Annotated in this window: 55 protein-coding genes (2 of these 55 running past the window's edge); 25 read left to right on the top strand and 30 right to left on the bottom strand. The window is 62.6% G+C overall.

Features of this window, described 5'->3' with window-relative positions; all coding sequences use genetic code 11:
• On the top strand, positions 1–42 hold the 3' end of the coding sequence (locus HY852_RS13595) for a hypothetical protein (RefSeq protein WP_291605307.1). It extends 447 nt beyond the left edge of the window; the window shows 42 of its 489 coding nt (coding positions 448–489); the start codon falls outside the window, past its left edge; its stop codon occupies positions 40–42.
• Here HY852_RS13595 and HY852_RS13600 read toward each other — a convergent pair.
• From HY852_RS13600 to HY852_RS13610, 3 genes are all read right to left on the bottom strand, one after another.
• A complete protein-coding gene (locus HY852_RS13600) occupies positions 39–1,895 on the bottom strand; it encodes an ABC-F family ATP-binding cassette domain-containing protein (protein ID WP_291605236.1) in 1,857 nt (618 codons plus the stop codon). The genes HY852_RS13595 and HY852_RS13600 overlap by 4 nt on opposite strands.
• A gap of 50 nt (positions 1,896–1,945) precedes the next feature.
• Positions 1,946–2,128 carry a hypothetical protein gene (locus tag HY852_RS13605; protein ID WP_291605237.1) on the bottom strand — a complete coding sequence of 61 codons (183 nt, stop codon included), beginning with the start codon at positions 2,126–2,128 and terminating at the stop codon, positions 1,946–1,948.
• Positions 2,129–2,308: 180 nt separating this feature from the next.
• Positions 2,309–2,569: a sulfur globule protein precursor gene (locus HY852_RS13610; RefSeq protein ID WP_291605238.1), complete on the bottom strand. Its 261-nt coding sequence runs from the start codon at positions 2,567–2,569 to the stop codon at positions 2,309–2,311.
• Positions 2,570–2,873: 304 nt separating this feature from the next.
• On the opposite strand from HY852_RS13610, the gene ndk reads away from it, so the two are divergent.
• Together ndk and HY852_RS13620 are read left to right on the top strand one after the other, a co-directional pair.
• Positions 2,874–3,296 carry a nucleoside-diphosphate kinase gene (gene ndk / locus HY852_RS13615; RefSeq protein ID WP_291605239.1) on the top strand — a complete coding sequence of 141 codons (423 nt, stop codon included), beginning with the start codon at positions 2,874–2,876 and terminating at the stop codon, positions 3,294–3,296.
• Between the two features lie 42 nt (positions 3,297–3,338).
• Positions 3,339–4,196 (top strand): TerC family protein, encoded by an 858-nt coding sequence (locus HY852_RS13620; protein ID WP_291605240.1) that lies wholly within the window; start codon positions 3,339–3,341, stop codon positions 4,194–4,196.
• On the opposite strand, the gene ppx is transcribed toward HY852_RS13620, so the two are convergent.
• The 4 genes from ppx to HY852_RS13640 all read right to left on the bottom strand — a co-directional run bounded on the left by ppx (position 4,197) and on the right by HY852_RS13640 (position 9,389).
• A complete protein-coding gene (gene ppx / locus HY852_RS13625; protein WP_291605241.1) occupies positions 4,197–5,699 on the bottom strand; it encodes an exopolyphosphatase in 1,503 nt (500 codons plus the stop codon).
• A 12-nt stretch (positions 5,700–5,711) separates the two neighbouring features.
• On the bottom strand, positions 5,712–7,910 hold the full coding sequence (locus tag HY852_RS13630; RefSeq protein WP_291605242.1) for an RNA degradosome polyphosphate kinase: 2,199 nt from the start codon (positions 7,908–7,910) through the stop codon (positions 5,712–5,714).
• Positions 7,911–8,055: 145 nt separating this feature from the next.
• A complete protein-coding gene (locus HY852_RS13635) occupies positions 8,056–8,733 on the bottom strand; it encodes a DnaA/Hda family protein (protein ID WP_291605243.1) in 678 nt (225 codons plus the stop codon).
• A gap of 113 nt (positions 8,734–8,846) precedes the next feature.
• Entirely contained in the window at positions 8,847–9,389 is a 543-nt protein-coding gene (locus HY852_RS13640; RefSeq protein ID WP_291605244.1) for a CDP-alcohol phosphatidyltransferase family protein, read from the bottom strand.
• A 153-nt stretch (positions 9,390–9,542) separates the two neighbouring features.
• Between HY852_RS13640 and purM the strand changes: the two genes are divergently transcribed.
• Positions 9,543–10,616, top strand: a complete 1,074-nt coding sequence (gene purM, locus HY852_RS13645; protein WP_291605245.1) for a phosphoribosylformylglycinamidine cyclo-ligase — start codon at positions 9,543–9,545, stop codon at positions 10,614–10,616.
• A gap of 4 nt (positions 10,617–10,620) precedes the next feature.
• Positions 10,621–11,274, top strand: a complete 654-nt coding sequence (purN, locus tag HY852_RS13650; protein ID WP_291605246.1) for a phosphoribosylglycinamide formyltransferase — start codon at positions 10,621–10,623, stop codon at positions 11,272–11,274.
• A 41-nt stretch (positions 11,275–11,315) separates the two neighbouring features.
• Here the strand turns inward: purN and HY852_RS27920 are convergent, their stop codons facing one another.
• Entirely contained in the window at positions 11,316–11,657 is a 342-nt protein-coding gene (locus HY852_RS27920) for a DUF6678 family protein (protein ID WP_367116361.1), read from the bottom strand.
• 352 nt (positions 11,658–12,009) lie between these two features.
• Here HY852_RS27920 and HY852_RS13655 point away from each other — a divergent pair, with 352 nt between their 5' ends.
• Together HY852_RS13655 and HY852_RS13660 are read left to right on the top strand one after the other, a co-directional pair.
• Positions 12,010–13,014 carry an autotransporter outer membrane beta-barrel domain-containing protein gene (locus HY852_RS13655; RefSeq protein ID WP_291605247.1) on the top strand — a complete coding sequence of 335 codons (1,005 nt, stop codon included), beginning with the start codon at positions 12,010–12,012 and terminating at the stop codon, positions 13,012–13,014.
• A gap of 143 nt (positions 13,015–13,157) precedes the next feature.
• The gene (locus HY852_RS13660; RefSeq protein ID WP_291605248.1) at positions 13,158–14,540 is read left to right on the top strand and encodes an aspartate aminotransferase family protein; all 1,383 of its coding nucleotides are present in this window, start codon (positions 13,158–13,160) and stop codon (positions 14,538–14,540) included.
• Positions 14,541–15,186: 646 nt separating this feature from the next.
• Here HY852_RS13660 and HY852_RS13665 read toward each other — a convergent pair.
• From HY852_RS13665 to HY852_RS13675, 3 genes are all read right to left on the bottom strand, one after another.
• The gene (locus HY852_RS13665) at positions 15,187–15,570 is read right to left on the bottom strand and encodes a hypothetical protein (RefSeq protein ID WP_291605250.1); all 384 of its coding nucleotides are present in this window, start codon (positions 15,568–15,570) and stop codon (positions 15,187–15,189) included.
• 158 nt (positions 15,571–15,728) lie between these two features.
• Entirely contained in the window at positions 15,729–16,877 is a 1,149-nt protein-coding gene (rnd, locus tag HY852_RS13670; protein WP_291605251.1) for a ribonuclease D, read from the bottom strand.
• A gap of 406 nt (positions 16,878–17,283) precedes the next feature.
• Complete coding sequence (locus tag HY852_RS13675; RefSeq protein ID WP_291605252.1) at positions 17,284–18,762, bottom strand: YdiU family protein; 1,479 nt, start codon at positions 18,760–18,762, stop codon at positions 17,284–17,286.
• A gap of 219 nt (positions 18,763–18,981) precedes the next feature.
• Here HY852_RS13675 and aspS point away from each other — a divergent pair, with 219 nt between their 5' ends.
• The gene (aspS, locus tag HY852_RS13680; protein ID WP_291605253.1) at positions 18,982–20,763 is read left to right on the top strand and encodes an aspartate--tRNA ligase; all 1,782 of its coding nucleotides are present in this window, start codon (positions 18,982–18,984) and stop codon (positions 20,761–20,763) included.
• Here aspS and HY852_RS13685 read toward each other — a convergent pair.
• Positions 20,760–22,733, bottom strand: coding sequence for a hypothetical protein (locus HY852_RS13685; protein WP_291605254.1), 1,974 nt, complete (start codon positions 22,731–22,733; stop codon positions 20,760–20,762). The genes aspS and HY852_RS13685 overlap by 4 nt on opposite strands.
• A gap of 228 nt (positions 22,734–22,961) precedes the next feature.
• Between HY852_RS13685 and HY852_RS13690 the strand changes: the two genes are divergently transcribed.
• Both HY852_RS13690 and HY852_RS13695 read left to right on the top strand, forming a co-directional pair.
• Positions 22,962–25,271 carry an NADP-dependent malic enzyme gene (locus tag HY852_RS13690; RefSeq protein ID WP_291605255.1) on the top strand — a complete coding sequence of 770 codons (2,310 nt, stop codon included), beginning with the start codon at positions 22,962–22,964 and terminating at the stop codon, positions 25,269–25,271.
• Positions 25,272–25,477: 206 nt separating this feature from the next.
• Positions 25,478–25,930: a DoxX family protein gene (locus tag HY852_RS13695; RefSeq protein ID WP_291605256.1), complete on the top strand. Its 453-nt coding sequence runs from the start codon at positions 25,478–25,480 to the stop codon at positions 25,928–25,930.
• Between the two features lie 1,067 nt (positions 25,931–26,997).
• Here the strand turns inward: HY852_RS13695 and HY852_RS13700 are convergent.
• The 4 genes from HY852_RS13700 to HY852_RS13715 form a co-directional block, all read right to left on the bottom strand.
• On the bottom strand, positions 26,998–27,504 hold the full coding sequence (locus tag HY852_RS13700; RefSeq protein ID WP_291605308.1) for a dihydrofolate reductase: 507 nt from the start codon (positions 27,502–27,504) through the stop codon (positions 26,998–27,000).
• A 60-nt stretch (positions 27,505–27,564) separates the two neighbouring features.
• Positions 27,565–28,530: a polysaccharide deacetylase family protein gene (locus HY852_RS13705; RefSeq protein WP_291605257.1), complete on the bottom strand. Its 966-nt coding sequence runs from the start codon at positions 28,528–28,530 to the stop codon at positions 27,565–27,567.
• Between the two features lie 167 nt (positions 28,531–28,697).
• Positions 28,698–29,273: a glutathione peroxidase gene (locus HY852_RS13710; RefSeq protein WP_291605258.1), complete on the bottom strand. Its 576-nt coding sequence runs from the start codon at positions 29,271–29,273 to the stop codon at positions 28,698–28,700.
• A 91-nt stretch (positions 29,274–29,364) separates the two neighbouring features.
• Entirely contained in the window at positions 29,365–31,077 is a 1,713-nt protein-coding gene (locus tag HY852_RS13715) for a L,D-transpeptidase family protein (protein ID WP_291605259.1), read from the bottom strand.
• Positions 31,078–31,280: 203 nt separating this feature from the next.
• Between HY852_RS13715 and HY852_RS13720 the strand changes: the two genes are divergently transcribed.
• Both HY852_RS13720 and HY852_RS13725 read left to right on the top strand, forming a co-directional pair.
• Positions 31,281–31,826, top strand: coding sequence for a CreA family protein (locus HY852_RS13720; RefSeq protein ID WP_291605260.1), 546 nt, complete (start codon positions 31,281–31,283; stop codon positions 31,824–31,826).
• Between the two features lie 177 nt (positions 31,827–32,003).
• Entirely contained in the window at positions 32,004–32,369 is a 366-nt protein-coding gene (locus HY852_RS13725; protein ID WP_291605261.1) for a hypothetical protein, read from the top strand.
• A 43-nt stretch (positions 32,370–32,412) separates the two neighbouring features.
• On the opposite strand, the gene HY852_RS13730 is transcribed toward HY852_RS13725, so the two are convergent.
• On the bottom strand, positions 32,413–32,664 hold the full coding sequence (locus HY852_RS13730; RefSeq protein ID WP_291605262.1) for a DUF6719 family protein: 252 nt from the start codon (positions 32,662–32,664) through the stop codon (positions 32,413–32,415).
• A 122-nt stretch (positions 32,665–32,786) separates the two neighbouring features.
• On the opposite strand from HY852_RS13730, the gene HY852_RS13735 reads away from it, so the two are divergent.
• The 3 genes from HY852_RS13735 (at position 32,787) to HY852_RS13745 (ending at position 35,358) form a co-directional block, all read left to right on the top strand.
• Positions 32,787–34,067, top strand: coding sequence for an ArgE/DapE family deacylase (locus HY852_RS13735; RefSeq protein ID WP_291605263.1), 1,281 nt, complete (start codon positions 32,787–32,789; stop codon positions 34,065–34,067).
• A 91-nt stretch (positions 34,068–34,158) separates the two neighbouring features.
• Entirely contained in the window at positions 34,159–34,560 is a 402-nt protein-coding gene (locus HY852_RS13740; RefSeq protein WP_291605264.1) for a PaaI family thioesterase, read from the top strand.
• A 171-nt stretch (positions 34,561–34,731) separates the two neighbouring features.
• Positions 34,732–35,358, top strand: a complete 627-nt coding sequence (locus tag HY852_RS13745) for a GNAT family N-acetyltransferase (protein WP_291605266.1) — start codon at positions 34,732–34,734, stop codon at positions 35,356–35,358.
• Between the two features lie 73 nt (positions 35,359–35,431).
• Here HY852_RS13745 and HY852_RS13750 read toward each other — a convergent pair whose 3' ends face one another.
• Together HY852_RS13750 and HY852_RS13755 are read right to left on the bottom strand one after the other, a co-directional pair.
• Positions 35,432–35,734 carry a hypothetical protein gene (locus HY852_RS13750; RefSeq protein ID WP_291605267.1) on the bottom strand — a complete coding sequence of 101 codons (303 nt, stop codon included), beginning with the start codon at positions 35,732–35,734 and terminating at the stop codon, positions 35,432–35,434.
• A 101-nt stretch (positions 35,735–35,835) separates the two neighbouring features.
• A complete protein-coding gene (locus HY852_RS13755; RefSeq protein ID WP_291605268.1) occupies positions 35,836–36,522 on the bottom strand; it encodes a DUF2161 domain-containing phosphodiesterase in 687 nt (228 codons plus the stop codon).
• 190 nt (positions 36,523–36,712) lie between these two features.
• On the opposite strand from HY852_RS13755, the gene HY852_RS13760 reads away from it, so the two are divergent.
• A complete protein-coding gene (locus tag HY852_RS13760; protein ID WP_291605269.1) occupies positions 36,713–37,420 on the top strand; it encodes a hypothetical protein in 708 nt (235 codons plus the stop codon).
• A gap of 137 nt (positions 37,421–37,557) precedes the next feature.
• Here the strand turns inward: HY852_RS13760 and HY852_RS13765 are convergent, their stop codons facing one another.
• Positions 37,558–38,238: an SDR family oxidoreductase gene (locus tag HY852_RS13765; RefSeq protein WP_291605270.1), complete on the bottom strand. Its 681-nt coding sequence runs from the start codon at positions 38,236–38,238 to the stop codon at positions 37,558–37,560.
• A 248-nt stretch (positions 38,239–38,486) separates the two neighbouring features.
• Positions 38,487–39,230, bottom strand: a complete 744-nt coding sequence (locus HY852_RS13770) for a tyrosine-protein phosphatase (RefSeq protein ID WP_291605271.1) — start codon at positions 39,228–39,230, stop codon at positions 38,487–38,489.
• Between the two features lie 75 nt (positions 39,231–39,305).
• On the opposite strand from HY852_RS13770, the gene HY852_RS13775 reads away from it, so the two are divergent.
• On the top strand, positions 39,306–39,617 hold the full coding sequence (locus HY852_RS13775) for an MliC family protein (protein ID WP_291605272.1): 312 nt from the start codon (positions 39,306–39,308) through the stop codon (positions 39,615–39,617).
• A 104-nt stretch (positions 39,618–39,721) separates the two neighbouring features.
• Here the strand turns inward: HY852_RS13775 and HY852_RS13780 are convergent, their stop codons facing one another.
• Positions 39,722–39,919, bottom strand: a complete 198-nt coding sequence (locus HY852_RS13780; RefSeq protein ID WP_291605273.1) for a DUF2735 domain-containing protein — start codon at positions 39,917–39,919, stop codon at positions 39,722–39,724.
• Positions 39,920–40,448: 529 nt separating this feature from the next.
• On the opposite strand from HY852_RS13780, the gene HY852_RS13785 reads away from it, so the two are divergent.
• The 5 genes from HY852_RS13785 to HY852_RS13805 all read left to right on the top strand — a co-directional run bounded on the left by HY852_RS13785 (position 40,449) and on the right by HY852_RS13805 (position 46,853).
• The gene (locus tag HY852_RS13785; protein WP_291605274.1) at positions 40,449–41,483 is read left to right on the top strand and encodes a glutamine synthetase beta-grasp domain-containing protein; all 1,035 of its coding nucleotides are present in this window, start codon (positions 40,449–40,451) and stop codon (positions 41,481–41,483) included.
• Between the two features lie 252 nt (positions 41,484–41,735).
• On the top strand, positions 41,736–42,551 hold the full coding sequence (locus tag HY852_RS13790; RefSeq protein WP_291605275.1) for a tetratricopeptide repeat protein: 816 nt from the start codon (positions 41,736–41,738) through the stop codon (positions 42,549–42,551).
• A gap of 154 nt (positions 42,552–42,705) precedes the next feature.
• Positions 42,706–44,436, top strand: coding sequence for a caspase domain-containing protein (locus tag HY852_RS13795; RefSeq protein ID WP_291605277.1), 1,731 nt, complete (start codon positions 42,706–42,708; stop codon positions 44,434–44,436).
• A gap of 94 nt (positions 44,437–44,530) precedes the next feature.
• Positions 44,531–45,007 carry a hypothetical protein gene (locus tag HY852_RS13800; RefSeq protein WP_291605278.1) on the top strand — a complete coding sequence of 159 codons (477 nt, stop codon included), beginning with the start codon at positions 44,531–44,533 and terminating at the stop codon, positions 45,005–45,007.
• Positions 45,008–45,281: 274 nt separating this feature from the next.
• Positions 45,282–46,853, top strand: coding sequence for an ATP-binding protein (locus HY852_RS13805; protein WP_291605310.1), 1,572 nt, complete (start codon positions 45,282–45,284; stop codon positions 46,851–46,853).
• A gap of 254 nt (positions 46,854–47,107) precedes the next feature.
• Here HY852_RS13805 and HY852_RS13810 read toward each other — a convergent pair whose 3' ends face one another.
• A complete protein-coding gene (locus HY852_RS13810; protein WP_291605280.1) occupies positions 47,108–47,536 on the bottom strand; it encodes a hypothetical protein in 429 nt (142 codons plus the stop codon).
• A gap of 547 nt (positions 47,537–48,083) precedes the next feature.
• Between HY852_RS13810 and HY852_RS13815 the strand changes: the two genes are divergently transcribed.
• Entirely contained in the window at positions 48,084–48,302 is a 219-nt protein-coding gene (locus tag HY852_RS13815) for a hypothetical protein (protein ID WP_291605281.1), read from the top strand.
• A gap of 208 nt (positions 48,303–48,510) precedes the next feature.
• On the opposite strand, the gene HY852_RS13820 is transcribed toward HY852_RS13815, so the two are convergent.
• The 4 genes from HY852_RS13820 to HY852_RS13835 form a co-directional block, all read right to left on the bottom strand.
• Positions 48,511–49,242, bottom strand: coding sequence for a Fic family protein (locus HY852_RS13820; protein WP_291605282.1), 732 nt, complete (start codon positions 49,240–49,242; stop codon positions 48,511–48,513).
• Positions 49,239–49,418, bottom strand: coding sequence for a hypothetical protein (locus HY852_RS13825; RefSeq protein ID WP_291605284.1), 180 nt, complete (start codon positions 49,416–49,418; stop codon positions 49,239–49,241). The genes HY852_RS13820 and HY852_RS13825 overlap by 4 nt, the downstream gene beginning before the upstream one ends.
• A gap of 236 nt (positions 49,419–49,654) precedes the next feature.
• A complete protein-coding gene (locus HY852_RS13830) occupies positions 49,655–49,921 on the bottom strand; it encodes an HGGxSTG domain-containing protein (RefSeq protein ID WP_291605285.1) in 267 nt (88 codons plus the stop codon).
• Positions 49,918–50,580, bottom strand: coding sequence for a hypothetical protein (locus HY852_RS13835; protein ID WP_291605286.1), 663 nt, complete (start codon positions 50,578–50,580; stop codon positions 49,918–49,920). Before HY852_RS13835 ends, HY852_RS13830 begins: the two co-directional genes overlap by 4 nt.
• 743 nt (positions 50,581–51,323) lie before the next feature.
• On the opposite strand from HY852_RS13835, the gene HY852_RS13840 reads away from it, so the two are divergent.
• On the top strand, positions 51,324–52,946 hold the full coding sequence (locus HY852_RS13840) for an ABC-F family ATP-binding cassette domain-containing protein (RefSeq protein ID WP_291605287.1): 1,623 nt from the start codon (positions 51,324–51,326) through the stop codon (positions 52,944–52,946).
• 400 nt (positions 52,947–53,346) lie between these two features.
• Here the strand turns inward: HY852_RS13840 and HY852_RS13845 are convergent, their stop codons facing one another.
• Entirely contained in the window at positions 53,347–53,598 is a 252-nt protein-coding gene (locus HY852_RS13845) for a hypothetical protein (RefSeq protein ID WP_291605289.1), read from the bottom strand.
• Positions 53,599–53,852: 254 nt separating this feature from the next.
• Between HY852_RS13845 and HY852_RS13850 the strand changes: the two genes are divergently transcribed.
• The gene (locus HY852_RS13850) at positions 53,853–54,326 is read left to right on the top strand and encodes a cupin domain-containing protein (protein ID WP_291605291.1); all 474 of its coding nucleotides are present in this window, start codon (positions 53,853–53,855) and stop codon (positions 54,324–54,326) included.
• Here the strand turns inward: HY852_RS13850 and HY852_RS13855 are convergent.
• Both HY852_RS13855 and HY852_RS13860 read right to left on the bottom strand, forming a co-directional pair.
• On the bottom strand, positions 54,323–55,291 hold the full coding sequence (locus HY852_RS13855; RefSeq protein WP_291605292.1) for an alpha/beta hydrolase: 969 nt from the start codon (positions 55,289–55,291) through the stop codon (positions 54,323–54,325). The two genes, HY852_RS13850 and HY852_RS13855, sit on opposite strands and share 4 nt — an antisense overlap.
• Positions 55,292–55,720: 429 nt before the next feature.
• Positions 55,721–56,254 carry the 3' portion of an HD domain-containing phosphohydrolase gene (locus HY852_RS13860; protein WP_291605293.1) on the bottom strand. Its footprint extends 516 nt past the window's final position, so 534 of the gene's 1,050 nt are visible here — the last part of the coding sequence; the start codon falls outside the window, past its right edge — the gene reads right to left on this strand; it ends in the stop codon at positions 55,721–55,723.

Raw genomic sequence — 56,254 nt, forward strand, 5'->3', positions numbered from 1 at the left:
GCGGCCAAGCCGAGAGCGAAAAAGAAGTCATCTGCGACCTAGCCGGCCGCCTCGTCGTATTGGGCGCTGGCCTCGAGCCATTCCTCTTCCGCGCTTGCCAGCGCGGTGGCGGCGTTGGCGCGGGCCTTGCTCAATTGCGCGGCCTGCTTCGGATCGCGGGTGAAGACATCCGGCAATGCCAGCGCGGTGTCGATCTTGGCGATGATCTCGCTGATCCGGGCGATCTCGGCCTCTGCTTCGGCGATCCGCTTCCTCAGCGGCGCCCGGTTTTCCGCCTTGTTGCGCTGGGGTTTGCCGACCGTGTCGGTCCGTTCGCGCGTCTCGGTGCTGCGCGCCGACAGCACCAGGCGCCGATAATCCTCCAGATCGCCGTCATAACTTGTAACCGTGCGGTCGGCGACCAGCCACAGCCGGTCGGCGCAGGCTTCGATCAGATATTGATCGTGCGAGACCATGATGACCGCGCCGGGAAACTCGTTGATCGCTTCCGCGAGCGCTGCGCGGCTGTCGATGTCAAGATGGTTGGTCGGCTCGTCCAGGATGATCATGTTGGGCCCGAAGAAGGTCGCGAGCCCGAGCAGCAGCCTTGCCTTCTCGCCGCCCGACAGGCTGCTGGCCGGTGTGTCGGCGGCCTTGCCGGAAAACCCGATCGCGCCGGCCCGCGCGCGCACCTTGGCTTCGGGCGCGTCCTGCATCAGCTTGCGGATGTGATCGTAGGCCGACGCCGCTTCGTCCAGTTCGTCGAGCTGGTGCTGCGCGAAATAGGCGACCGACAGCTTTTCGGCGCGCGTCATTCTGCCGGAGAACGGCGCAAGGCGACCCGCCAGCAGTTTCACCAGCGTCGACTTGCCGTTGCCGTTGGCGCCCAAGAGCGCGATGCGATCGTCGTTGTCGATCCGCAAGGTGACGCGGTTCAGCACCGGGTTCTCAGGATCATAGCCCACAGAGACATTGTCGACGGCGATGATCGGCGGCGACAGGGTTTTTTCCGGCGGCGGAAAAGAGATTTCCTGCACGTCCTGCGTCACCAGCGCCGCGACGGGTTTCATCTTCTCCAGCATCTTGACCCGCGACTGGGCCTGGCGTGCCTTGGAGGCCTTCGCCTTGAAGCGGTCGACGAAGGCCTGCAGCCGCTTGCGCTCGGACTCCTGGCGCTTGACCGCCTTGGCATCGAGCATTTCGCGCGCGGCGCGCTGCTCCTCGAAGGCGGAGTAGGTGCCCCGATACAGCGTGAGCTTGCCGCGATCCAGGTGGAGGATCTGGTCGACCGAACTCTCCAACAGGTCGCGGTCATGGCTGACCACGATCACGGTGCGTGGGTAGTGGGCGAGGTGGTCTTCGAGCCAGAGCGTGCCTTCGAGGTCGAGATAGTTGGTGGGCTCGTCGAGCAGCAAAATGTCGGGCACCGCAAACAGAGTGGCCGCGAGTGCAACGCGCATGCGCCAGCCGCCGGAGAATTCCGAGCACGGCCGCGCCTGGTCAGCCGCGGAAAAGCCGAGACCGCTCAGGATCGCCGCCGCGCGTGCCGGCGCCGAATGGGCATCGATGTCGACGAGGCGGGTCTGGATTTCAGCAATCCGGTGCGGGTCGGTCGCGCTCTCGGCCTCACGCAACAGGGAATCGCGTTCAAGGTCAGCCTTCAGGACGATCTCGATCAGGCTTTCCGGTCCGTTGGGTGCCTCCTGAGCGAGACTGCCGACGCGCCAGCGCGGCGGGATCGTGATCGTGCCGCTCTCGGCTGCGAGTTCACCGCGGATGACCTTGAACAAGGTCGATTTCCCGGTGCCGTTGCGCCCCACAAGGCCGACGCGCGCACCGGGTGCGATCTGCGCGGAACTGTGGTCGATCAGGAGACGTCCGGCGAGCCGGATCGACAGGTCGGTGATGGACAGCATGCGGCGTTCTCACCGCTGCCGGCGCCAAACGCAACCCGTTTTTGTAAGCTCTAGTTGGGCGAGCCGCCGTCCCGGTCGCGTTTCCTGAGTTCGTCCATCAGGAACTGAAGATGCGGGGTGAGGCGCGTCTGTGGCCGAAGGTTTTGCTGCAGCCGCTCGCCGACAGCATCGCAAATCGATCGGCTGGTCTTCCGATCCATCGATTCGCTGTCATTGGCTATTCGGCCGTTCATGACGGGTTCCGTGGCAATGGTGTCGGCTCGCCTCACCTTACCAAGTCAGTGGCCGCCAAATTGTTTCGCGCTTTGCTGGCGATAGCGGCGGGTCTAGTTAAAATTGCGTCAAGACAACGCGCCCGCAAGACAAAGCCCCGGCGCAATCGCCGGGGCTGTCGTTCGCGGTCGCCAATTCGATCAGTAGCAGCGGTTCACAAGCTGCCAGCGCGGCCCCCAAGGCGTGGGAACCAGCTGTCGGACGTAGCAGCCGCCGTGGCCGTAAACACGGGGGCCGCGGACAAAGTGGCGCGGTCCGCCGTGATGCCCTCCGCCGTGATGCCATCCGCCGTGCCAGCCACCGCCATGCCAGCCGCCCCCGGCGGAGGCTGAAGTCGGCGCCAGGGCCGCTGCACCCAGTGACGCCGCGGCAACTGCAACCAGCGAGAGTTTGCGTAACATGGTCGTCTCCTTGAACCAATTCGGCGCAGCAGGCGCCGCCTGATGGATTTGCGACGGCCCACCACTCTAGTCCCGAGAATCTTAAGAGGCTTGAAGTGGCGGTCCGTTGCAGAAAGACTATTCCTGCCAGGCTGAACCGTGCCGCGACGGGCGCTGCAGAAAGGGTTCATCTTCGTGAAATTGTTGTAATTCCGGAGCTTTCCATCTGGCCGCTGGCGCAAGCCGTAGGCCTACTCGCTTGCCGTTCGCGATGGGCGCCGATATAAGCCGCCAACTCCCACAGTCCGCTATTCAAGGAAGCACCATGGCGATTGAACGCACCTTCTCGATCATCAAGCCCGACGCGACCGCCCGCAACCTCACCGGTGCGGTCAACGCCGTGATCGAAAAGGCGGGGCTTCGCGTCGTGGCCCAGAAGCGGATCCGCATGACCAAGGAGCAGGCGGAGACCTTCTATGCCGTCCACAAGAGCCGGCCGTTCTTCGGCGAGCTCGTCGAGTTCATGACCTCGGGCCCGGTCGTGGTGCAGGTCCTCGAAGGCGAGAACGCCATTGCCAAATACCGCGAGGTGATGGGCGCGACCGATCCGGCCAAGGCAGCCGACGGCACGATCCGCAAACTCTATGCAAAGTCGATCGGCGAGAACTCGGTGCACGGGTCGGACGCGCCGGAGAGGGCGGTGGTCGAGATCGCTCAATTCTTCTCGGGCAACGAAATCGTCGGCTGATCCGCCGACTTTGGCGCTGGCCGCTGGCCGAAAGGAACTATCGTGGACTGGCTTTGGCAGATGCTGGACCCCGGCAACGTCGGGAATGCTCTCGCCGCGTTCAACAAGGAAATGGTAGAGCCGGCGTTCTGGGTGGCCGTCGGGAAGATCATCTGGATCAACATCCTCCTGTCCGGCGATAACGCGCTGGTGATTGCGCTGGCGTGCCGCGGCCTGCAGCCGCGGCATCGGCTTTGGGGCATGGTGCTTGGCGCCGGCGCGGCCGTGCTGCTGCGTATCATCTTCACCGGCATCGTTGTGACGCTGATGGGACTGCCGTACCTCAAGCTGGCCGGCGGGCTGGCGCTGCTCTTCATTGCGACCAAACTGGTCGTCCCTGACAATGAGGGGGAGGACGAGGTCGAGTCCGCCTCCCATCTGTGGCACGCCGTGCAGATCGTCCTGATCGCCGACATCGTCATGAGCCTGGACAACGTCATCGCGGTGGCGGCCGCCGCCAAAGGCAGCGTGCCGCTGTTGATCTTCGGCCTTGCCATCAGCATTCCGCTGATCGTCGCCGGTGCCGCGCTGATCATGGCGCTGCTTGAAAAACTGCCGGTCCTGGTTTGGGCCGGTGCTGCGCTGTTGGGCTGGATCGCGGGCGAGGTGATCGCGACCGATCCCGGCGTTCATCCGAAGCTGAACGAACTGTCCGCCGGCCCGCTCGGCCAGATGCTGGATTCGTGGCTCGCCGCCTTGCGGATTGCGCCGCAATTCGCTCACGAGGGGCCGGGCAGCGAGTTCGCCTGCGCCGCGCTTGGCGTCGTCATCGTTCTGACCGCCGGCTACATCTGGCGGCGGCGCAGCCTGTATCACTCGGCGCTGCAGGCCTCCAAGCGCCACGCCGAAATCTCGGGCTGACTATCTCCTGACGATCGAGCCGGAGCGGCCGATCAATCGGGCGAGCTGCTTGAAGCGGCTGCCGACGCGATCGGCGACGAGATCGCCCATGCGGTGCTCGAACACCAGCATGAGTTCGTTGCTTCGGTTGCGGAAGTGGGTTGCCGGCAACACGCCGGGCCGCGCCGCCGAGATCAGATGAGCCACCCGCAAGGCGGCGCCGAGCAGCTGGGCGCGCTCGAGCGTGGCAGGCGAAACCATGTCCTGGATGATTGGCGGCGGCTCGTTCTCCTCGCGCAAGCCGGCATATCGATAGAAGACCGACAGCGCGACGAAGGCCCGACCTTCGTGGGTAATCGCGCCGAAATTGCCGTTGGTGATCAGGCTGAGCGTCTGCTCGCCGCGATGATCCGGATGCACGCGCCAGCCGATGTCGGAAAGCAGGCAGGCGGCGTGGCGCAGGCGGCGCTCTTCCTCGCTCTCGCGCAGCTTGATCACGCGCATGAAGCGATCGGTCCAATCGATCAATTCGTGCGCATGGCGTGCCGATCGCGACAGGAGCTGGTTCAAGGCCTCGGCGGCGCAGATCAGCCCGTCCTTGGCGCGCTCGGACTCCGGCAGCTTCTCGTGCAGCAGGCCTTCGCGCACGCCGTAGGTCGAGAACACGATGGTCGTCGGCTTGGCCACGCGGATAATGTACTCGAGGACGAGCGCCGCATAGGTCAATAACGGCCGCCGCGCATCGGCCACCACTTCGATATCGGCCAGCATGTTGGCCGCGGCCAGCCGCCGCAGTCGCCGCGCGAAATCCAGGGCGTCGGGTGCCGGGATCGAATAGCCGTGCATCACCTGCAGGGGATATCCGCTCTGGATGATGTGGATGCGCGCCAGCGCGCGCCAGGTGCCCCCGACCGCGTAGAAGGTGCGGCCGTTGCCGGCCTTGAGTTGCGATACATCCGACAACTTGTTCCTGACGATACGCTCCGCCCGCTTCAGCGATTTGTGGGCAAGGTCCTGCAGCGCGAGCCCGCCGAGCGGCAACGTGACGCCGCCGCGAACGCTGTTGCGTCGCACGTCGATCAGTTCCAGCGAGCCGCCGCCGAGATCGCCGACGATGCCATCCGGCTCGTGAACGCCGGAAACCACGCCGAGCGCCGATAGGTGCGCCTCGCGCGGTCCGGACAGGATCTCGATCTTGACGCCGCAGATGCGTTCGGCCTTGGCGATGAAGTCCGGGCCGTTGCTGGCGTCGCGACAGGCGGCGGTCGCGATGGCATAGATGCGACCGACCTGCATCACCTTGCAGAGCGCGTGAAACCGCCGCAGCGAGGTCAAGGCCCTGGCGACGGCGTCGGGAGGCAAAAGCCCCGTGCTCTGCACCTCGCGGCCCAGCCCGCACAGCGTCTTTTCGTTGAAAAGGGGCAGAAGACTGCGCGTCAGCGTTTCATAGACGACGAGACGAACGGAGTTCGAGCCGATGTCGATCACCGCGACGCTTGAGCCGCGCTTGCGCCGCCGTTTCACGGCAAGCTCCCCCTACGAGGAGTGATGGCGTTCGGTACGGCGCGTGAGCCGGCGAGGCGAGGATTCCTTGAGCGACTTTCCACGGCCAGAGAGACTCGGATTCGTCATGAAGTAATTGTGCACGTTGAAAGGCTCTTCGCCTTTCGCGGTCTTCATACGCGTTGACGACCCGTCCGGCAACAATTGCCAGCTTTGCTCGTTGTCCTTCAGATTCGCGACCATGATCTGCTCGAGAACCTGCTGATGCACCGTCGGATTTTGCAGCGGACACACGATCTCGACGCGGCGGTCGAGGTTGCGCGGCATCATGTCGGCGGAGGAGATATACACAGCCGCTTTTGCGCTCGGCAGGCCCTGGCCCATCCCGAAACAGTAGATTCGGCCGTGCTCGAGGAAGCGGCCGATGATCGACTTGACGCGGATGTTTTCCGAAAGGCCGTGAATTCCCGGACGCAGGCAGCAGATGCCGCGCACCACGAGCTCGATCGAGACCCCGGCCTGCGAAGCTTCGTAAAGCGCGTCGATGATGTCGGGATCGACCAGCGAGTTCATCTTCATCCAGATCGTGGCCGGCCTGCCGTGCCGCGCATGGCTGGTCTCGCCCTGAATGTGCTCGATGATGCGCTTGCGCAACGTCATCGGCGACACCGCCATCTTTTCGAGATCGCTGGGCGCGGCATAGCCGGTGATGAAGTTGAATACCCGCGCAGCGTCGCGGCCGATCGTCGGATCGGAGGTGAAATAGGACAGGTCGGTATAGATGCGCGCGGTGACCGGGTGATAGTTGCCCGTGCCGGTGTGAACGTAGGTCGTGAGGCTTCCGCTCTCGCGGCGTACCACCATCGACAGCTTGGCGTGGGTCTTCAGTTCGAGAAAGCCGTAGACGACCTGAACGCCGGCGCGTTCAAGGTCGCGCGCCCACCGGATGTTGGCCTCCTCGTCGAAGCGCGCCTTCAACTCGATCAGCGCGGTCACCGACTTGCCGGCTTCCGCCGCTTCGGCCAGCGCCCGCACGATCGGGGAGTTGTTGGAGGTACGGTAAAGCGTCTGCTTGATGGCGACGACGTCGGGATCGCGCGCGGCCTGCTGCAGGAACTGCACGACGACATCGAAGGATTCGTACGGGTGATGGACGATCAGGTCCTTCTGGCGGATTGCGGCGAAGATGTCGCCTCCGTGCTCGCGCACACGCTCCGGATGACGCGGCACATAGGGAGCGAATTCGAGGTCCGGGCGGTCGATCCGGGTGAGTTGCGACAACTCATTCATCGCCAGCACGCCATCGACCAGGAACACTTCGTCATCGGCGGCGGAGAGCGCGTGCTGCACGAACATGCGGAGCTGTTCCGGCATCTTGGCGTCGATCTCGAGCCGGATCACCGATCCGCGCCGCCGCCGCTTCAGCGCGCTCTCGAACAGCCGCACCAGGTCTTCGGCCTCTTCCTCGATTTCGAGCTCGGAGTCACGGATGATGCGGAAGGCACCCTGGCCGTGGACGTTGTAGCCGGGGAACAGGCGGTTGATGAACAGGCAAGTGGCTTGTTCCAGCGAGATCAGCCGGAACGAGCCGTCCTTGCCGGCGGGCATACGGATGAAGCGGTCGATCTTGCCCGGCATGCGGATGAGGGCGTTCATCTGCTTGCCGTCGGAAGCGCGCGCGAGTTGCAGGGCTATGGTGAAGCCCAGGCTCGGGATGAAGGGAAACGGATGCGCGGGATCGATCGCCAGCGGCGTCAGCAGCGGAAAGATGTTGTGGAGGAAGTAATCCTCCATCCAGACGCGCTCGGCCTTGGTGACGTCCTTGCCGTCGACGAGAACAATCCCGGCTTCGGCGAGGATGGGGCGCAACTCGCCCCAGATCGCCTGCTGGTCCGTGGCAAGCTGGGAGACGCTCCGGTTGATCAAGACGAGCTGCTCGGCCGGGGTGAGCCCGTCCGGGCTGCGTTCGGCAATGCCTTCCCGGATTTGGGCCTTGATGCCGGCGACACGCACCATGAAGAACTCATCAAGGTTATTCGCCGAAATCGACAGGAACCGCACCCGTTCCAGCAGCGGATGGCTGGTGTTGACCGCTTCCTCGAGCACACGCCGATTGAAATGCAGCCAGGAAAGCTCGCGGTTGATGAACCGTTCCGGGGATATGGCGATTGCCGGAATGGTCGCGACTTCCGCTTCTTTCTCTTTTAATTCAATGGTTTGCGCGGAATCCATCAGGTTTCAGTCCATCTTGCTATCGTCCGTAGGGATATAGGTACGCGAACGCCGCAGAACATCCGTTAGCGCGACGACGTTTCGATGACATTGATGGCGCGGACGCCAGGCCCGTCAAGACATCCGCCTATGTGGATACCGCCGTCTAACCGTTGCGCAGAACCTCGGTCGCCAGGGCCCGGGTGATCGGGCGGCCCTGCCGCAAGGCCTCGGCATCGAGAAGCTCCACGGCCCGCCGCGCCGCGGCCGAGGAACGCTCCAGGCGGGTCGCCAGATAGCCGACCACGCTTTCGTCCACGGTCATCTGCCGGTCGGCGCAGAACTTCACGATCAGGGCGCGAAACAACTGGTCGTCGGGTGGCACGAGTGAGACGACCGGCACGGCGCGCAGCCTCGATCGCAGGTCGTTCAGCTCGACGTCGAGAGCGGCAGGTGGTGTGCGGGCGGTGATCAGGACGTAGGCGGCTTCCTCCCTCGCAAGATTCAGGAGGTGAAACAGTGCGCGTTCGTCGAAATGTTTCGGCTCCAGATCCTCCACGACCAGCGAGCCGGTGGCCAGTGCAGCCGGCACGGAGGCCGAGGTCAGGGCGGAAGCGGTGGTGGAGCGTGCGCCAGATTCCTGGGCCCAGATGGCAGCGAGATGACTCTTGCCAGAACCTTCCGGTCCGATCACAAACATGATCCGGTTCGGCCATTCCGGCCAGCTGTCGATCAAGGTCAATGCGGCGGCGTTCGCGGGACCTTCCAGGAAATTGTCGCGGTCGAAGTTCTCCGTGTGCGGCAGCGCAAATGCCAACTGACGGGGGGGAACGCGACCTGCCACGCATTTTACTCCATGCCGGATCGCACCGGGCCGGGTAAGCCAGCAGCGCTGCGTCGATTATCCGGTTTCGTTACTTCGGCTTCGTTACTTTAGGGTCCGTTATTCTGAGTTCTTCACTTGGCGTCGATGGTGCTCATGTGCCTCACCCACTCGACGAGATAAAGGGATACGGAAGCCAGCGTAAGTACCGTGACCAGACCCATGAGTATCATATCATAGGGCGCTGGATTGAAGCCGAAAGCCAACGAGGCGAGCACCAGCGCCGCGAAGGCCACCTGGGCCACCGTGTTTAGCTTGGATACCATCAAGGGCCGCATGGGGATCGGTTTGTCGAACAGCCAGGACACGATCACCGCGGTCACGATCATGATGTCGCGCGACACGACCAGGATCACGATCCAGCGGGGGATTGCCCCCCAGATTCCGAGCGCCATGTAGATCGAGACCAGGAGCGCCTTGTCGGCGAGCGGATCGAGCAGGGCGCCCAGCTCGCTGGCCATGTTGAAGCGCTTGGCGAGGAACCCGTCCACGGCGTCGCTGACGCCGGCCACCACGAAGACGGCGAACGCGACCTCCATCTGGCTTGAAACGATCGCCCAGACGACGATCGGGACCAGCATGATGCGGCCCAAAGTAATAATGTTCGGAATGCTCACTCGGCGCTTCCCGGCACCCGGTCTGAACTAAAGCCGGCCCTTGGCGGGGTGAGCCGGTTCTCCTCTACATAGTACACGGGCGAAGGCCTTGCGAGCCATTGCACGGGAGCGGAATCCGACGTAACCAGCCGGTCCAGCATCTGGAAATCGGGCATGATCGACCGCAAGAACGGCCTTACTTACGCGGATTCGGGCGTCGATATCGATGCGGGCAACCGCCTCGTCGACCTCATCAAGCCGATGGTGCGGGCCACCGCACGTGCCGGGGCCGATGCCGAGATCGGCGGATTCGGGGGCCTGTTCGACCTGAAGGCGGCCGGCTTTACGGATCCGGTCCTGGTGGCTGCTACGGACGGCGTCGGCACCAAGGTCAAGATCGCGATCGAGACCAACTTGCACGGCTCGATTGGCATCGATCTCGTCGCGATGTCGGTCAATGACCTCGTGGTTCAGGGCGCCGAGCCGCTTTTCTTCCTGGACTACTTTGCCTGTGGAAAGCTCGAGCCCGAGGCGGCTGCCGCCATCGTGGCCGGAATCGCCGAGGGCTGCCGCGAATCCGGCTGTGCGCTGATCGGAGGCGAGACCGCCGAGATGCCGGGCCTCTACAAGGACGGAGACTATGACCTCGCCGGTTTTGCGGTCGGGGCCGCCGAGCGTGGCACGCTGTTGCCGCGCGGTGATATCGTCGCGGGCGATGCGGTGATCGGCCTGGCCTCGTCCGGCGTTCACTCCAATGGCTTCTCGTTGGTGCGCAAGATTGTCGCGCAGTCCGGCCTCGGCTTTGACGCGAAGGCACCGTTCTCGCCCGTGATGACGCTGGGCGGCGCGCTGCTGATTCCGACCCGCCTTTACGTGAAATCGTGCCTCCGCGCGATCCGGGAGACCGGCGCCGTGAAGGGTCTTGCCCATATCACCGGCGGTGGGTTCACCGACAATATTCCACGTGTCCTGCCCAAGCATCTCGGCGTCGGCATTGATCTGGCGCGCGTGCCGGTCCTGCCCGTGTTTAAATGGCTCGCTGCCCAGGGCGGCATCGCCGAACTCGAATTGTTGCGCACCTTCAACTGCGGCATCGGCATGGTGGGTATCGTCCGGGCGGATGCCGTCGACGAGGTCGCCGCGGTTCTCGCGGACGCGGGCGAGACAGTGGCGGTGCTGGGTGAAGTCATTCCGGCCGCGGGCGAACATCGCGTGGTTTATAACGGCCACCTTGATCTGGCATTGTGAGACGATGAAGCGCCGCGTCGCCATCCTGATATCCGGACGTGGGTCCAACATGGCCGCGCTGATCAGGGCAGCGGCGCAGGCGGACTTCCCGGCCGAGATTACGCTCGTCATTTCCAATCGCCCCGATGCGGCCGGCCTTGGGAAGGCCAGGGCGAGCGGGGTCGAAACGCTTGTGGTCGAGAGTAAGCCGTTCGGCAAGGATCGCGCCGCCTTCGAGTCCGCGTTGCAGTCGGCCCTCGACCGCCACCGCATCGAGTTGATCTGTCTCGCCGGCTTCATGCGCCTGTTCACGGCCGAGTTCGTGCGGCGCTGGTACGGAAGGATGCTCAATATCCACCCGTCGCTGCTGCCGTCCTTTCCGGGTCTTGACCCGCACGGCCAGGCCCTGCGCGCCGGCGTCAAGCTGTCCGGGGCGACGGTACATTTCGTCATTCCCGAGACCGACGCCGGACCGATCGTGATGCAGGGCGCGGTCCCGGTCAGCGACCACGACACCTCGGACACGCTGTCGGAGCGCATCCTCGAGGTCGAGCACCGCATCTATCAGGAATCGCTGCGGCTGCTGGCAATCGGGAAAGTCCGCATCGAAGGCGACGTCTGCAAGACGACCGGCAGCACCGATTCGGGGAATTTCCTGATCTCGCCGGTGGTGGGCTGAAGGCCGGGCGATACTTCTCCTGACCAGGGGCTGCCTGCGAACTATTTAATGTAGTCCGCAACTTCGCCACGGCGAATGTATCCATAGATGCGGAAACCGTCGGCAGTTTCCACGCCTGCGAAGCGTATTAATCTCAAGATTTCCCGAAGAGTATCGCGTTCTTGGGGTGTCCGGACCGATAGTTCGGCCCACTCCATCCAGTCCCAACCACCCTCTGACCAGTGGTAGTACCACTCGCCGTCCCAGGAACTTAGGTGGCCTGTATCCAAGCTCTTACAGCGAAAGCTGGGCCATTCAGCGCAATCGAGTTCGAGTATTGCTTTCCGCAATTCGCGCCACTTAGTGTCATTCGCAACCGAGAAATAGTCCGACTTCTGTGCCATCTACTCACCTTGGCGGCGCTTAAGCTGCAGCACCACGTCACCCGTTGTGCTTGTAGACTCACTGCCTGTGGCTGCAGAACCACAACATCGGGCAATCACCCCCACGAAATTGAGTCCGGTCATTGACCGTCACGGCCAAGTGGAGGCAAATCGCGCCCAAGCCGGCAAGAAGTGTTGTGTTTTTGTGCGCTGTCGTTCGTTTCGGGATTTTGCATTGATGCGCTGCTCATCGCGACCACTGCTGACAGGGCCGGCGGGCCGTGGCTGCTGGTCGGCGGTGATAGTCGCGGTCTTTGTCTGCCTCGGCCTCGTGGCTGGCGCAGCATCGCCGGCGTGCGCGCAGTTAGTGCCCATGCCGATCCGGACACCAGTCCCGACACCAATCCCGACACCGACGGACGCCAATTCCGACCTGTCGGCCGGCGGGGCGGCGCTCAACCTCGGCAGCAGCTTTCTGGAGCGATTGGGTGGCCAGGCCGGCAATTTCTACAACCGTTCGCTGCGAACCAATCCCGGCGGCGGCGGCTCGTCGGAAGAGGCGGAAGGTCCGCGCTATCGCAGCTGGGTCGAGGCCTACGGCATTTCGGTCAGGACCGACGCCCAAGGTGACTTCGTCGGCGACAGGCGCACGACCTGGGGCGGCGTCGCCGGCCTGGGCGCGCGAATCGCTCCCGGCGTGAACATCGGCTTCTCGATCGATCAGAGCCGCACCGCAATCGACGTGCCGCTGGCGCTGCAGTCGGCGACCCTCGATCTGACCCAGTTCGGCTTCAACGCCTCGGTCGACAAGGGGCCCTGGACCTGGGCATTTGCGCTGGTGCACGGCTTCGGCAACGTCCACACCAGCCGCGATACCGGCCTTGGCCTCGCCCTAGCCAGCTACGGCGCCACGGTCGACGGAGCGCTGACCGAACTCAGTTATTACTGGACCAAGGATCAGAGCCGGATCGTGCCCAAGGCCGCGCTCGAATATGTGCGGGCCACGACCGGGTCATGGCAAGAGATCGGCGGCTTTGATCCGATGGCGGGTAGCACGCTGACGCTGGAGCGTTCACGCGTCATGATCGGCGCGGAGGTCGGGCATTACTTCATCTTCGACCGGAAAATTCTCGATCTGTCAGCCTACGGCAAGTTCGTCGACAATTTCTCGCAGAACCTCGGTTCGGTCGTGGTCAGCCTCGGGCAGCAGAGTATTGCGGTGCAGGGTATCGGCGAGAGCCGGTACGGTGCCGATGCCGGCGGCTCGGCCTCGCTCAGCCTGACCAACACGGCGCGGCTCTACGTCAATTACGACGCCAAGTTCCGCTCCGCCCTGCAATCGCACCAGGGGACGGTCGGCTTCGAAATGAAGTGGTAGGGGTCCAGACCCCCGCCGGAACTCACTTTCGCGTCAAACCAGCGCGTGACGTTGCAAGTTGAACGTCATAGCAATAGCCAAGGTGAGACTCGCCGCCTACACCCGCTCAGCCGAAAAAAATTGAACGCACCAGGAAACGCGCAATGACCATGCTGCCCAATTCGCAAGAAGCCCGAGACGTGGCCTACCAGCTGCACGCCTATACCAATGCGCGTGCGCACCAGAAGAACGGCCCGCTCGTGATCGAGCGAGGCGAGGGACCCTACGTCTATGACGCGGGGGGAAAGCGCTATCTGGAGGCGTTGGCCGGCCTCTGGAGCGTGGCGTTGGGCTTCAACGAGCCGCGGCTTGTCCAGGCCGCGATGCGCCAGATGCAAGCCCTGCCATTTTATCACGGTTTCGCCTCGAAATCGCACGGGCCGTCGATCGATCTCGCCGAGAAGCTGGTAGGTCTGGCGCCGGTGAAGATGAGCAAGGTGTTCTTCACCAACTCCGGCTCCGAGGCGAACGACACCGTCTTGAAGCTGATCACCTATCGCTCGAATGCGCTGGGCCAGCCGCAGCGCAAGAAGGTGATCGGCCGCCTGCGTGGCTACCATGGCGTTACGATCGCATCCGCGAGCCTGACCGGTCTTCCGAACAACCACCGCTCGTTTGACCTGCCCTTGCCGAACGTCCTGCACACGGGCTCGCCGCATTTCTACAAGGACGGCAACGCCGGCGAGAGCGAGGAGGCCTTTGCGACCCGGCGCGCCGAGGAGCTGGAGGCGATGATCCTCAAGGAAGGGCCGGAGACGGTCGCGGCCTTCTTTGGCGAGCCGGTCATGGGCGCCGGTGGCGTCATCGTGCCGCCGCGGACCTACTGGGACAAGATCCAGAAAGTTCTGAAGAAGTACGACATTCTGCTGGTGGCCGACGAAGTGATTTGCGGGTTCGGCCGTACCGGCAGGATGTTCGGCTGCGACACCTATAACATCGAGCCCGACGTGATGGTGATGTCGAAGCAGATCACCTCGAGCTACTTTCCGTTCTCGGCCATCATGATGAATGACCGCATGTTTGAGCCGATTGCCGACGAGAGCAACAGGATCGGGGTTCTCGGCCACGGCTTCACGGCAGGCGGCCACCCGGTCGGTGCCGCGATCGCGCTCGAAAACCTCAAGATCATCGAGGAGCGTGGCCTGGTCGAACAGGCCGCCCGCACCGGCGAGTATCTCCAGGGCAAGCTGCGCGAGCTTGCCGATCACCCGCTGGTCGGAGAAGTCCGCGGCGTCGGCATGATCGCTGCGATCGAGCTGGTGCTCGACAAGCAGCGCAAGGCCGCCGCGAGCACGCCGGGGGCGATAGGCACCATCGCGTCCCGCCTGTTGCAGGAGAGAGGGATCATCACCCGCAACATGCTGGATGCGGTGGCCTTCTGTCCGCCTCTGATTGTGGGCAAGAGCCACATCGACGAACTGGTCGGCGCGGTCGCCGGCATGCTCGACGACCTCAAGCCGGTGGTGGCCGGTCTCACTCCGGCGTAGAGGAACGTGCACTGACGCAACGGCGCTCCCTCTCCCGCTTGCGGGGGAGGGTGGGGCGCCACAGATGCACGAGGTAAGGGGCCTTCTCAGGCCCGATATCGCTAACGGCATAATGAATTGCATGAAAAAGTGCGAAGATGTCAGCGAATACCATGTGAGTTTGCTCGGCCCAACTCTCCAACCTCAAAACAAGAAGTAACCTATTTAGCGCCCCTTCTTCTTTGGCTTTTTCCGAACCCTTGGCTTGTCTTTGAGTGGCTTGGGCGGTGTAGCCAGCCCGGCTCTTAGCGCAGCCTCAAATCGCTCGGCTGCCTCTTTTTTCGAGAATTGGCCGTCGTCTTTCTTAACCAAGCGCGAAGTCCTTGTTCTCATGCTCTATTTCGATTCTTGCAACCGAATCAGAGACATAGTATATTAGATAGGCGAATGACGCCGCGGGGGCCAATTCCCGCAGCGCCGCTCAACCTAAAACGCTATTGTTGCATGTACCACCTCCCGGTCTCGGGTCTACGGACCTCACTGGGGTCGTGTTGCACCAAGGTTGGCTTGACCTTGGGTCTTGGATGCCGAAGGGGTTGGTCGTGAAACTCACCCTTCGACGGCGATTGTTTTGAACGGCGGCTACCTCGGTAGTCGCCGTTTGCATTTAGACCACGAACCATTTGCCATGGCGGGCGACGATAAGCTTGCGCTCCTTCAGGCGGTGGATGTTGGTTCGAATAGAATTCTCTGGCGCTGAATGGCCCGCATCCTGTAGCGCCTGAATAATCTCAGCCGGAGTTAGTCCCGGCTTGGCTTCCAGCGCCCGCACGATGAAATAGGGTGTTGTACCCATAATCAGCTTTGTCTTGGTCGTGCTCGACCCCGTGCCGTTAATCAGTTTTAGCTGCACGGCAGGTCCTATAACGTCCTGTACTTCGCCGGGCGTCATCTCGCCAACCGCTTTCGCTACGGCAGCCATGGCATCACGCCAGCCGTCAGCATACGCTGACCGCCTGATCTTCTCGGCAAGGTCCGTGAACGCGGCCATTGGGTCTGTGTTGTCACTCATAACGTGAACGTATAACAGTTCCCGCGCAGAGTGCAACACCTAGATACGTTATCTGTGGATACGGCCTATCTAGCCTGCTGTGGTGTCAAGTAGATAATCGCCAAGCAAGTACGCGGCGGGACCGGTTTAGCGAACCCTCACTCCCGTTCGACCACGATCACCTTGCCTTTGTCGACGGCGAGCGCCAGCTGACCACGCTTCAGCCTGAGCGCGGCTTCGCCGAACAGTTCGCGCCGCCAGCCGCGCAGCGCGGCCACGTCGGCATCATCGTCAGCGGCGATCTGCTCGAGATCGTCGACCGTGGCGATGACCTTGCTCGCCACGGCGTGACGCTCCGAGGTCATCCGCAACAGGACCTTGAGCAGCTCGACGATCGCGCCGCCATTGGCGTTGTTGCGGGGCTTTTCGAGCTTCGGCAGGGTCGAAGGATCGCGCGCCAGCCCGCGCTGGACGGCGGCGACGATGTCGACGCCCCATTTCGATCTCTCGAAGCCCCTGGGCAGCGATCGCAAATTGGCAAGGCGCTCGATCGTGGTCGGCGCGTGGGTGGCGATGTCGCCGACCGCTTCGTCCTTCAGGACGCGGCTGCGCGGCACGTCGCGGCTTTGCGCCTCCTGCTCGCGCCAGGCCGCAATTTCCATCAGGACGGCGAGCTCCTTGGGCTTGCGGACGCGCGTCTTCAGCCGCTCCCAGGCGCGCTCGGGGTGGAAGTCGTAGGTCTTCGGCGAGGTCAGGATCTCCATCTCGACGCTGACCCAGTCGCTGCGGCGGCGCTTCATCAGGTCGGCATCGAGCGCCGCGAACACGTCGCGCAGATGGGTCACGTCGGAGACGGCGTAGTGCATCTGCTCCTTGCTCAGCGGCCGGCGCGACCAGTCAGTAAAGCGGTGAGTCTTGTCGGGCCGATGGCCGGTGACGCGCTCGACCAGCTGGTCGTAGGCGATGCTGTCGCCGTAACCCAGTACCATCGCCGCGACTTGGGTATCGAATACCGGGTGAGGAATGATGTTCGCCTGGTGCCAGACGATCTCGATGTCCTGGCGGGCGGCGTGGAAGACCTTGAGCACCTTCTCGTTGCCCATCAGCTCGAAGAAGGGTTTCAGATCAATGTTTTGGGCAAGCGCGTCGACGACGACCGCTTCCTCCGCGCTGGCCATCTGCACGACGCAGAGCAGGGGGTAGTAGGTGGTTTCGCGCAGGAACTCGGTATCGACAGTGATGACCGGGTGGCGCGCCAGCCTCGCGCAGGCTGCCGCAAGTTCCGAGCTAGTAGCAATCAAATCCATGAACGACCTATGGCACGTGCCTCAGCCGTTCCGCCGAAAGTGCAGGCATGTCAAGGGGCTCGTAAAGAATTCGAGCCTTGCATTTGAGCGGGACAGGCGGCGCACGGCGCAAACGGCCCATGCGCGGCCCCGGATGAGCGAAGCAAATCCGGGACTTTTCCTGCCCCCGTTCCCGGATATCCTACTCGTAGCGGATGTGCCGCGACGGCTTGCGTGCCGTGGGCACCGCCAGCACGATCACGCACATCGCGATCATCGCCAATCCCATAAACTCGAATACCAACGCGTCCACGACACCATCCTCCCGATGAGATCGCTAGACTTGTCGGTGGCTAATTGAGGGTTTGTTAAACGTCGTGGTTACCGCGTACCGGTCCGCGACGATGGTGGACGAGAAGTTAACACCTCACGTCCCGCAGAAGGTCTGGCACACGCGCTCGTGCGGCTGGGGCGGGTCCTGGTAGGCGGCGAATTCCGGTTGGTCCTCATAGGGTTTGGACAGGACCTTCAGAAGCTCCTCGAACGGGGTGTAGTCGTCGCGGTTCATCGCCGCCTGGATCACGGCTTCGACGCGATGGTTGCGCGGGATGAAGGCGGGGTTGACGCTGCGCATCAGGGCCTGCCGCTCGGCCGGGGTTTGCGGCTCTTCGTCGAGGCGCTTGCGCCAGCGCGCCGCCCATTCGTCGAACGCGGCGGGCTCGGCGAACAAGGCGCGCACGCGCTCGTCGGCGGCCTCATTGCCAGCGGCATCGCTGAGCCCGCGGAAGGTGAGGGTGAAGTCGGCCGCGTTTTTGGCCATGGCATCGAGCAGGTCCTGGATCAGCGCCTCATCGCCGTCGCGCGCGGTGAACAGCCCGATCTTGCGGCGCAAGCCGGCCTGATAAGCCGCGCTGAACTGCTCGGGAAATGCGCCAAGAATTTCCTGCGCCTGCTCGACGGCCTTGTCCTGCTCCTCGCCGAAGAGCGGCAGCAGGCATTCGGCGAGCCGCGTCAGATTCCATAAGGCAATGCGGGGCTGGTTGGCGTAGGCGTAGCGGCCCATCTCGTCGATCGAGGAGAAGACCTGCGCGGGATTGTATTCGTCCATGAAGGCGCAGGGGCCGTAGTCGATGGTCTCGCCCGAGATCGAGGTGTTGTCGGTGTTCATCACGCCATGAATGAAACCGACCAGGAGCCAGCGCGCGACGAGATCGGCCTGGCGGCCGACCACCGCGGCCAGGAGTGCATGATAGGGCCGCTCGGCCTGCGCCAGTTCCGGATAGTGCCTGTTGATGACATGATCGGCGAGGGCGCGCACCGCGTCGTTGTCGCGGCGCACGGCAAAGTACTGGAAGGTTCCGACCCGGACATGGCTGGCGGCAACCCGCGTCAGCACCGCGCCGGGCAGCGCTGTCTCGCGCATGACGGGCTCGCCCGTGACGACCGCTGCGAGCGAGCGCGTGGTCGGGATGCCGAGCGCATGCATCGCCTCGCTGACAATATATTCCCTGAGCACCGGTCCCAGCGCGGCGCGGCCATCGCCACGCCGGGAGAACGGGGTGGGGCCGGAGCCCTTGAGCTGGATATCGCGGCGGACGCCGTCCCTGTCGATGACCTCGCCGAGCAGGATGGCGCGGCCGTCGCCGAGTTGCGGAACAAAATGGCCGAACTGGTGCCCGGCATAGGCCATCGCGATGGGCTCGGCGCCTTCCGGAACCGTCTTGCCGGCAAGGATCTCGGCGCCTTCCGGCGTCTCCAGCATGTCCGGGTCGAGCCCGAGCTGGACCGCGAGCGGCCGGTTGAGCTTGATCAGCCGGGGGGCGGCGACCGGAGTCGGCGCCACACGCGCGAAGAAATTCGCCGGCAGGCCCGCATAGGAGTTCTGGAACGCGAAATGGACAGTCATACCTCCAAGATAGGCGCGGCCCGGCATTAGGCAATCGCCTTCGGCAGGCGCCCGATCAGGCGTGATGTTGTTTTTTCGGGGTTTTCTGACGCCCGGCAGGGCGCCCATCCGCTCGCATTCGGTTGCCGCGCTGACCCGCCTCGGGTAAACCCTCAGCCGCTTCGAGCCTAGCCCTCTGCCTCGAATCGATCCTCCGCCACCTTGCTTTCCGGGAATTCCATGCACCGTTACCGAACCCATACCTGCGGCCAACTCCGCGAGAGCGACATCGGACAGACGGTGCGGCTGTCGGGCTGGTGCCACCGCATCCGCGACCACGGCGGCGTGTTGTTCGTCGACCTGCGCGACCATTACGGGCTCACCCAATGCGTGGTCGATCCGGACTCGCCGGCCTTTGCGCAGGCTGAAAAGCTCCGTTCGGAATGGGTGGTGCGGATGGACGGCAAGGTGCGCCACCGTCCCGAGGGCACCGACAATGACGACCTCGCGACCGGCAAGGTCGAGATCTACGTCAGCGAGATCGAGGTGCTGGGCCCGGCGGGCGAACTGCCGCTGCCGGTGTTCGGCGACCAGGAATATCCCGAAGACATCCGGCTCAAGTACCGCTTCCTCGACCTGCGCCGCGAGAAGCTGCACCAGAACATCATGACGCGCGTGGCGATCATCGATTCGATGCGCCGGCGCATGAAGGAGCAGGGCTTCTTCGAGTTCAACACCCCGATCCTGACCGCGTCCTCCCCCGAGGGCGCCCGCGACTTCCTGGTGCCCTCGCGCATCCATCCCGGCAAGTTCTACGCGCTGCCGCAGGCGCCCCAGCAGTACAAGCAGCTCCTGATGATGAGCGGCTTCGACCGCTATTTCCAGATCGCGCCCTGCTTCCGCGACGAGGACCCGCGCGCCGACCGCCTTCCTGGCGAGTTCTACCAGCTCGATGTCGAAATGAGCTTCGTGACCCAGGAAGACGTGTTCGCGGCGATGGAGCCGGTTGTCACCGGGGTGTTCGAGGAATTCGCCAAGGGCAAGCCGGTGACCAAGGGCTGGCCGCGGATTCCGTTCGCCGAAGCGCTGCGCAAGTACGGCAGCGACAAGCCGGACCTGCGCAATCCGCTTGAGATGCAGGACGTGTCCGAGCATTTCCGCGGCTCCGGCTTCAAGGTGTTCGCGCGCATGCTCGAAGACCCGAAGAACCAGGTGTGGGCGATCCCCGCGCCCGGCGGCGGCAGCCGCGCTTTCTGCGACCGTATGAACTCGTGGGCGCAGGGCGAAGGCCAGCCCGGCCTCGGCTACATCATGTGGCGCGAGGGCGGTGAGGGCGCAGGTCCCCTCGCCAACAATATCGGCCCCGAGCGCACCGCGGCGATCCGCACCCAGCTCGGCGTGAAGGAGGGCGATGCCGCGTTCTTCGTGGCCGGCGATCCAGACAAGTTCTGGAAGTTCTCAGGGCTCGCCCGCACCAAGGTCGGCGAGGAGCTCAACCTCATCGACAAGGAGCGCTTCGAGCTCGCCTGGGTCGTCGACTTCCCGATGTACGAGTACTCCGAAGAGGAGAAGAAGGTCGACTTCTCGCACAACCCGTTCTCGATGCCGCAGGGCGGCCTGGAAGCGCTGCAGACGCAGGACCCGCTGACCATCAAGGCCTTCCAGTACGACATCACCTGCAACGGCTACGAGATCGCCTCCGGCGGCATCCGCAATCATCGCCCGGAGACGATGGTGAAGGCGTTCGAGATCGCCGGCTACGGCGAGCAGGACGTCATCGATCGTTTCGGCGGCATGTATCGCGCCTTCCAGTACGGCGCGCCGCCGCATGGCGGCATGGCGGCGGGCGTCGATCGCATCGTCATGCTTCTGTGCGGCACCACCAACCTGCGCGAGATCTCGCTGTTCCCGATGAACCAGCAGGCCATGGACCTCCTGATGGGCGCGCCCTCGGAAGCCACGCCCAAGCAACTGCGCGAGCTTCACATCAGGGTCAATCTGCCGAACAAGGGCCAGGCCTAGAGTCCGGTCGAGGCCTCGATCCGGAATTGCGAGAGCGCGGTCAGCGCGTCGGTCCGCAACAGCGTGACGAGCTGCACCCCCACCTTGAGCGGCGTCAGCTTGATCGCCAGCGTCTGTCCCGGCGTTTCGATAAAGCGGATCACGGCCTCCACCGCGGCCGCCCCGTCCGGGTTGGCTGCTGCAATCTCTTTGCCGATCTTCTTGATCTTGTCGATGATGGCGAGCCTCGCCGCCTCGCGGCTGAGGTTCTGGGCACGGGCAAACTGCGTGACCACGAGGTCGACGCTGCCGGCATCGCGCAGGGTGAGCTCGATCGGGCCGGCCTCGATCTCGGCCGCCTCCTGCGGTGGGTGCATCAGGTCGAGCGAGAACACCGCGCGCGGCACGTTGGCGAACGTCAGGCGAGCCTGCGCCTTCAGCAGGTTTCCAATTTCGATATTCGCGGGCGCGACAACGAAGGCACCCGAGGCCTCCGTCCAGGCTGCACCGAGATCGGCGTCGATCACCAGCTTGTCGATGCCGGCCCCGAGCAGCGGCATCAGCGCTGGATTGGTCGCGTCGACGGGCATCGTCATCTTCGCGACGAGATGCGCCTTGCTCGGGATCGATCCGACCAACTGACCCCAATCGAGACTGACCATGTCGAGATTGATCGACTTGTTGCTGTCCTTGAACGGCGCCACGAGGTTCTTGACCTCGGCGCCTTCGAGGACGCGGAACAGGCCAAGAGCCTGATCGGGCGAGGGCACTTGCCCCGCGCTCGACAACTGCAACGTCAGGCGCATCAGATTGGCCGCATTGAGCGACTTGAGCACAAAACGCTCGAGCTTGACCGGTCCGTTCGGCGAGCGCGCGTCCAGCTCTTCGATGGCAAGATCGCCTTGCCCGTTTTCCAGATTGTAGCGGATCGCCTTCAGCGTCATGGGCCCTTGTGGCGTCTCGACCGCCAGACCGCGAACCTCGGCGTTGCCGATACGAATGCCTTCGTAGAGATCGGCTAGTTTCGCGGTGAGCTCGCGTGCCTGCGCCGGTGTCGGGGGGACCGTTCGATCCGTCGGCAGCATCGACATGATCGCCTGGAGCTGCAGCTTTGAGGGGCGTATTCCCGCCTCGTCCAGCGTAATGCCGTCGATCCGTGCGCGCAGGCCCAGCTCGGACGTCAGCACATAGGGACCGGCCGATATTTGCCGGTAGATCCGATGAAAGGCGTCATCGCCCGCCTGCTGCGGATCGAGCATCGCTACGGCGGCGCTTGCATCAAAATCAAGCGTGACGACGTTGGAGATGTTGCCGCTCAGCTTGTCGGTCTTGCCCGCCTGCTGGGCCGTCGTCGTGAAGGCGACCCCGTCGATTTTCACCGTGCTGATTCTGCCTTCGCGGACCCCCTGGATCGCAAGGCCGGAGTAGGTGGCTTCGCCGCCGCCTGGGGCGGCGGTGCCGGCGCTGAAGGCGAGCGAAATCGTGGGCGCCGTGATTGACGACGCCGTGACTGCGGCGAACCGCTGGAGCACGGAGCGATAGGTTTCGATCAGCGAGTTGGAGGCTGTGAAGCGTTGCCCGTGGATCGGGCCGGAATAATCGGTGAAGGTGATTTGCGGCACCTTGTAGACGGCTTTCCAGTTCTCGGGAGCGCCCTCCGCAGTCGCTTCAATTCCGGAAATCTCGATGCTGTCGGCCGAGAAACGCGCCGGATCGGACTGCCGGACGCCGATCGCCCTGAGGCGCGCGATCTTGACCCGCGCCTGCGGCTGGGTCGTCGACTCACCGGCGATGTCCTCCACCGTCAGCGTCCGCGTGCCGAGATTGAACGCGACCTTGCCATGGTTCGCCTTGCCGCCGCCCGCCCGGATCTCGTCGAACAGCGCATCGACTTGCTGTATCGCGCGGTGCTGGACGTAGAAATTGAAGCCGAGCCATCCCCCGGCCGCGATCACGATTGCAGCGACGACGCCGATGAAAATTCTTCTCATTCGCTCACCTGCGGTAGCTCATTCTGCAAGATGCAACTTTTCATAGCTTATATGGCGAGTTTACGGAAAGCCATGCTCTTTCAATAATTTGCAAACCGGGACCTGTTGATGGGCGCGCAATCGGATGTTGCATCCAAGCGGCCGGCCGTGCTTCACATCCCCCCGCGATTGCCGGGAAGCTGACTCTGCTGGACCGGTACACAAATACGTTTTGGGCGGAAGGCACGCATGTCGTCCTATTCTGAAGATCTCCATTCCGCGGCGCTGGCCTATCACCGGCTGCCACGGCCGGGGAAACTCGAGATCAAGGCGAGCAAGCCGCTCGCCAACCAGCGCGACCTGGCGCTTGCCTATTCGCCCGGCGTCGCCGCCGCCTGCACCGAAATAGCCAACAATCCCGCCGAGGCCGCCACGCTGACGACGCGCGCCAACCTGGTCGCGGTCGTCTCCAACGGCACCGCCGTGCTGGGCCTGGGCAATATCGGTCCGCTCGCCTCCAAGCCCGTCATGGAAGGCAAGGCGGTGCTGTTCAAGAAGTTCGCCGGCATCGACGTGTTCGATATCGAGATCGCCGCCGACACCATCGAGCGCGTCGTCGAGACCGTGGCAGCGCTGGAGCCGACCTTCGGCGGCATCAATCTCGAGGACATCAAGGGACCGGAATGCTTCGAGATCGAGGCGCGGCTGAAGGAGCGCATGAAGATCCCGGTCTTCCACGACGATCAGCATGGCACAGCCATCATCGTCAGCGCCGCGATCAAGAACGCGCTGCTCCTGAAGGGCAAGAAATTGTCCGACGTGAAGATCGTCGCCTCCGGCGCGGGCGCCGCGGCGCTCGCGTGCCTCAACCTGCTGGTGTCGATGGGGGCGCAACGCAAGAACATCTGGGTATGCGACATTGACGGCCTGGTCTATGACGGGCGCAACACGCTGATGGACCGCTGGAAGGCGGTCTATGCCCAGAAGACCGACAAACGTACGCTGGGCGATGTCATTGGCGGCGCCGATATCTTCCTGGGGCTGTCTGCGCCCAACGTGCTGACGGCCGACATGGCCAGGCAGATGGCGGACAAGCCGCTGATCATGGCGCTTGCCAACCCGGTGCCGGAGATCATGCCGGAGGAGGCGCGCAGGGCGCGCCCCGATGCCATGATCTGCACCGGCCGCTCCGATTTTCCCAACCAGGTCAACAACGTCCTCTGCTTCCCCTTCATCTTCCGCGGCGCGCTCGATGTCGGTGCCACCGCGATCAACGAGGAGATGAAGCACGCCGCGGTCGACGCGATCGCGCAGCTCGCGCGCGAGCCGCCGTCGGATGCCGTTGCGCACGGCTTTGATACCGGCGAGACGCAAGGCTTCGGGCCGGGCTCGCTCATTCCGAGCCCGTTCGATCCGCGGCTGATCCTGCGCATCGCGCCGGCCGTGGCGAAGGCTGCGATGGACTCGGGCGTGGCAACGCGCCCGATCGGCAATTTCGACGAATATACGGCGTTGCTCACGCGCTTCGCCTTCCGCTCCGGACTCGTGATGAAGCCGATGTTCGCGAAAGCGAAGACCCAGCCGGTGCGCGTCATCTATGCCGAAGGCGAGGACGAGCGCGTGCTGCGCGCCACGCAGGTGGTGCTGGAGGAGAAGCTCGCGCGGCCGATCCTGGTCGGGCGCCCGTCCGTCGTCGAAACGAGGATCAAGCGCTTTGGCCTTGCCATCAAGGCGGGGCGGGATTTCGACCTCATCAATCCCGAGGACGACCCACGCTACCGGTCCTATGTGCAGTCCTACATTGACGTCGCAGGCCGGCGTGGGGTGACGCCGGACGCTGCCCGCACCGTCGTGCGCACCAACAATACCGTGATCGCGGCGCTCGCCGTGGTGCGGGGCGAGGCGGATGCCATGCTGTGCGGCGTCGAGGGCCGCTACATGAGCCATCTGCGCCATGTGCGCGAAATCATCGGCTTCCGGCCCGAGGTCAGCGACTGCGCTGCGCTCTCGCTGATGATCACCAGCAAGGGTGCCTATTTTCTCGCCGATACCCAGGTGCGGCCGAACCCGACCGCTGAGGAATTGGCGGAAATGGCCGCCATGGCGGCCAGCCACGTGCAGCGCTTCAATATCGTGCCGAAGATCGCCTTTGTGTCGCACTCCGATTTCGGCAGCTACGACACCGACTCCTCACGCAAGATGCGCCGTGCCACGGCGCTGCTCAAGGAAAAGCACCCCGAGCTCGAGGCCGACGGGGAGATGCAGGCCGACACCGCGCTCTCGGGGGTGGCGCGAAAGCAGGTGCTGCCACATTCGGACCTGGAAGGCGAGGCCAACATCCTGATCATGCCGACGCTGGACGCGGCCAACATCGCCTACCAGACCATCAAGGTCCTGGCGGACGCGCTTCCGGTGGGCCCGATCCTGATCGGCCCGGCGCGGCCGGCGCACATCCTCACCCCCGGGGTGACGGCCCGCGGTGTCCTCAACATGACCGCGGTCGCGGTGGTGGAGGCCCAGGAGCGCGCCAGCCGGCAGCAGCCGAGCCTGTTCACCTGATCAGGTACCGAAGCTCGCCCGCAGGGGAGAGCCTCGGCCTTTTTGCCGCGCGGATGGATTGACCTGGCCGAATCGCTGCTCTGGCGGCTTACGAAGAATTCGCTCCCGGGCGGGATTGTACGTTTGAAAACGGCACTGGAATCTTCATAATCACTTCATTCCGGCGTCAGCGTCCCGCCCTCATAGCACCATCCAAGAGGCCGACCATGCCAGCGTTCGTTACCTTCGGGCGAATCTTGTTCGCCGTGCTCTTCATCTACACGGGCGCGACGAAACTGTTCGCGATCGCCGCGACGGCCGATTTCATCGCGACCAAGGTGACGCTCCCTGAAGTCGTCGCGCCCTATGCCCAGCAGCTCGAGACCATGGCAAGCATGCCTTTCATGCAGCTGCTGGCGATCGCGGTCGGGGCCTTCGAGGTTCTCGCCGGCCTGATGATCGCGCTCAATTTCGGCGCGCGGTTCTTTGCCATCGTGCTGATCATCTTCGTGGTCGCCTCGACCTTCTATTTCCATGATTTCTGGAATCAGCCGGCGCCGGATAACGCCAAGACGCTGATCGAGGCGCTCAAGAACCTCTCGATCGTCGGCGCGCTGTTCATGATCGCCGGCTACGGCAAGGCCACGCGGCCGGTCGAAGCCGCGTATGGGGAAGTCTAGGCGCGAACGGCGCATACAGCCGGCAGCCCGCCGCTTGAGTTGTCCGAGAAGGTACATCAGTCCGCAGATAGTAACGCGGGTGAGCGAGGCGATACATGGCGGCGCAACTCCCGCGTCGCTGTCGCCCCCTTTCCGTCATTCCGGCATGCGTACGCAAGCACGCAGGCCCGGATCCATAACCCCGGCCGGTGGTTATGGATCCTCCGATGTGCAATTGCACATCGTAGCTCGACGCTTGCGCGTCGCCCCGGAATGACGGCGGGGTTATTACAACCGCTTGAACTGCGGGCAAATCACCCCAGACCATGGTCAATCGGGTGGCACAAAAATATTTCGCTTTTCCAGAATTCGGATTGGCGTATAGGTCGCCCGTCTCACCCGGTACGAGGGGCGTATCGCGATCGTCACGAAACGCGGGCTGGGATGCGGTGGACGCGGGTTGCGTCGGCGCGAACGTGTACCACAGGGCGGTTTTCCGTGAGTGGTACGCGGCGCGCAGGACGAACGGCGCCAATGCGTACGGCAAACCGTGTGGTCCTGGCTGCCGTTGCTGCAGTCAAGCTCCGCGGAGGCGCTTCCAGCCCAACCGGGCGTGAGGCGCCGCCAATCTGTGGCGCGACGGTGACAAAAAGGAATTCGTCGCCGGGGAGAGCGCGGCATAAGCCGTAAAGCCACTGCGCAGGGAAGGCCGGGTGTCGTCGGCTGTACCTGTATGCTCGTGTGCGCCCTCTTTGCGCAGACTGCACACGAGACCGCGGGTGCAGCGGGCACCCGGTCTTCCCTGCGCCCTCTGTTCGAAGGTCTGTTCGAAGGAGGGTGAAGAGGACAGCAAGAACTCGGACGCAATGCGCCGCGAGAAGGCGAGTTCGTACCTGCCGTTTGGAAAAGAAAACACGATGTTGCCGCAAGCGATCATCTATAACCCTCGTCCTGAGGAGCGCGCCTCGGCGCGCGTCTCGAAGGGCGAGGGGCGCCAGCGGGGCCTTCATCCTTCGAGACGCTTGCTACGCAAGCTCCTCAGGATGAGGCGCAAAGACCTTCGTGATTCTTGCAATCACGACCGCGCCCTATCCACGCCGCCACGGCGTGACGCTGACATCATGAGCCGGATCAAGCATCTGGGATTGCCCCGCCTTCAGCCCATGTGCCGCGAGCACCTCCTGTGGCGTGCGTTCAGGTACTCCGGGGAAGCAGGGCTCGCCGCCGGGCAGCCGGACGTGAGGGGCGACCGACAGCCAGAACGTGTCGTAGCGGTTCATGAACATGCCGAACACGTCGGGACCGCCGATGATCGCGACCGTCCCCGAGGTCACGCCGGCGAAAGCGCAAGCGTCCTCGAAGCTTGCACCAAGCGGATTCCACAGCGTGGCGTTCGGCTCCGACGGATCGCGGGCGAGGGCAGGGATCTTCCGCGTCAGGATGATCCGCCTGCGACGGTCCGAATTCGGCTGGCCCTCGTGCGAATGCCGGCCGTGAATGATGAGGTCGGCACGATCGAGGGCCGCTTCGAAGAACTTCTTGTCGCCCTCGAACTTCAGCACGTCGGGCATCGCGCGGTGGACATCAGCGAGCATGCCGTCCGCGGAAACGATGACGTAACCTTCGATGCGCAGATCCGCCACGGCGGCCGGCGGCTATTCCGAAACCGTCGTGACGACGCTGCTGACCGGCCGCTGGCTCACGGTCGGCAGCTTGAGGTCCTTCGAGAGCTCTTCATCGTACTTGGCCAACGATTGGACCGGTGCCTTGGCCCGCATCGCGACCACTTTGTAGCCCTCCTCCTTCAACCGGCGCAGCAGTTCGGGCACCGCTTCCGCCGTCTGCTTGTGGAAGTCATGCATCAGGATGATGCCCTTGCCGAGCTTGTTGAGCTTCTTGAAAGTGGTGTCGATGACCTGCTTGGCGTTGCGCGCCTTGAAATCAAAGGAATCAAGATCGCAGGAGAAGATCCCGACGTTGCGATTGCCGAGATAAGTTACGACTTCCGGCGGATGCTGCAGGGCAGGGAAGCGGAAGAACGGCGCGGGCGAATTGCCGCCGAGCGCCCATTTCACGGCGCTGATGCCCTTCTCGATTTCTTCCTTGCGCTGATCTTCGCTCAGCTTCTTGTTGTTGAGGTTGGCATGCGACCAGGTGTGTGTGCCGACGGTGTGGCCTGCCGCATAAACCTGCTTGAGGATTTCCGGATAGTAGGTCGCGTGCTTGCCGATCGTGAAGAAGATGCCGGTGGTGCATTCGTCCGCCAGCGCCTTCAGCACCGCGGGCGTAGTCCCCAGCCACGGGCCATCGTCGAAGGTCAGCACCACTTCGTGGTCGCGGAGGAAATCAAGGTCCTTGAAGTGCTCGAAGCCAAAACCGGGGCCGCCAGACGTGTCGATCTCGACAGTGCGCCCGACGCCCAGCGCGTTCGGATTGGTGCAGGCCGCCCGCGCGGGCTGCGGTGGCTGGCTCGCGGGAGCTGCCGCGGGAATAGCCTGCGGAGCCGTTGCGGCTCCTTGCGTCGCGGCGACGGGTTTCGCCGGAGGGGTCTGCGACCATGCGGCGCCCGACATCGACAGAGACATCGCGCCCGCCAAAATCACACCTGCCGCAACTCGCATTGTTGTTGTCCCTTGAGAGTGATGCCGTTGTTCGGCCGCGGCTTTTTCGCCGCGCCGCGCCCTTCCTGCCCCAGGCAGATAGTAGCCTAGATGGAGCTATACCGCCATTGCAACGGCTGTTTGGGATCAAGGGCGAATTGTGCCCAGCCAGATTTGACAGGAGGGGCTCAGCTCTCCGCGAGCACGCGCGCCACCGCTGTCCTGACGCGGGTGTCGCCCGGCTCGACGGCCGACGCGAAGACATCCGCAATGTAGCCGTCGCGCCCGATCAGGTATTTGTGGAAGTTCCATCGTGGAACCTCCTTCGGCCGCGCCTCGGCCGCCCATTTGTAGAAGGGGTGTGCGCTTTTCCCAACGACCGTGGTTTTGGCCGCGATGGGGAAGGTAGCGCTGTATTGGCCGTGGGCCGTCGCCCCGATCTCGATCGCGCCGCCGGGTTCCTGGCCGCCGAAATCGTTGGAAGGAACGCCAATGATGACAAGGCCGCGGTCGCGGAACTCGTTCCACAATTCCTGCAGTCCGGCGTATTGCGGGGTATAGCCGCACAGAGAGGCGGTGTTGACGATGAGCAGGGGTCGGCCGCTATAGGCCCCAAGACGGATGTCCTCGCGGTCAAGCGCGGGAAAGGAAAACGCATAGGCGGTGATGCGGCTCATCGCCGCCTGCGCAATGGCGCTACGCGATGCGAAGGGCGCTGCCGTGGCGGCAAGCAGTAGTGTCGCGATGGACCTGCGGTTGATCATGGCGGCCCTCCATCCAGGGAGCCGGCCGATCATAGTCGAGCCGAAGGCGGCCCGTTCTCAACAAGCCGTTACGAGCCGGCGGTGGTCGTGCTCAGCGCAGACGGACGATGAAGTCGGTGCCTGCGCCGGTCTCGCCCTGGTTGATGCCCTGATCGGAGACGATGATCGAGCCACCGCTCGTCAGCATCTCGTTGATGCGCGCCATCGTGTCCGCCGGGATCGCAAGGCGGTCGAGCGCCTGGGCCGGGCTGTCCGGCACCGGAATCGGCTTTGCCTCAGGAGGGATCGCACCGGCGACACGGCGGCGCTGGGTGATCTGCAGGTCCTGGTCGCCGCGCTGGAGATACCTGGCGCTGAGCGGCAGCGACACCACCGACCAGCGCAGCGAGTTGGCGTCCTCCTTGTCGACTTCGGCGGTGAAGACATGCGTGCCGAGCGGTCGGTCGCTCGGCGCGATCGTCACCGCCACCTCGAACAACGGCGAGAAATTCTGGCGCACGTAAAGCTTCGAATCCTTGCGGCTGACGAACACCGCGATCTGCCCGGCACGTTTCGGCGGCTCGGGCTTTGTCGCGACGGGCTTGTCGCCCGCGGTGAGTCGGCTCTCGTCCTTTTTGGCGTCCTGTGCAATCGGCCGTGCCTCGACGGTCGCAGTCGCAGCCGGATCGGGCTTCCTGGTCGCGTCGACCGGAGCGGCATTGGCTGCGGCCGGCTTTTCGCCTTCCGACGGGCCTTGGTCCTTCTTGATCGCGTCCGCAGTTTCGGCCGGCTTCGCCGTCGCCGCGTCCGATGTGGCCGTCTGGTTATTGTCGGCGTTCTTTGCCGCTTCGACGTCGGCCATCGGCCCGCTGTCGCTCCGCGCGGCAGGACCTTCGCGCGGTGGCGCGTTGTTGTTGGCAGCGGCGTCCGACATCGTCAGCGGCTCCTTCGCCGGGCGCGCGTCACTGCCGGCATCGGCGGTGCGAGTGTGCTCGCGTGGCTCCGAGGGAGCAGCATCACCATTCGCAGGCGTGGCAAGATCGGCATGGCCGACGCTGGGCTTCAGCTCGACCACATTATTGGCGCTTTCGGTCCTGGTTTCAGGCGAACCCTTGTCGCTCTTGGCGCCGACGTGCGTATTCGCCTCCGGCTCGGCGGCTGCAGCCGGCTGTGGCGGGACCTTGAACGAGGCGAGCAGCGGGTGGGAAAAGTTTTCCGGCGTCAGTTCGCCGGGCGTCACGATGACGCGAGCGCCCATCCTGGTCCAATTCCACATCTTGGTCGCGAACGCCATCGGCATGCGGATGCAGCCGTGCGAAGCCGGATACCCCGGCAGCACGCCGGCATGCATGGCGACGCCGGACCACGTGATCCGCTGCATGTAGGGCATCGGCGCGCCGCTGTAGATGTTGGAACGATGGAATTTGTGCTTCTGGATGACGCTGAACACGCCCATCGGCGTGGAGTGGCCCTTCATCCCGGTCGAGACCGGAGACTCCGCGAAGAAGCCATTGGAGTCGTAGACTTTCAGCTTCTGCTTTTCGATCGAGATCGCGATGATCAGTGGCCCGTGCGGCTTGGCCCCGGTGGCTTTCTCGGCGGGGACGTCCTTTTTGACGGCCGGACGGCGGCGCGGCTTCTGCCGCTGCACGGGCATATCCTGCCGGTAGTAGTAGGGAGTGGAATAATAATACTGACCGTAGAAGTAATCGACAGTGGCCTCAGCCTGGGTGGTCGCCCCAACTGCCCCGGCCGCGGTCAGCACCGCGACCCGCCAAAACCGAACCGGTGCGGCGAAAGAGCCGTGCTCCCTCACGCGAATCATCCTCAAGTCCATCATGCGAGTCAGTTCTCAGTGTTGCAGACAGGATACGCGTTCACCAGCGAGGCGGTTCGGCCGCACGCCACATTTGATCGAGACGTAACAAAAAAGCCTCACAGACCGGTAAATGGCCGTTCCCTGCCAACCGGCTTCCTCCCGACGCCCAAAGCACCTACATGGGCGGAAGCTACTCCACGGAGATTCCTATGCCATTCCGTCCCCTCGGCCAACCTGACACGCGCCTGAAAGGACTTGCTTTCTTGCTTCTGCTCCTGCTCTGGCCGGGTGCTGCCGCCCTTGCTGCCGACGAGCCCGACCTGATCTTCCGCCGCTCGACCGTATTCAAGTGGATCAGTCCGAACGACAAGCTCGCGACCTACGGGCTCGACGATCCCGAGGTGGAGGGCGTCGCCTGCCACTTCACGGTACCGGAGAGGGGTGGCTTCAAGGGTTGGCTGGGGCTTGCCGAAGAGGTCTCGGATATTTCGCTGGCCTGCCGCCAGACCGGTCCGATCCGCTTCAAGGACAAAATGGAGCAGGGCGATGACATGTTCCGCAAGCGCCGGTCGCTGTTCTTCAAGAAGATGCAGATCGTTCGCGGCTGCGACGCGAAGCGTAACGTACTGGTTTACATGGTCTATTCGGACAGGCTGATCGAGGGCTCACCAAAGAATTCGACATCGAGCGTGCCGATCATGCCCTGGGGAGCCGCCGACGCAAACGTTCAGAAGTGCGGCGAGTTCATCCACTAGGATGATCGCGGCTGACACGTTGCAGCGCGGAATTGTTTCGTCGCGTCATTGCCGACGAAACAATTCCGCCGGCGACGAAACTGTTTTCCGCCTTCGGCGCATCGATCCGGAAACCTCGCATGGTTATCACGCGACCAACGACAACAATCTCAACAGGAAGATTGCTCGGTGGGCCCCATGCGATTCCCTATCTATGCAGCAACCATCGCCGCCGCCTTGATCACCTCAGGTTCAGTTCAGGCGCAGGTGCGTTCGCCGAACAAATTGCCCGATCCGCACGGCGAATTCGTGCGCCAGTGCGTGCCTCACATGCTCGGGCGCTGGGCTCACCCGGAACAGGTCTGCGGTTGCCTGCGTGACTATGCGGTCGCGGTGGTGGAGGACGATGATCTGCGCGAAGCGCTGTTACGCGGCATCAGCGAGAGAGGCGTGCCGACGATCGAAGCCGACTGGGTGCCGCCGTCCAAGCAATCCGAAATCGGCCCGACCTTCACCAAGATCGCCAAGCCGACCCTGCAATGCATGTTCGATCCGGCCAAATAGCTGCCCGTTCGCCGGCCGGCCCGGATCATTCCATCGCGACGAGCTATTTCTTCTTCGGACCGAAGCGCGGCACGCAGGTGCGCGTGCGCGAAATGCCGTTCGACATCATCTTCGCTCCCAGCACTTCCTTGACCTGTCCCGCGGGACAGGTTCCATCATCGACCATCACGCGTTGGCCAAGCCGCAAACCGACGATGTCCTGCTCGCGCGCAACCTGCTCGGCAAGGGCCGGCGCAGTGAGCGAGATTGCGCCGCACATCAGCAACGACGAGGACAACAGGCGGAAGGCAGTCATCAGGAGCTCAACACTTGATCATGCAAATTGTAGGGGGGCGGCTGCGATTCTGAAAGCGATCTGCAAAGCGCGGAAGAAATATGCTTTGCTTGCCGAACTGCTGGTCAGGGAAAGTTCGAAGAATGAACGTAACGGATACTCAGAAGAGAATTCTCGACGCGGTCGATGCCAATTTCGACGCGCAGTTGGCGACCACCACCGATTTCGTGGCGATACCCTCGACGCGCGGCGCCGAAGGTCCATGCCAGGACTTGATCAGTGACCTGTTGCGGGCGCGCGGTTACGAGGTCGACGATTGGCATATCGATCTCGACGCGCTGAAGGATCTGCGCGGATACGGTCCGATCGAGCACGACTTCTCGAAGGCCCGCACGGTGGTCGGCACCTACCGCCCCGCAAACAATGCCGGCAAGTCGCTGATCCTGCAGGGCCATTGCGACGTGGTTCCGGCCGGCCCACTCGATCTCTGGGACACGCCGCCGTTCTCGCCGGTCATCAAGGACGGCAGGATGTATGGCCGGGGTGCCTGCGACATGAAGTCCGGTACCATCGGCGCGCTTTATGCTCTGGACGCGATCAAGGTGGCCGGATTGAAGCCAACGGGCCGAATTCACTTCCAGTCGGTAATCGAGGAGGAAAGTACCGGCGTCGGCGCGCTTTCGACGCTTCAGCGCGGCTATCGAGCGGACGCCTGTCTCATCCCCGAACCGACCGGCGGCAAGATGGTGCGGACCCAGGTCGGGGTGATCTGGTTTCGTCTCAAGGTCAGCGGCCATCCGGTGCACGTGGCGCACGCGGGATCGGGCGCCAATGCGATCATGGGGGCCTACCATCTCATCCAGGCGCTGGAGCAACTCGAGGCCGAATGGAACGAGCGCGCCGCCAGCGATCGCCTTTTCAGCACGATTTCGCACCCGATCAATTTCAATCCGGGCATCATCAGGGGCGGCGACTGGGCATCGAGCGTGCCGGCGTGGTGCGATGTCGATTGCCGGATCGCGGTCCTGCCGGGCTGGTCGATCGCCGAGTGCCAGAAAGAGATTCTGGCCTGTGTGGCTACCGCCTCGCGCAACCATCGCTTCCTCTCCAACAATCCGCCCGAGGTGCAATGGACCGGCTTTCTGTCGGAGGGCTATGAGCTCAATGATTCCGCCGAGGCGGAAGCGGCGTTCGGCAAGGCGTTCAGCGCGGTCTACGGCGGAGCCGTCGAGGATCTCGTCTTCACCGCTCTCACCGATACGCGCTTCTACGGGCTCAACTGCAACATTCCGAGCCTCTGCTTCGGGCCGAGCGGCGCCGACATGCACGGCTTCAACGAATATGTCGATCTGGAATCGTTGCGGAAGTCGACCAAGGCGATCGCACTGTTCATCGCCGAATGGTGCGGCGTAGAGAAGGCGTAAACTTGCGTCGGCGGCCATTACCTCGAACGTCATTGCCTGACGAACGAGGTCAAATCATGATCGTGCGTTCGATGTCTTGGGAGGAGAGGTGATGACGCCGCTTGAGAAGCTCAACGCGATGAAGATGCCGTTCGCGGAGTTGAAGGGAGTCGAGTTCACCGAGGCGGACAAGGACCACGTAGTGGCGCGAATGAAAGTGCGGCCGGATCTCTGCACGCTCGGCCATACGATCCATGGCGGCGCGATCATGGCACTTGCAGACACGGTCGGTGCCGCGGCCACCGTGCTCAACCTGCCTGAGGACGCCAAGGGAACGACAACCATCGAAAGCAAGACCAATTTCGTCGGTGCGGCCCGTGAGGGAACCATCATCACTGCGACCGCGACCCCGATCCATCGGGGCCGGCGCACGCAGGTCTGGCAAACGCGCCTGGAGACCGAGGACGGCAAGCTGGTTGCGGTCGTCACCCAGACTCAGATGATCCTCGTGTGATTACGGGGAACGACCCTCGTATGATTACGGAGGCATTGAAATCATTAACGATTTTCTTCCGTGTTATGCGTATATTTGCATAGCTCCGCTTGCAAAGTTTGCTGCGATGCACAATATCGGGGCTCTAGGGATTCGAACGCCTCCTTGAGGGTAACCAAGAGGAGTTCTGACGTGGCACACCAACAAACGACCCCTGCGAAGCCTGCCTGGGGCTATGTGCGGACCCTGATCCAGCAGGAAGAGCTGCCGCTTCTGCGCGACCACCTGCTGAGACTCGATCCTGAAAGCCGGCACGACCGCTTCAACGGTTTCCTCGACGACAGTTTCATCGAACGTTACGCAGCCAAGTGCGCCGACGACGGTACGGTCATCGTCGCCTACATCATCGACGGCATCGTTCGGGGTGCAGCCGAGCTGCATCCGCCGGAAGACGCTTCTCCGGACTCGTTGCCCGAAGCCGCATTCAGCGTCGAAGCTTCTGCACGCCGGCAGGGGATCGGAACCATGCTGTTCCGGCGGCTGATCGCGGAAGCGCGCTGGAAGGACTACAAGGGCCTGCGCATCACGACCGGCGCGGAGAACCATGCCATGCGCTCGCTCGCCAATAAGTTCGGCGCGCATCTGGTGTTCCGACACGGCGAAACCACCGGCACCATCGATCTGGCGAAGACTCCGGAGGATGAGCTGGCTGATCTGGTTGCGGCACCCTTAAATGCGAGCCGCGCGCTCATGAGCTTCAACCGCACCTGCTGGAGACTGTTCTCCAGCATGTACAATGGTCATCACCACGCGGCGTAGTGCAGTCGCAGCGCACCGGGTCCGGTCCGCTGCGACGTCCATTCTGATGAGTGAAAGCGGGAGCGCGCCGCGATCAGGTCGCGGTGCGCTTGTCGTTGCCGAAGCGCCTGACGACGCGGCGTTCGACCACGACCGAACGCTGGGCGCCTTGTTCGCCCGCGATCACGCGCGTGGTGCCACGCGCGTTGGCGCGCGCCTGCTTTTTCACTTCAGCCTGTACCATTTCGAGCGGCAGCCCCATCAGTGCTGCGGCGATTTCCGCCTGCGCTTCCTGGTCGTCGGTAATGCCGACGGCCGCGAAAATCGCTTCCTCCAGCGTCGGCGGATCTCGCCGAACGCGCCGCGGTCCATATTTGGTGTTCCAGTCTTCACTCATATCCGGCCTCGATTCGATCCGGGATACCTAGTGCCGCCTATGTTGCATTGCAATAATGAATTTGGTGTGGCGGTTTACTTATTCCTGCGCTGTTTCGTTGCTTATGACGGCGACGAACCGAAAGCAGCGAGTTCGACCGATGGTCGCGGCCATCGTTTCAGCGCTGCACGCCCGGCGTCAGTAAGCACGTAGACTCCGCGCTCTGCGCGATCGAACCAGCCGTAGTAGTTGTGCAGGAGAATCTTGCCGGCGTCCGGAATCTGCGTGCGCAATTCCCGCACGCGACGCGGACCACCGGCGAGCGCAGAGGCGCAGGCGAGCGCCCGTTGGCGATAGGCGGTCATGATTGGCGTGCGCGTGCTGCCGCCGAGAGCCGGGTCGCCCTGTCGGCGCTGGTGCTCGGCGACGAGCCGTGAACGCTTCTTGGGATCGCGACGCGGGCTCGCCGTCGCCGGTTTGACCAGCACTTCGATGCCGCCGCAGTCGGTCACACCGAGCATGCCGAACCCAAGGCGGCGGCACAGGTTGCGATAACGAGCGTCGCTCTCCCGTCCCTTGCCGCGCGCGGACATCCTGGCGGCAATCCAGATCTCATCGCACGCCGATGCACGATCGACGGCCTGCAACAGCAGTTCAAGATTGAAGGCGAGCTTCAATTCGCCGACCACCACGATCGGCGGATCGTCGCCGCTCAGCGCGAGGACATCGCAGCCGCCGACTTCGCCCTTCACCGTAAAGCCGAGCTTTTCCAGGAAGCGTTTGACGGGCAGATAAAGCGCGGTTTCCACGAGAGCTCCAATTGCGACTCAGCCACCGGAGTCTAACTCAGCAACTCAGAATGGGTCGCAGGATAATCCGAACCCATGGAGCGACCCATTAAGGTTGATTCGGCTTCGCGCTTGGGTCCGAAGCAATGTGGGAATATTTGCATCGACAATTCTTCGACAATTCTTGGCGAAGTTACACGAGGAGTTTCCTATGGACCTTCTTTCGTTGGATCGTAACGTTTCTCATGACGCGCCCATCGTGCCTGAGCACGCTGGCGAAATCGGCACGACGGCCCATCAAGGCGTGGTCGACGAAATCTGCAATCTGAACTGGCGCGATCTGTCGGCTGACGAACTCACGAACGTCGCTTGGGCCTACTACTTCTTCTCGAAGCAGTTCTGCCAGAACGTCGGCATCGCCCGCGTCCTTTTCCCCGACGACCAGCGTCTTGAGGAACTCGACGCCGGCGAGCGGAACACCGACAATCTTTCGCCCTATCCGGGCGTCGTCGACTCCGGCGAGAAGGCGGATCATGACGAGTTCATGCGCCGGACGTTGATGCTGTCGCCCATCGAAGAGAGCCGCCGTCGCCGCCTCGAGGTGCTTGGTTCAGCCTATTTCGACACGGTTTATGCGATCGACGCCGTCACGCGCGCCAAGAGTCTGGCGACCTACGAGGATGGCGGGCTTGAAGCCGTGTTCAGGTCTGTCCTTCAGGCCCAACATTGGGACACCGCGTTGCTCAAGGCGTTCAAGCATTTTCTTGTCGGTCATGTCGCCCTCGACAGCAATCCGGAAACTGGTCATGGCGCGCTGTGCCGCCATATCGTTCCGACCAGGGATGTCGTCCAGCTCTGGGCCGCGTTCAGGGATATCCTGATCGCTGCAGCACCGAGTTTGAAGGCCAAGAAGAGCTGAGACCGGTTTTCTAAGTACAACGCTTCAAGTGCTGTTCCTGACACCCGGCTTCTCGCATGGAAGCCGGGTGGACTTGTCTTTGGGTTGATGTTGCCGGTCGGCAGCCATTGATCTGACTCATGCAAACGCGTTGTACGCTAAGTCCGGCCGCCGACCGGGATCAGCGCGCCGGTGATCCCGCTGGCGGCATCGCTCGCAAGGAACAGAATGACCTCGGCGAGCTCCTTCGGAGTTACCCATTTGGAGAAGTCCGCATCTGGCATGCCGGCGCGGTTTGCCGCCGTGTCGATGATCGACGGCAGCACCGCGTTGACCGTGATCCTGCCTTTCCACTCGTTGGCGAGCGCCTCGGTGAGGCGATGAACGCCGGCCTTCGAGGCCGCATAAGGCCCCATGCCGGCGGCGGACTGCAAGGCACTCATGGCGCCGACGTTGATGATCCGGCCCGCATTGGTTGCCGCAAGATACGGGATCGCGGCACGCGACGCGTTGAGCGCTGTCAGGACGTTGAGCGCGTACAGGTGCTTCCAGGTCTGAGCATCGCCTTCGGCGACCGTCTCGAATGAAAAGCCGCCGGCGGTGTTGACGAGCACATCAAGTCGGCCGAAGTGACTTGCCGCGGCCTTGATCGCCTGGCGCGCCTGCATCTCGTCGGAAAGATCGACGCCGCCGATCCGGATGTGATCGGGTGTGGCTTGTTGCTGCGATGGTGTGTGGTCGATGCCCGCGAGGCGTGCGCCGCGCGCAAGCGCAACTTCGGCAACGATCTTGCCCAGCGCACCGTTCGCGCCGGTAATGGCGATCACCTTTCCCGTCATACGGGTCTCCGGGTGAGGGACGAGGTAACACATTACGTCAGGCGGCACTGTTTGCAAGATTGACGGAGATCCTTGAGTCGCGGCGAAGCTCCGCGGTCGTTTTTTCCGGGACGCGGGGGACGATAAGATTTTCGCATGCGCAGAGTCGTCTTGATCACGAACGCGATCGTCGCACTGCTCATGCAGATCGCGTCGATGCAGCGGGTGAAAGATCAGTGGTAGCGACGGTTCGGACCGCTTTCTCCGGGTCAGGACTGCAGATAGCGCGCCTTGAGTGCTGCGCGCTCGACAGGCCCGACACCGAGACCTTCCTGGAGATAGTTTTCGAGATCGCCATAATCGGCACGGATGGCTTCCAGGCCGGCCGCAAGATAGGACGCTTCGACCGAGCCGATGGCCTGCAGCACCTCCTCGGGCAGATCGGTGCCCGATGACGGATCGCGACGATAGAACTGGTTGGTGAGCAGGTAGTCCTCGGAGATGGTGTTGTCGGATACGCCAAGTGCGTAGAGGATCAGCGCGCAGGCAAAGCCCGTGCGGTCCTTGCCGGCCGTGCAATGGATGACGAGCGGCGCGCTGTTCTCCTGCAGGTGCGCGAATAGCGCGCGGAAGCTGTGCGTGTTGCGACGGACATAGTTGCGATAGGATTCGCGCATGATCTCCAGTGCATCCGCCGCGCACAGCGACCCGGCGGCAAGACGTGCGCGCAGTGCCGCCACCACGGTGGGTTCGATCGGCAGCGAATGCACCGTGATCTCCGCGAGCCCGCAGAGCGCCTCCGCGCGCTCGTCCAACCCGCGAAAATCGAACGCGCTTTTGACGCCAAGGCTGCGGACGATCTCGACATCGGCGGGGGTGAGATGGCCGAGATGGTTGGAGCGGAAGAGCTGTCGCCAGCGGATGATGCGACCGTCGGTCGCGGGGTAGCCGCCGAGGTCGCGGAAATTGCTGGCGCCTTGCAGCTTGAGGTGGCGGGCAGGAGAATCTGACATCGGATGAGGTTGGGTTATGCTTGTGCTGCGTGGGGACGCAGGCTCCTGCGCCGCGACGTATTACAGGGGACGAGGATGGGCCGGCACAAGGCCATTATTTTGGCTGCGGTCTTTATGACGGGTGGAACTTTGGCCTGCACTCTGCCGTGCATCGCGCAGACGTTCCAGAGCTATCGCTGCGCCGACGGCACCCGGTTCATTGTGGGCTTCTATCGATCCGATCCGCGCGCCTATATCCAGATCGATGGCCACGAGGTCACGCTGGGCAAGAGGCCGACCTTCTCGGGCGTCCGGTATTCAGGCCGAGGCATCACTCTGCAGATCGGCAAGACCGGGACCACGGTAAAGCATCTTAAGCGGCCGGCCACGACCTGCGAGCTGAGCTAAGCCAGCCAAACAACAAGAAGGGTCGAAACGATGCGGTTTCGACCCTTTTCAATCCTCCGTCGGACGACTTCCACCGCGAGACGACACCAAAGCCAGACCCGGCATCAGTGCTCCCATTTCGGCTTGTCTTCCTGGATCGCTGCCTGGTGATACCAGCTGCTGCTGCAGAGCGCCTCGTTTGCCAGCGACGGGCCCTGATCGGCCGGCAGCAGGCTCTCGCCCTGGCGGCGAGCATCGGCACGGCCGCCGACGGGGAATTGGTAGATCTTTGCGGACCCTCGGTCCAAGGTCTTGTTCGCCATTTCCATCTCCTTTGGCCCCAAGGCGCCAGGCCTCGATGGTGCGCCCGACTCGTTGGCTGGTGGTTACCGTCCGCATATCGTCGGGTGCCTTGAGCGATGCAATGTGCTGAAAACAAAATCATTTGTGGCCCAATTTGTGGGCAAACGCCGTTTTGCTTCCTGTGAGGCACCCGACGACTGACCAACGTTTAAGCCGCTACGAAGGTTGCGGAACGCGCGGGTCACCTTGAACAATGTTGCGAGCGGATGGCGCGGGTTTGGTCGCTCATGCTGGATGACCAGGAGCTGCTCTCAATTCGGGCATTTTCAGCAGCCTTTCGCGCTTTCAAGGCAAGCTCGCCGCGCCGCTGTGACGCACCATCAGGGTAGGCCGGCTGGCAGCTCTCGAGAGGGCGCTTGAGCTGCCTGAAGGGGCCAAACTGCGACGTTTTGGCACGCAAAATGCTTAGAATCCGCCGGCCGATGTGGCCGGGTATGCGCGCGGAACCGCCCGGTTCTGCCCCTTTCGCATCATCTACAGAGAGGCTCAATGACCAAGTACAAGCTCGAGTATATTTGGCTCGACGGATACACGCCGACTCCGAATTTGCGCGGCAAGACTCAGATTAAGGAATTTGCTTCGTTTCCGACGCTGGAGCAGCTCCCGCTGTGGGGCTTTGACGGTTCGTCGACCCAGCAGGCCGAAGGCCACAGCTCTGATTGCGTGCTGAAGCCGGTCGCCGTCTTCCCCGACGCCGCGCGCTCCAACGGCGCGCTGGTGATGTGCGAAGTCATGATGCCGGACGGCAAGACGCCTCACCCATCCAACAAGCGGGCCACCATCCTCGACGACGCCGACGCCTGGTTCGGCTTCGAGCAGGAATACTTCTTCTACAAGGACGGCCGTCCGCTCGGCTTCCCGGCAGACGGCTATCCCGCTCCGCAGGGTCCGTACTACACCGGCGTCGGCTTCAAGCAGGTCGGCGACATCGCTCGCAAGATGGTCGAAGAGCATCTCGACCTCTGCCTGGCGGCCGGCATCAACCACGAAGGCATCAACGCCGAAGTGGCGAAGGGGCAGTGGGAATTCCAGATTTTCGGCAAGGGCTCCAAGACCGCGGCCGACCAGATGTGGATCGCCCGCTATCTGCTGCTGCGCCTCAGCGAGAAGTACGGCGTCGACATTGAATTCCACTGCAAGCCGCTCGGCGACACCGACTGGAACGGCTCGGGCATGCACTGCAACTTCTCGACCAAGTACATGCGCGAAACCGGTGGCAAGGACTACTTCGAGAAGCTGATGGAGGCCTTCAAGCACGCCCGTGCCGACCACATCGCGGTCTATGGTCCGGACAACCACATGCGCCTGACCGGCAAGCACGAGACCGCGTCGATCGACACCTTCAGCTACGGCGTGGCTGATCGTGGCGCCTCGATCCGCGTCCCGCATTCCTTCGTCAACAGCGGTTACAAGGGCTATCTGGAAGACCGTCGTCCGAACTCGCAGGGCGACCCCTACCAGATCGCGTCGCAGGTCCTGAAGACGATCGCGACCGTTGCCGCCGGAAGCAAGGTTGCGGCTTAAGCGCGCCGCCTGATTGGCTACGGCCCGGGTCGAGGCATCCGGGCCGCTGGATGATCCGCCAGAGATTCCCGGCTCTGGCGGATCATTTTCTTCCGATGCGGGAGGCTGATCTCACGACAGGTCAGTGAATTGAAGCAGTGACCGCATTCACCGCGTCGGGCCGATTTCGAACGCACTGCCGACACCCGCCCGTGTCTCGCGAACGCTGCTGAAGCCTTGAATTTGCCCGCGCACCGGCGCAACTTTCGCAACATGCGGAAACTGCTTTACGCGATCCTGTTTGCCGCCGCGATGCCTGCGGTCGCGCACGCGCAATCGGCCGATCTTGTCCTCTGCGATCGCCTTGCGGCGGATCCGAGCGACCCGGACAAGCCGGCCGATGTCAAGGGCGTGGCGGAGGTGGCGGCCTCCGATATCGCAACCGCGATCAAGTTCTGCAGGCAGGCGGCCGGCTCCTCGCGCCGCGCGATGTTCGAGCTCGGGCGAGCCTATGCCGCGAACCGGCAGATGACGGAAGCGATCGCCGCCTGGCGCAAGGCGGCCGACAGGGGCTCGACGTCGGCGATGGTTGAACTGGGCGTGCTTTTTGGCACCGGAGCGGGCGTTGCAAAGGACGAAGCGCAGGCGCGCAAACTGTTCCAGCGGGCGGCGGAGGGCGGCAACCCGCGCGGGGTCACCAATCTTGCGGCGCTCGGCGGCGGCACCACGCCGTCTGACCCGGCGCGGGCGAGGGAGCTGCTCGGCAAAGCCGCCGAAACCAATGCCGAGGCGCAGTATCAGCTTGGCCTGATGCTTTCCAATGGCACCGGTGGCAATAACGACGACGTGGCCGCGCGTGCGCTGTTCGAGAAGGCGGCGGCGCAGCACCATGCGGGTGCGCTGGAGCGCATGGGTGCCTTCGCCGAGCAGGGCCGCGGTGGTCCGAAGGATAGTGCGACGGCGAAAGCCTATTACGAACGCGCCGCCGCGCTTGGCGATCCGGATGCCAAGAAAGCGCTCGATCGCTTGCGCTGTCCCTATGCCATCAAGGACAAGCGCGGCAATGTCGTTACCAATCTGTGCTTCTGACCAAGCCGAAGCTTTCGACGTCCGACGGCGAGAGCGGTTGGCCTGTGCCGCCGGGAATCCGTGGCGGGGACGCATTGTTTCGTCGCGGCGGCTTTAACCTGGATCAAGGCGCGGGGTGGCGAAGGGGACCTACCTTTTGGAAAGGGGGCTCGTCATGCCGTTTGCCTGCAGGTTTCGCTACGCTGGTCTGGTCGTTTCGCTCATCCTGGCGTGGGTAGCGCTGGCCACCCAGCCCGCGCTGGCCGAACGCAAGATCGCCTTCGTTGTCGGCAATTCCGGCTATGTGAACGTGCCGCGGCTTCCCAATCCGCGAAATGACGCAAGCGACGTGATCACCCGGCTGAAGGGACTGGGATTCGAGGTCATCCCGGGACTGGATCTCGATCGCAATACGTTCCTTGCTTCGCTGGCGAGGTTCGGGCGAGCCGCCGAGGGCGCCGACGTCGCCTTGTTCTTCTACGCCGGCCACGGCCTGCAGGTGAACGGCCAGAACTACCTTGTCCCGACCGACGGGAAGGCGGAGTACGAGGCCGAACTCGACATCGCGCTGATTCCGGTCTCGCTGGTGATGCAGCAACTCTCGCGTGGCAGCCGGGTGAACATCGTCATCCTGGATGCGTGTCGGGACAACCCGTTTGCCAAGGATCTGTCGCGGACGCTCGGCACACGTTCGGCCACGGCGCTCGGGCGCGGCTTGAGCCGCATTCAGACCGCGTCGGGTACGTTCATCGCGTTCGCGACCCAGCCGGACAATGTGGCGCAGGATGGCGACGGCCGAAACAGCCCGTTCACGCAGGCACTTCTTGCCCACATCGAGCAGCCCGGATTGTCGCTCCCGGACCTGATGATCGAGGTGCGGAACGAGGTCATGCGGCAGACCAATGGAAAACAGGTGCCGTGGGATTCCTCCTCGCTCACCGGCCGCTTCTCGTTCAAGATCGAAGGCACGATCACGGTGACGCCGGAAGGCACCGGAGGCGCCAAGCTGTCGAATCCTCCGACCACGCCGTCGGTCGATCAGAAGGCGCTGGAATTGGCAGTCTGGCGTGCCATCGAGCGTTCGAACGATCCGGCAGCGTTCGAGAAGTTTCTGACGGATTTCCCGAGCGGGGTCTTCGCCTCGGCGGCGCGAGAACGCATTGCCGCGTTGCGACCGCCTGCCGCCGATGTTCCGGCAAGAACGCCGTCGCTGGCGCCGCGGGATGCGTGTGTCGAGGCCGCGACCATCGACGATGATTTCACCGCGTCCGGCAGGCTGACCGGCATGAGCCATGGCGTGATCCTGGCCAAGGGGCCGAATGGCGGCGCCAGCTTTTCGCGCAAACGCGAAAGCCGCATCGTCTATCCGTATGGCGGCAGCAGGCTGCCGAGATCGGGCACGCTGGAGTGGTTGATCAACGTCTCGAGCGGTTACTTCTATTCTGGGGGAAAGCTCCACGAAGGCGCCGGCTGCGCCCTGATTTTTACGACCGACATTCAGAACGGTGACGTCACATGGCCGGGCAGCGCCTGGCTCCACGTCTGCAACAACGGGGACATGCGTTTTCATGTCGCCGGCGCGAAATATGAAGCGGGCGGACGTCCCGAATTCCGGCTCGAGGCCAAGGGGACTGCGTTCCGTTATGGCGAGTGGCACCGAATCGGGGTCAGCTACGGCAGCCAGGGCCGCTACGTCATGCTCGACGGCAGGCTGGTTGCTTCGGACGCCGGGATGACGCAGCAGTTGGGAGCGGGTGGCACCCACCAGGCGGCGATCGACCAACCGACCATTGGCGAATCCGTCTCGGGATTCTGGCCCAACAATAAGCACGAAGGCGGATTCGAAGGCACGCTGGCGCGTTTCCGCGCATCTGATGTGCAGCGAAACTGGTGCGTGTCACGATAACGTGCGCGCCTTGCCGAATTAGCTTGATCGATCGCAATATCCGATCCAGAGAGCGGCTGCAGGATGGTGCACAATGGGTCGCAGGGAGCGTGGAATGAAATTGCGAGGTTGGATGATTGGCACGTTGATGCTCGGTGCATCCGTGCCGCTTGCGCTTGCCCAGTCCGACATGAGATCGCCGTCCTCATCTTCATCCGAACAATACGTGCCTCGCCTGGGTGACATCATGAGCGGGGTGCAGGCGCGCCACGTCAAGCTATGGTTTGCCGGCAAGGCACAAAATTGGGGGCTGGCCGAATTCGAACTGCGCCAGCTCAAGGCAGGCCTGACGGAGGCCGCGTTGCTCTATTCCGGCATTCCCGTCACCAATGTCACGACGCTGGACGGGCCGCTGACCGACGTCTCCGACGCGATTTCGGCCAAGGACGGTCGCAAGTTTGCCAAGGCGATGAGTGGGCTCACCGACGGCTGCAATGGCTGCCACCAGTCGATGGGACGCGGCTTCATCGCGATACGGATCCCCACCCAGCAGCAACCGTTCGGCAATCAGCAGTTCGCGCCACAGCGATGAGGGAAGCCGACGGGCGCATCCGCGATTGAGCGGAAGAATCATCGAGGGAGAGCTCCATGATCCGCAAGTTGCGATCGGGCGAATATCGGCTCTACTCACGGAAGATCAACCCGAAGACCGGCAAGCGGCGCAATCTCGGCACGTTCAAGACGCGGGCGGCTGCCGAGCCCAGTGTATTGCTGTGGGCTTTGCCATTTCTTTTTGGACGATACAACGATTCGTTGCATAGACTGCGCCATTCTGATTCTAGGTTGATCTACGGCGGGGGTTTTCTTTGGAACCGGATTACGCACTCAATTCAGTTGGGATTCAAAATCTTATTCAGCTCGTGGACGAATCCGTGCGGGCTAGCCGCGAAGGCGTTAAGCATTTCGTAGAGCCAACGCCGGGCGTGCTCGCGAAAGCGAAAAGCAAGCGCCACAACATCATTTTCGGGAGACGAGGCTCAGGCAAATCAAGCCTCTTACAAAAGATTGCGGCCGATCTGACTGTTGATCGAACACCTATTGCTTTCGTCGATCTCGAGACATTCAAGCAGCACAGCTATCCCGATGTGCTATTGAGCATCCTGATCAAGAGCTTCGTTGAGGTAAGGCGTTGGCTCGACACAGCTGCGACGCACCCAGCCAACAAAACCTCTTTTTGGCGGAAGCTTTTTGGTTCAGCGCCGACTAAGCCTGGCTTTAATCGTGCAGGGACCAAGGCCCTTTCTGACGACTTCGGTAAGATGATTGGCGAGCTAAACGCGTTTCTGCTGAGTGCCGACGAGTCAAAAATAAGAGAGAGCGCCAAAGACGAAAGCGGAAATGAGACGAAAGCGGCCCTCTCTGCGAAGCTGCCCCACACGGGTGTAGGTGGGGAATTATCAGCGAGCCAGACCGATAAAGCGAGCACTGAGACACAAAGCGAATACACTTCGAAGAAAATCGAAGTCTTACACCGGAACATTATGCGCTATCAGGACCTGTTTGGCCGCCTATCACAGCTTGCAGGCGGTCCATCTTTTCTTTTGCTCGATGACCTTTATCACCTGCGTCTGAACGATCAGGCAAGTGTCGTGGATTATTTCCACCGTATCGCGAAAGGAACGAACCTCTGGCTAAAGATTGGGACGATACGACACAGATCCAGATGGTATGTCCTTGGTCATCCCCCGATAGGCATGAAACTAGGTGATGATGCTGATGAGATCGATCTCGACGTCACTTTGGAGAAGTACGACGTAACCAAAGCATTCCTGATGAAGCTCCTGAGCCAATTCGCGGCAGAGGCCGCAGTTTCGTTGCAATCAATTTTGGCCGAAGGCGCCAGGGATCGACTAGTGCTAGCCAGCGGTGGTGTCGCGCGCGATTTTCTGACCATTTTCAATCGATCAGTTCAGGTCGCCCGTGAGCGCATAATTGCCGGGAAGCTCGCGCGAGGCGCGAAGGTTGGAAGCGAGGATGTAAATGTTGCTGCCGGACAGCTAGGGATATTCAAAGAGGAGGAGTTTAACAGGGACACTGGCACGACGGAAGATCGTGACCGTCTGTTGTCCAACTTCCAAGATATTTTGAACTTCTGTATATTTAAGACGAAGGCAAATTGTTTCTTGATCGAAAAGGATATGACGTCGCCGTTTGTCGAAACCGTTAACGAGCTTGTTGATCTCAAATTCCTCCATCGGGCAAAATTTAGAGTAACAGTTCGAGATCGAACCGGTCGCCTCTATGATGCATACATGCTTGATTTGAGCCAGTACACTGGCGAGCGCGCTCGTAAAGATTTCGATCTCGTCAAATTCTGGGGGGCTAGTTCGGATGATGCCCTTCGCAAAGCAAGCCTTATTTATCTTGAGCGAGCTTAGCAGCGTAAGTTCACGATAGGCCGCAATGGATCGTTGGCCCAAGATCACTTCTGAAGGCGAGCACGTTGGCGCCTATTCCCAAGAAGGTGGCTCGAATCACAAGACACAATTGCCGCGCCTGTTTTATTGGGATGGGTTTTCCCAAACGAAGTTACTCCGAGGTTGAGATGACCGTGACCCATGAAATTGCTGTAGAACGCCTTGGGGCTGCCGGAGCCAAAGAAGTGGCTGATCTTGTCTCTTTATTCCGAAACTCAGATGGAACGCTCGGCGGGTGGGACGGGTGAGCGACCACACTTATCTATTGCTCTTTTTGTTTCAGAATCGCGGTGACAGTGCATCAATTGACCTTCGTCTGCGGCGCATCGTGAAGCGCATGGCCCGCCGCGGATCAAGGGGGCGCTCCCGGTGATGGCGACGAAATCCGACAGGTCCCGCCGGACACAGGCGACGTCGGTCAGCTCCGCCATGTGCGGCTTGAGGATCTCGGCGATCTTCTGGCCATAGAGCAGGCACTTGTCCTTGGTCGGCACCTCCAGCAGATAGCGGACGGCGACCTTGTCGGCCTGGCCGGTCTTGGCGACGGCGAGGATGTCGGACAGATGCACGGTCGCCTCGGTCTCGACGACGCATCCGCCGAGACTAAAGGAACAGACGGCGACGAAAGCGAATCGGCGAAGCATATCTTTCTCCATGGCAGCCGGGCGAAACCTCAGAACCCGGTCACACTACCGGTAAAATCGAAAGATAAGCTAAAGGCGACCCCATCACGGGGTTGCTCTCGCTGCCAGACGACGCGTTGCCGCCGATCCTGCAGCCCGTAGGGCGGATCAGCGCAGCGTGATCCGCCATGAATACGGACGCCTTTGGCGGCGCAATACGCTGCCGCTATTGCGCCCTACGCGCTTGCGAAGCATGGGGCTTTCGGCACCGCCTACAGTCAGGCGAAAGCTTTACGCGAAGCCGATATGCAGAAGTGGATGGCGGTGAGCCCGCGACTGGCTGCACAGTGGCAAAGTGCCAACAGGTGCAGGCGGGTAGGGGATACACTTTCGAGCAGTCTGCGAGATGGTGCCCTAAGAACTTAATCCGTGGGTGCATCTGAACAACGGGCGCGGCGATTTTGGCTGCCGCGCTCTCCCTGCGTCATGCTGTCACTGAACATCATTTTGAACATAGACTTCCGGTCGGACGTGCCCGATATGGGACGCCTCTTGAATGGAGGCTTCAATGAAGTACGTCACCGTCTCTAACCGCCCGAATAAGATTGCTACCGTCCATCTTGCGACCTGTGCCGACCTGGGCACCGACCCGTTGCTCAAATCCGCCAGTGCGGAGAGGCGGGGTTTCGATGACGGGCTGGAGGCGTTGACGTTCGCCCGAGATGAGCGCCCCAACAACTACGGCTTCTGTAACCACTGCCTCAGTCGGATGCGCTGGTTGAAGTAGCTGGGCTGTTGTCGTTCGAGGCCTCACTGGAGGCTGAGGATTCGAGGTAGGCGATGTACTTCAATTTGCAGACAGTGTCCGTCCTCAGGATGCTGTCGATGTTCTTGGGCTCGGCGTTCTAGAATTACGGTGACAGCACACAAGACTTTGCCCGGAGTTTGAGTGCACCGTAATCAGGGGACTTCACGGCATCAGTACGCTCGCAAGCCTAGGCGTCGCCGGTATGCTCGTCGCGCTTAAGCTGCTGCTGCTTGTACTCGGCTATAACTACCGGATCGTCGTTGCTGCCGCGAACTTTATGGTCATCGCCTGTGCCGCCATCGAGGCCCTTGGCCGCGGGGATGTGCTCCTTGAGATCAGTGACTGCCGGTCGGATGTACGGTTCGAGATATTTATCGAGAATTCCCTTGCCAGGATCATCCAGCTCTTTGGTCAACGCTTGCAGATAGGCGGTTTTGTCCGTCGAGGCCCAATCGACACTGAAGCCGGCACGCTGAGCCAGCACGGAGTGGACGACCATGATGGTGCGTCCATTGCCGTCCAGGAAGGGATGGCCATGGGCGAGGTAGCCCATAACTTCACCCGCTTTCCCTCGCATCGCTTTCGGGTCGTTGCCGAGCTTAAGCGCATGCTGGATTGCGTTCTGAATATACCTCGGATGGGCAAAGAGGACGCTCCCACGGCTTATCGCAATTTTGGGCGCTGTTTGGCTGCGATCCTGTCCGGCCCACGGATACATTGCTTCGAACAGTATCTTGTGCGTGCTGAGCACGTCGGAGTAGGTGAGGGCCTTCTTGTTCTTTAGCGCTTCGAAAGCGTCGTCGATCCCGGTTGTAAAGGAGGCGTGCTCCAGCCGCCTCACAATGGCAGGGTCTTTCTCTTGGGCTATATTCCTTAGATACCCGCGCGATTCAAAGTCGCCGAACGGATCGAATGTCACGGCTTGGCTTCGTGCAGGTAGCGAGCCTGGAGCTCGATCATCTCTGTGCGTGTAATGTGTTTGGCTCGCTGCAAACCGATAAGCAATTGCTCAATCTCGTCGAGTTCAACCATATCCCCCGCCAGGCGGGAAATATGATGCGCCAGGCGATCATTTGGACCCTCCGTGTAGGACACGTGGAACGTCCGGGCCAGGGACCGTATGTGCTCTGCGGTCGAAGAGGGAGTTAGCTTAGCCATATCAATAATATAGCACTTTTTGACTGAAATTCCATTAACGAATAGGGGCCAGAAATCAGTGGGTTGTAGGGCAGTTTTCCTGTCCTGCACGGTGCCCCTGAGGACGGTAGCTTCTTATGACTTAGTGCAGCGACATCCGGTGGGGAGACGTCCATCCCCGCTTTCCGGTTAGATCACTTCATCCCCTCCAGCAAGCTCCGCGCCTCACCCAACAACGCCCGTATCTGCCTTCGCTCCGCGATCGCATCTCTGGTGAACAAGCCGTGCTTGCGCGCGTTCTGGTTTGCCGTTGGCGCGCCGGATCGCGGTGCGCCGCCGTGCATGCGGCAGCGCTTCTTGCCATGCACCGCCGGTGAGCGGCACGCGGCGCCGCGACGGGTCTTGGCGCCGCAACGCGGGCTCGCCAGCATCGGGCCGGTGTTTCTGATGTGATCGCTCATGCCTGTGCTTTTCGCCTGGCCTCAGCGCAATCGCGTCCTCGCCTGGAGCGGGCGACGTTCGGCGCCTTCCGTGCCGCGCATGCCGGGTTGTTGTCGGGAACGATCACGCTCGCATGCTGCGTGACGTTGCCGACAATGGCCTTGCCGCCATCCCCTACCGACACGTTCTGCACGGTGATGGCGGGCTCGCCATGGCTCCGATAGCGGTTGAGCGCATCCATCTGGGCGGGAAACGTGCGGGCGAGCCTGCCCAATGCCCGCGCGGCACTGTCGTGCTGAGCGAGGTCTTTCGCATTCGCAAGGTGATGGGCGCATCGCATCGCCATGAGATGAACCGAAACCATCTGCGCCACCAGCATGGCCTCGACGGAATCCCTGGGCTTGATGCTCTTCACCATCGAAATCGTGAAAGAGAGGTTGACCTCGTCGGGACGCCCGCCGTTCACACTGGCCTTGACCAGTTGTCCGAGAATGCCATCCATCGCTTCGCGATCGGCGACGCCCAGCGCGTTCGCCATCAGCCGTTCGCCGAGCTCCGGATCCGGATGGTCGATGCAGAATCCGTGTGACAGAAGCTTGATCCGCGGGGCTGCGGCAGCTTTGGCCGGGTCGGTTGCGGCAATTGCCGTGGACGTAGTGATGTCCGGAGCTGTGTCCATGTCTGATGTCCCTGGCAGGCGCGCGAGGGAAGCGCGCGGTTCGGCCACGCGCAGGCGATCGTTCGCCGCGGCGAGGCGCTGCAGTTTCAACGGTGGGGGATGAGTTGAGCCGCAATCGCAACCGGCGCGCCCGTAGGGTAGCGGAGCGGCGGGCGTTTACAGCCATTACGGGATGGTGAAGGAATGCCCGTGATTTGCCCGACGCGTCAAGTTGCCGTTCTTATGGCGGCGCTCGCCGGCTACTTTGCATGGGGTTGTTTTTCGAGTTTTTGACAGCGCGCACCCCTTCGAAGCCAGGGTAATCGCATTTGAAAAAAAACGGCGGTCTCTTTGCGGCCATCCTTCGAGACGCCCGCCTTTGGCGGGCTCCTCAGGGGGTGTGAATCTTTTGAGGTTGCGAGGTTTCAACCCTCATGGTGAGGAGCGCCGAAGGCGCGTCTCGAACCATGAGGCCCGGACCCGGGCCTTCATCCTTCGAGACGCTTGCTTCGCAAGCTCCTCAGGATGAGGAACGACTCGCGCCTCATCAGGATGAGGTCTTGTTCGCGGCGAAATCCTGGACCCTCATGGTGAGGAGCGCCGCTTGCGGCGCGTCTCGAACCATGAGGCCGAGCACGTTCGCAGCTATCAAAGAGCCATATGCGATTGCCCTGCCTTCGAAGGGGCGCGGCCGGGCTTCCACTTGCCGCCCACATGGACTAAGAGACCGCAACCCTTCTTTCCCCCCCCCAAAAAATGACCGCATGATCCGTCTCGATAACGTCAGCAAGCAAGCCGGCCACCAGATCCTCTTCATTGAAGCTTCCGCAGCGCTCAACAAGGGTGAGAAAATCGGCCTCGTCGGCCCCAACGGCGCCGGCAAGACCACGCTGTTCCGGATGATTTCCGGTCAGGAACTGCCCGACGAAGGGCAGGTCGCGATCGACCGCGGCATCACCATCGGCTATTTCAGCCAGGATGTTGGCGAGATGTCCGGCCGGAGCGCCGTGGCCGAGGTGATGGATGGCGCCGGTCCGGTCAGCGTTGTCGCGGCCGAGCTCCGGGAGCTCGAGGTCGCGATGGCCGATCCGGATCGCGCCGACGAGATGGAGGAGATCATCGCGCGTTACGGCGAGGTGCAGCATCGCTTCGAGGAGCTCGACGGCTATGCGCTCGACGGCCGGGCGCGCGAGGCGCTGTCAGGCCTCGGGTTCAGCCAGGAGATGATGGAGGGCGACGTCGGCGCGCTCTCGGGGGGGTGGAAAATGCGCGTGGCACTGGCGCGTATCCTCCTGATGCGCCCCGATGTCATGCTGCTGGACGAGCCGAGCAACCATCTTGATCTCGAAAGCCTCATCTGGCTCGAACATTTCCTCCGGGACTATGAAGGCGCGCTGTTGATGACGTCGCACGATCGCGAGTTCATCAACCGCGTGATCGACAAGGTCATCGAGATCGACGCGGGCTCGCTGACCACCTATTCCGGCGACTACGAGTTCTACGAGCAGCAGCGTGCGCTGAACGAGAAGCAGCAGCAGGCCCAGTTCGAGCGTCAGCAGGCCATGCTGGCCAAGGAGATCAAGTTCATCGAGCGCTTCAAGGCGCGGGCTTCGCACGCGGCCCAGGTGCAGAGCCGGGTGAAGAAGCTCGACAAGATCGAACGTGTCGAGCCGCCTCGGCGCCGCCAGACGGTCGCATTCGATTTTCTGCCGGCACCGCGCTCGGGCGAAGACGTCGTCGCCCTGAAGAACGTCCACAAGGGCTATGGCAGCAAGCGAATCTATGACGGGCTCGATTTCATGATTCGCCGCCGCGAGCGCTGGTGCGTGATGGGCGTCAATGGCGCCGGCAAATCGACGCTGCTCAAGCTGGTGGCCGGCGCGAGCGAACCCGACCAGGGCACGGTGGCGCTCGGCGGCAGCGTCAAGATGGGCTATTTCGCCCAGCACGCGATGGATCTGCTCGATGGCGACCGCACCGTCTTCCAGTCACTGGAAGACGCGTTTCCGACGGCCGGACAGGGCTCGCTGCGCGCGCTTGCCGGCTGTTTCGGCTTCTCCGGCGACGACGTCGAGAAGCGATGCCGGGTGCTGTCGGGCGGCGAGAAGGCGCGGTTTGTAATGGCGAAGATGCTCTACGATCCCCCGAACTTCCTGGTGCTGGACGAGCCGACCAACCATCTGGATCTCGCCACCAAGGAGATGCTGATCTCGGCGCTGTCGGATTTCGAAGGCACCATGCTGTTCGTCTCGCACGACCGCCATTTCCTCGCGACCCTGTCCAACCGGTTGCTCGAGCTGACGCCGGACGGCATCCACCAATATGGCGGCGGCTACACCGAATATGTCGAGCGCACGGGGCAGGAAGCACCGGGGTTGCGGAGCTAGTCTTTCCTCTTGCCGGCGAGCTATTTCAAGCGGCACTAAGGCGCGATGCACGCCGCGGCGAGATTGGGCGAAACCCGAACGGCGTTCCGTCGTTAATCCCTCCCGGGACCGTCATGATTTTGTGACAGTCGGGAGCTAAGAATCTAGACGCGCTGGCCCGCCAGCATGAAATTTCCGCCGTTGTTCCGGCCCATGGCGGGTCGACAACGCGATTGAACGGTCCTGGTCGGATGTACACCAGGGCCGTTCGCTTTTCAGAGGCAACTGGCTGAACGCCTTTTTCCGGCGCGTCTGGGCCATTCGGCGCTGACAGCTTGTGCATGCACCCGCACACCCGGCCGGGGGCGCGGGCGTGCAGGTCTTGTCTGACCGCGTTTTCAGTAAGCGGCGAGGCGCGAACTCATGCGCCTTTTTCGCACTTCTTCATGAAGCTGGTCTTGGCAGCGCCGGCGAGCGCCTTGCCGTCCGAGCCAACCGCCTTGGCCGCGCAGGTATCTGTCTGGCACTTCTTCATGAAGGAGGTTTTTGCGGCTCCCGCGAGCGGCTTGCCATCCTTGCCGATGGCTTTGCTTTCGCAGGAGGCGTCTTGGGCGAAGGCCGAGCCCGCGGCAAAGGTCGCGACTATGGCAGCCAAAAAGATGCGTTTCATCATAAGGTGTCTCCCCAAAAGAATAACCGGATTGGAACTCGAATTTGTGCGCCGATCAAGGAGGATCGGAGGCAGGGGTGTGGCTCGCTTCAGTTATTAAGCTTCGATGATGCGGCGCCGAAGAAGCGACCCCGGGCGACTCACCGGACGCTCTGTCTGGCCGGCCATAACCAGGACTCCGGCCTTGTTGCACTGCGCGCTGACGGGGAGAGGCGAACTTGCTAGACTTGTAACAGTTCGCAAGACGGAGCCTCATGATGGACGTCGTGAACCGGGAAAATATGCAAGCCGCCGATGGGCATTCGCATCTCGTCCGGCCGCAGAGCATGGAATGGCAGCCGACCCGCTTTCCAGGCTGCGAGGCGAAGACGCTGCTGTTCGACCGCTCAACCGGACTCATGACGGCCCTGATGCGCTTTGCGCCGGGGGCGGTGCTGCCCGACCACGAGCACGTCAATATCGAGCAGACCTACGTCCTGGAAGGCAGCCTGGTCGACCGCGACGGTCCGGCAAGAGGCATCGAATGCAAGGCCGGCGAATTCATCTGGCGCGAAGCGGGAAGCCGGCATGCCGCATGGTGCCCCAACGGCGCGCTGATTCTTGCGATCTTCCAGGTGCCGAACAAGTTCTTCGAAGCCGATGGCCGAGTCGTCGACGCTTCCGGCCAGGATTGGGACGAGGCCTGGGGCCACACGGAGGCGCAGCGAAGCCGAAACGCGCAGTCGCGTTAGGGGCTAACGCCGCGATCGAGCAGGGATTTGAACTCGGCACGCGCGCGCTGCGCCTCTTGCCGTGCCGCGTCGCTGGCTTCGCCCATGCCGAAATAGCCGTGGATGAGGCCCGGGCCTTCATGGTGCTTCACCCGCACACCCGCCGCCTTGAGCGCTTCCGCATAGGCCGCGCCTTCATCGCGCAAGGGATCGAACCAGGCCGTGCAGACCACTGCGGGGGCTATCCCCGCAAGGCTCTTGGCCCGCAGCGGCGAAACGCGCCAGTCGGAGCCGTGAGCAATGTCCTCAAGATAGTGCCCGACGAACCATTCCATCACCGCGCGCGACAGGAAGTAGCCTTCGGCGTTCTGCGCGCGCGACGGAAAGCGAGCATTCTCGCGCGGGTCAATGTAATTGCCGAACACGTCGGTCACGGGATAGACCAGCAACTGACCGGCCAGGTTGATGCCGTCGTCGCGGCACGCAATCGCGGTTGCCGCCGCGAGATTACCGCCGGCGCTGTCGCCGGCAACACCAAGGCGGGATGCATCGCCGCCGAACGCACCAATGCGCTCACGGATATCACGTAGCGCAGCATAAGCGTCCTCGAACGCGCCGGGAAAGCGCGTTTCCGGCGGTCGCCGGTAGTCGACTGAAACGACCACAGCCCCGGTCTCGATTGCGAGCCAGCGTGCCTGCCGGTCGTGCGTTTCGAGATCGCCTGCGACCCAGCCGCCGCCATGGAAGAATACTATAGTCGGCGATGCGCTTGAGCCCATACGATAAACCCGCGCGGCAAGCGGGCTGGCCGCCCCCTTCACCTCGATGTTGTCCACGCTTGTCACAGGCGGAGGCGGTACCGCAGCGCGGGACGCGGCGAGCGCCCGTAACGCGTCGCGGGCGCTTTGAGGCGTCATCGTTGGGGGATCGCGGAGGGGGAGCAGCGGAATGATCTGGGCGATGACGGGATCGAGCTGCGCGACCATGCAAATTCCCCTGACGGCTTTTCGGGCAACATAGAATTCGCTTCCGCCGCGGGCAACGGGCGGGCCCGTCATGGCAGGGCAGCATTGGTCAAGGGAAACGCGAAGCCGGTTGACTGCCGGATTTCGTGACTTGCGATTAGCTAGCATTATCTGGAACAATCGACCGAGGAAAAGGTTTGTTGCTGACGCGAGGGACCTTGCATGCGGCGGTTGGCGAATCTGGTTCGACAGTTCTTCGGGCAGCCGCGCTTGCGGTACCGATTCCCTGACGATCCGACCTTGCCTTTCACGTCGGAGGAGTTTGGCCGTCTTATCCGCAGCGGCAAGAAGGAAGACATGAAGGCGCTCGCCGAGGGCCTTGCCTGCCAACCCGCTCCCGGACACACAAGGGATCGGGCTGCGCCCTGAGCTTCTTGCCTTGCGTCCTCTTCATCTGCTGAGGGCGACCTCCCGGAACGCCGCCACCAGCGGCTTTTCGAGCTTTCCATGCATCGAGCAAAGGACCTCGTAGGCCTGTCCGCGAGGCATGCTCCGCTTGTAGGGTCGACATTCGATCAGCGCCGCGAAAATGTCCGAAATCGTCAGCATCCGCACGACGTCGCTCAGGCTCTCCGCGCACAGCGCGTCCGGATAACCGCTTCCATCGAGATATTCGTGATGGTGCCGGACCGCGTCGAGAATCTCCGGAGAGATATTGCCCTGGTCTCTCAGCACGTCATAGCCTACGACCGGATGGGTTTCGATCAACGCACGTTCGGCGGCATCGAGGCGCCCAGGCTTGTCGAGCACTGCGAGCGGGATCCTGGCCTTGCCAATGTCGTGAAATATCGCGGCTGAATACAGCCTCTCAAGGTCATCTCGCGCAACGCCAAGGCTCAAGCCGAAATCGATCGCGACGCCCGTGACCAAAAGGCAATGCTGGTAAGTACCCTCGTGATGCCGCCGCACTGTCGCAAGCCAATC

Origin of the sequence: Bradyrhizobium sp. (assembly GCF_016213215.1) — a bacterium.
Lineage (GTDB): Bacteria > Pseudomonadota > Alphaproteobacteria > Rhizobiales > Xanthobacteraceae > Bradyrhizobium.

Bases quoted from the DNA above. Each gene is read 5' to 3' on its own strand.
- HY852_RS13600 (WP_291605236.1), bottom strand. From the start codon at position 1,895: ATGCTGTCCATCACCGACCTGTCGATCCGGCTCGCCGGACGTCTCCTG.
- HY852_RS13605 (WP_291605237.1), bottom strand. From the start codon at position 2,128: ATGAACGGCCGAATAGCCAATGACAGCGAATCGATGGATCGGAAGACC.
- HY852_RS13610 (WP_291605238.1), bottom strand. From the start codon at position 2,569: ATGTTACGCAAACTCTCGCTGGTTGCAGTTGCCGCGGCGTCACTGGGT.
- ndk (WP_291605239.1), top strand. From the start codon at position 2,874: ATGGCGATTGAACGCACCTTCTCGATCATCAAGCCCGACGCGACCGCC.
- HY852_RS13630 (WP_291605242.1), bottom strand. From the start codon at position 7,910: ATGGATTCCGCGCAAACCATTGAATTAAAAGAGAAAGAAGCGGAAGTC.
- purM (WP_291605245.1), top strand. From the start codon at position 9,543: ATGATCGACCGCAAGAACGGCCTTACTTACGCGGATTCGGGCGTCGAT.
- purN (WP_291605246.1), top strand. From the start codon at position 10,621: ATGAAGCGCCGCGTCGCCATCCTGATATCCGGACGTGGGTCCAACATG.
- HY852_RS27920 (WP_367116361.1), bottom strand. From the start codon at position 11,657: ATGGCACAGAAGTCGGACTATTTCTCGGTTGCGAATGACACTAAGTGG.
- HY852_RS13655 (WP_291605247.1), top strand. From the start codon at position 12,010: ATGCCGATCCGGACACCAGTCCCGACACCAATCCCGACACCGACGGAC.
- HY852_RS13660 (WP_291605248.1), top strand. From the start codon at position 13,158: ATGACCATGCTGCCCAATTCGCAAGAAGCCCGAGACGTGGCCTACCAG.
- HY852_RS13665 (WP_291605250.1), bottom strand. From the start codon at position 15,570: ATGGCCGCGTTCACGGACCTTGCCGAGAAGATCAGGCGGTCAGCGTAT.
- rnd (WP_291605251.1), bottom strand. From the start codon at position 16,877: ATGGATTTGATTGCTACTAGCTCGGAACTTGCGGCAGCCTGCGCGAGG.
- HY852_RS13675 (WP_291605252.1), bottom strand. From the start codon at position 18,762: ATGACTGTCCATTTCGCGTTCCAGAACTCCTATGCGGGCCTGCCGGCG.
- aspS (WP_291605253.1), top strand. From the start codon at position 18,982: ATGCACCGTTACCGAACCCATACCTGCGGCCAACTCCGCGAGAGCGAC.
- HY852_RS13685 (WP_291605254.1), bottom strand. From the start codon at position 22,733: ATGAGAAGAATTTTCATCGGCGTCGTCGCTGCAATCGTGATCGCGGCC.
- HY852_RS13690 (WP_291605255.1), top strand. From the start codon at position 22,962: ATGTCGTCCTATTCTGAAGATCTCCATTCCGCGGCGCTGGCCTATCAC.
- HY852_RS13695 (WP_291605256.1), top strand. From the start codon at position 25,478: ATGCCAGCGTTCGTTACCTTCGGGCGAATCTTGTTCGCCGTGCTCTTC.
- HY852_RS13700 (WP_291605308.1), bottom strand. From the start codon at position 27,504: ATGCTCGCTGATGTCCACCGCGCGATGCCCGACGTGCTGAAGTTCGAG.
- HY852_RS13705 (WP_291605257.1), bottom strand. From the start codon at position 28,530: ATGCGAGTTGCGGCAGGTGTGATTTTGGCGGGCGCGATGTCTCTGTCG.
- HY852_RS13710 (WP_291605258.1), bottom strand. From the start codon at position 29,273: ATGATCAACCGCAGGTCCATCGCGACACTACTGCTTGCCGCCACGGCA.
- HY852_RS13715 (WP_291605259.1), bottom strand. From the start codon at position 31,077: ATGATTCGCGTGAGGGAGCACGGCTCTTTCGCCGCACCGGTTCGGTTT.
- HY852_RS13720 (WP_291605260.1), top strand. From the start codon at position 31,281: ATGCCATTCCGTCCCCTCGGCCAACCTGACACGCGCCTGAAAGGACTT.
- HY852_RS13725 (WP_291605261.1), top strand. From the start codon at position 32,004: ATGCGATTCCCTATCTATGCAGCAACCATCGCCGCCGCCTTGATCACC.
- HY852_RS13730 (WP_291605262.1), bottom strand. From the start codon at position 32,664: ATGACTGCCTTCCGCCTGTTGTCCTCGTCGTTGCTGATGTGCGGCGCA.
- HY852_RS13735 (WP_291605263.1), top strand. From the start codon at position 32,787: ATGAACGTAACGGATACTCAGAAGAGAATTCTCGACGCGGTCGATGCC.
- HY852_RS13740 (WP_291605264.1), top strand. From the start codon at position 34,159: ATGACGCCGCTTGAGAAGCTCAACGCGATGAAGATGCCGTTCGCGGAG.
- HY852_RS13750 (WP_291605267.1), bottom strand. From the start codon at position 35,734: ATGAGTGAAGACTGGAACACCAAATATGGACCGCGGCGCGTTCGGCGA.
- HY852_RS13760 (WP_291605269.1), top strand. From the start codon at position 36,713: ATGGACCTTCTTTCGTTGGATCGTAACGTTTCTCATGACGCGCCCATC.
- HY852_RS13765 (WP_291605270.1), bottom strand. From the start codon at position 38,238: ATGACGGGAAAGGTGATCGCCATTACCGGCGCGAACGGTGCGCTGGGC.
- HY852_RS13770 (WP_291605271.1), bottom strand. From the start codon at position 39,230: ATGTCAGATTCTCCTGCCCGCCACCTCAAGCTGCAAGGCGCCAGCAAT.
- HY852_RS13775 (WP_291605272.1), top strand. From the start codon at position 39,306: ATGGGCCGGCACAAGGCCATTATTTTGGCTGCGGTCTTTATGACGGGT.
- HY852_RS13780 (WP_291605273.1), bottom strand. From the start codon at position 39,919: ATGGCGAACAAGACCTTGGACCGAGGGTCCGCAAAGATCTACCAATTC.
- HY852_RS13785 (WP_291605274.1), top strand. From the start codon at position 40,449: ATGACCAAGTACAAGCTCGAGTATATTTGGCTCGACGGATACACGCCG.
- HY852_RS13790 (WP_291605275.1), top strand. From the start codon at position 41,736: ATGCGGAAACTGCTTTACGCGATCCTGTTTGCCGCCGCGATGCCTGCG.
- HY852_RS13795 (WP_291605277.1), top strand. From the start codon at position 42,706: ATGCCGTTTGCCTGCAGGTTTCGCTACGCTGGTCTGGTCGTTTCGCTC.
- HY852_RS13800 (WP_291605278.1), top strand. From the start codon at position 44,531: ATGAAATTGCGAGGTTGGATGATTGGCACGTTGATGCTCGGTGCATCC.
- HY852_RS13810 (WP_291605280.1), bottom strand. From the start codon at position 47,536: ATGCTTCGCCGATTCGCTTTCGTCGCCGTCTGTTCCTTTAGTCTCGGC.
- HY852_RS13815 (WP_291605281.1), top strand. From the start codon at position 48,084: ATGAAGTACGTCACCGTCTCTAACCGCCCGAATAAGATTGCTACCGTC.
- HY852_RS13830 (WP_291605285.1), bottom strand. From the start codon at position 49,921: ATGAGCGATCACATCAGAAACACCGGCCCGATGCTGGCGAGCCCGCGT.
- HY852_RS13835 (WP_291605286.1), bottom strand. From the start codon at position 50,580: ATGGACACAGCTCCGGACATCACTACGTCCACGGCAATTGCCGCAACC.
- HY852_RS13840 (WP_291605287.1), top strand. From the start codon at position 51,324: ATGATCCGTCTCGATAACGTCAGCAAGCAAGCCGGCCACCAGATCCTC.
- HY852_RS13845 (WP_291605289.1), bottom strand. From the start codon at position 53,598: ATGATGAAACGCATCTTTTTGGCTGCCATAGTCGCGACCTTTGCCGCG.
- HY852_RS13850 (WP_291605291.1), top strand. From the start codon at position 53,853: ATGGACGTCGTGAACCGGGAAAATATGCAAGCCGCCGATGGGCATTCG.
- HY852_RS13855 (WP_291605292.1), bottom strand. From the start codon at position 55,291: ATGGTCGCGCAGCTCGATCCCGTCATCGCCCAGATCATTCCGCTGCTC.